This window comes from Pseudomonas sp. SYWMCR5 (assembly GCF_057197165.1).
On sequence record NZ_JBXUNH010000009.1, the window covers coordinates 1 to 56,468 of the forward strand.

General features: G+C 64.1%; 50 protein-coding genes (1 of these 50 running past the window's edge). 24 read left to right on the top strand and 26 right to left on the bottom strand.

The features are described 5' to 3' along the window. Window positions 1–129: 129 nt before the first annotated feature. The 4 genes from AC2CGW_RS20715 to AC2CGW_RS20730 all read left to right on the top strand — a co-directional run bounded on the left by AC2CGW_RS20715 (window position 130) and on the right by AC2CGW_RS20730 (window position 5,064). On the top strand, window positions 130–339 hold the full coding sequence (locus AC2CGW_RS20715; RefSeq protein WP_186665398.1) for a DUF3203 family protein: 210 nt from the start codon (window positions 130–132) through the stop codon (window positions 337–339). Window positions 340–460: 121 nt separating this feature from the next. Beyond that, the gene (gene ccoG / locus AC2CGW_RS20720) at window positions 461–1,867 is read left to right on the top strand and encodes a cytochrome c oxidase accessory protein CcoG (protein ID WP_411382720.1); all 1,407 of its coding nucleotides are present in this window, start codon (window positions 461–463) and stop codon (window positions 1,865–1,867) included. Between the two features lie 50 nt (window positions 1,868–1,917). Continuing rightward, on the top strand, window positions 1,918–3,327 hold the full coding sequence (mapR, locus tag AC2CGW_RS20725) for a GntR family transcriptional regulator MpaR (protein WP_186663959.1): 1,410 nt from the start codon (window positions 1,918–1,920) through the stop codon (window positions 3,325–3,327). Window positions 3,328–3,375: 48 nt separating this feature from the next. Continuing rightward, window positions 3,376–5,064, top strand: a complete 1,689-nt coding sequence (locus tag AC2CGW_RS20730; RefSeq protein WP_186720599.1) for a PAS domain-containing sensor histidine kinase — start codon at window positions 3,376–3,378, stop codon at window positions 5,062–5,064. Between the two features lie 3 nt (window positions 5,065–5,067). Here the strand turns inward: AC2CGW_RS20730 and AC2CGW_RS20735 are convergent, their stop codons facing one another. The 4 genes from AC2CGW_RS20735 to AC2CGW_RS20750 form a co-directional block, all read right to left on the bottom strand. After that, the gene (locus AC2CGW_RS20735) at window positions 5,068–5,814 is read right to left on the bottom strand and encodes an SDR family oxidoreductase (protein WP_186663955.1); all 747 of its coding nucleotides are present in this window, start codon (window positions 5,812–5,814) and stop codon (window positions 5,068–5,070) included. Window positions 5,815–5,907: 93 nt separating this feature from the next. Then, window positions 5,908–7,443 carry a DHA2 family efflux MFS transporter permease subunit gene (locus AC2CGW_RS20740; protein WP_054891541.1) on the bottom strand — a complete coding sequence of 512 codons (1,536 nt, stop codon included), beginning with the start codon at window positions 7,441–7,443 and terminating at the stop codon, window positions 5,908–5,910. After that, window positions 7,440–8,636, bottom strand: a complete 1,197-nt coding sequence (locus AC2CGW_RS20745) for an HlyD/EmrA/EmrK family protein (protein WP_186707844.1) — start codon at window positions 8,634–8,636, stop codon at window positions 7,440–7,442. Before AC2CGW_RS20745 ends, AC2CGW_RS20740 begins: the two co-directional genes overlap by 4 nt. A 15-nt stretch (window positions 8,637–8,651) precedes the next feature. Next, the gene (locus AC2CGW_RS20750) at window positions 8,652–9,140 is read right to left on the bottom strand and encodes a MarR family winged helix-turn-helix transcriptional regulator (protein WP_186663951.1); all 489 of its coding nucleotides are present in this window, start codon (window positions 9,138–9,140) and stop codon (window positions 8,652–8,654) included. A 228-nt stretch (window positions 9,141–9,368) separates the two neighbouring features. Between AC2CGW_RS20750 and AC2CGW_RS20755 the strand changes: the two genes are divergently transcribed. After that, the gene (locus AC2CGW_RS20755) at window positions 9,369–10,367 is read left to right on the top strand and encodes a FecR family protein (RefSeq protein WP_484574515.1); all 999 of its coding nucleotides are present in this window, start codon (window positions 9,369–9,371) and stop codon (window positions 10,365–10,367) included. A 108-nt stretch (window positions 10,368–10,475) separates the two neighbouring features. On the opposite strand, the gene AC2CGW_RS20760 is transcribed toward AC2CGW_RS20755, so the two are convergent. After that, on the bottom strand, window positions 10,476–11,813 hold the full coding sequence (locus AC2CGW_RS20760) for an OprD family porin (RefSeq protein WP_484574516.1): 1,338 nt from the start codon (window positions 11,811–11,813) through the stop codon (window positions 10,476–10,478). Window positions 11,814–12,037: 224 nt separating this feature from the next. Between AC2CGW_RS20760 and AC2CGW_RS20765 the strand changes: the two genes are divergently transcribed. Further along, a complete protein-coding gene (locus tag AC2CGW_RS20765; RefSeq protein ID WP_484574517.1) occupies window positions 12,038–12,361 on the top strand; it encodes a DUF2790 domain-containing protein in 324 nt (107 codons plus the stop codon). A 15-nt stretch (window positions 12,362–12,376) separates the two neighbouring features. Here the strand turns inward: AC2CGW_RS20765 and AC2CGW_RS20770 are convergent, their stop codons facing one another. Beyond that, entirely contained in the window at window positions 12,377–13,537 is a 1,161-nt protein-coding gene (locus tag AC2CGW_RS20770; RefSeq protein WP_426352442.1) for a GGDEF domain-containing protein, read from the bottom strand. Window positions 13,538–13,618: 81 nt separating this feature from the next. Beyond that, complete coding sequence (locus AC2CGW_RS20775; RefSeq protein WP_484574518.1) at window positions 13,619–14,503, bottom strand: LysR substrate-binding domain-containing protein; 885 nt, start codon at window positions 14,501–14,503, stop codon at window positions 13,619–13,621. Window positions 14,504–14,606: 103 nt separating this feature from the next. Here AC2CGW_RS20775 and AC2CGW_RS20780 point away from each other — a divergent pair, with 103 nt between their 5' ends. The 3 genes from AC2CGW_RS20780 to AC2CGW_RS20790 all read left to right on the top strand — a co-directional run bounded on the left by AC2CGW_RS20780 (window position 14,607) and on the right by AC2CGW_RS20790 (window position 16,889). After that, window positions 14,607–15,557 (top strand): DMT family transporter, encoded by a 951-nt coding sequence (locus AC2CGW_RS20780; RefSeq protein ID WP_484574519.1) that lies wholly within the window; start codon window positions 14,607–14,609, stop codon window positions 15,555–15,557. A gap of 213 nt (window positions 15,558–15,770) precedes the next feature. Next, window positions 15,771–16,199, top strand: a complete 429-nt coding sequence (locus AC2CGW_RS20785) for an RDD family protein (protein ID WP_186720611.1) — start codon at window positions 15,771–15,773, stop codon at window positions 16,197–16,199. Between the two features lie 378 nt (window positions 16,200–16,577). Beyond that, entirely contained in the window at window positions 16,578–16,889 is a 312-nt protein-coding gene (locus AC2CGW_RS20790; RefSeq protein WP_484574520.1) for a hypothetical protein, read from the top strand. Window positions 16,890–17,122: 233 nt separating this feature from the next. Here AC2CGW_RS20790 and katG read toward each other — a convergent pair whose 3' ends face one another. After that, window positions 17,123–19,390, bottom strand: a complete 2,268-nt coding sequence (gene katG / locus AC2CGW_RS20795; RefSeq protein ID WP_484574521.1) for a catalase/peroxidase HPI — start codon at window positions 19,388–19,390, stop codon at window positions 17,123–17,125. Between the two features lie 350 nt (window positions 19,391–19,740). On the opposite strand from katG, the gene AC2CGW_RS20800 reads away from it, so the two are divergent. Beyond that, on the top strand, window positions 19,741–20,370 hold the full coding sequence (locus tag AC2CGW_RS20800) for a hypothetical protein (protein WP_186663932.1): 630 nt from the start codon (window positions 19,741–19,743) through the stop codon (window positions 20,368–20,370). Between the two features lie 3 nt (window positions 20,371–20,373). On the opposite strand, the gene AC2CGW_RS20805 is transcribed toward AC2CGW_RS20800, so the two are convergent. From AC2CGW_RS20805 to AC2CGW_RS20820, 4 genes are all read right to left on the bottom strand, one after another. Continuing rightward, window positions 20,374–21,252: a DMT family transporter gene (locus AC2CGW_RS20805; protein ID WP_186663930.1), complete on the bottom strand. Its 879-nt coding sequence runs from the start codon at window positions 21,250–21,252 to the stop codon at window positions 20,374–20,376. Between the two features lie 77 nt (window positions 21,253–21,329). Next, complete coding sequence (locus AC2CGW_RS20810; protein WP_186663928.1) at window positions 21,330–23,810, bottom strand: sensor domain-containing protein; 2,481 nt, start codon at window positions 23,808–23,810, stop codon at window positions 21,330–21,332. A gap of 106 nt (window positions 23,811–23,916) precedes the next feature. Further along, the gene (locus tag AC2CGW_RS20815; RefSeq protein ID WP_186663926.1) at window positions 23,917–24,420 is read right to left on the bottom strand and encodes a GNAT family N-acetyltransferase; all 504 of its coding nucleotides are present in this window, start codon (window positions 24,418–24,420) and stop codon (window positions 23,917–23,919) included. Between the two features lie 119 nt (window positions 24,421–24,539). Continuing rightward, window positions 24,540–24,752, bottom strand: a complete 213-nt coding sequence (locus AC2CGW_RS20820; RefSeq protein ID WP_054891554.1) for a PLDc N-terminal domain-containing protein — start codon at window positions 24,750–24,752, stop codon at window positions 24,540–24,542. 169 nt (window positions 24,753–24,921) lie between these two features. Between AC2CGW_RS20820 and AC2CGW_RS20825 the strand changes: the two genes are divergently transcribed. Next, window positions 24,922–25,929 (top strand): helix-turn-helix domain-containing protein, encoded by a 1,008-nt coding sequence (locus tag AC2CGW_RS20825; protein ID WP_186720616.1) that lies wholly within the window; start codon window positions 24,922–24,924, stop codon window positions 25,927–25,929. Between the two features lie 15 nt (window positions 25,930–25,944). On the opposite strand, the gene AC2CGW_RS20830 is transcribed toward AC2CGW_RS20825, so the two are convergent. Together AC2CGW_RS20830 and quiC are read right to left on the bottom strand one after the other, a co-directional pair. Then, complete coding sequence (locus AC2CGW_RS20830; RefSeq protein ID WP_186663922.1) at window positions 25,945–26,613, bottom strand: TetR/AcrR family transcriptional regulator; 669 nt, start codon at window positions 26,611–26,613, stop codon at window positions 25,945–25,947. An 88-nt stretch (window positions 26,614–26,701) separates the two neighbouring features. Continuing rightward, a complete protein-coding gene (gene quiC / locus AC2CGW_RS20835; protein WP_484574522.1) occupies window positions 26,702–28,597 on the bottom strand; it encodes a 3-dehydroshikimate dehydratase QuiC in 1,896 nt (631 codons plus the stop codon). A gap of 279 nt (window positions 28,598–28,876) precedes the next feature. Between quiC and AC2CGW_RS20840 the strand changes: the two genes are divergently transcribed. After that, window positions 28,877–30,247, top strand: coding sequence for an MFS transporter (locus AC2CGW_RS20840; RefSeq protein WP_484574523.1), 1,371 nt, complete (start codon window positions 28,877–28,879; stop codon window positions 30,245–30,247). Between the two features lie 33 nt (window positions 30,248–30,280). Here the strand turns inward: AC2CGW_RS20840 and AC2CGW_RS20845 are convergent, their stop codons facing one another. The 5 genes from AC2CGW_RS20845 to AC2CGW_RS20865 form a co-directional block, all read right to left on the bottom strand. After that, complete coding sequence (locus AC2CGW_RS20845) at window positions 30,281–31,693, bottom strand: DOPA decarboxylase (protein ID WP_484574524.1); 1,413 nt, start codon at window positions 31,691–31,693, stop codon at window positions 30,281–30,283. Between the two features lie 107 nt (window positions 31,694–31,800). After that, a complete protein-coding gene (locus AC2CGW_RS20850) occupies window positions 31,801–32,745 on the bottom strand; it encodes a LysR family transcriptional regulator (RefSeq protein ID WP_186663914.1) in 945 nt (314 codons plus the stop codon). A gap of 74 nt (window positions 32,746–32,819) precedes the next feature. After that, entirely contained in the window at window positions 32,820–33,530 is a 711-nt protein-coding gene (locus AC2CGW_RS20855) for a YebC/PmpR family DNA-binding transcriptional regulator (RefSeq protein WP_023631852.1), read from the bottom strand. 213 nt (window positions 33,531–33,743) lie between these two features. Beyond that, the gene (locus AC2CGW_RS20860; protein ID WP_484574525.1) at window positions 33,744–35,135 is read right to left on the bottom strand and encodes an FAD-dependent oxidoreductase; all 1,392 of its coding nucleotides are present in this window, start codon (window positions 35,133–35,135) and stop codon (window positions 33,744–33,746) included. A gap of 14 nt (window positions 35,136–35,149) precedes the next feature. After that, the gene (locus AC2CGW_RS20865) at window positions 35,150–36,466 is read right to left on the bottom strand and encodes an MFS transporter (RefSeq protein ID WP_484574526.1); all 1,317 of its coding nucleotides are present in this window, start codon (window positions 36,464–36,466) and stop codon (window positions 35,150–35,152) included. A 241-nt stretch (window positions 36,467–36,707) separates the two neighbouring features. Between AC2CGW_RS20865 and AC2CGW_RS20870 the strand changes: the two genes are divergently transcribed. Continuing rightward, a complete protein-coding gene (locus AC2CGW_RS20870) occupies window positions 36,708–37,577 on the top strand; it encodes a LysR substrate-binding domain-containing protein (protein ID WP_186707875.1) in 870 nt (289 codons plus the stop codon). Between the two features lie 83 nt (window positions 37,578–37,660). After that, the gene (locus AC2CGW_RS20875; protein WP_186707877.1) at window positions 37,661–38,032 is read left to right on the top strand and encodes a DUF2784 domain-containing protein; all 372 of its coding nucleotides are present in this window, start codon (window positions 37,661–37,663) and stop codon (window positions 38,030–38,032) included. Here the strand turns inward: AC2CGW_RS20875 and tam are convergent. Continuing rightward, window positions 38,022–38,798, bottom strand: a complete 777-nt coding sequence (gene tam, locus AC2CGW_RS20880) for a trans-aconitate 2-methyltransferase (protein WP_186663905.1) — start codon at window positions 38,796–38,798, stop codon at window positions 38,022–38,024. The genes AC2CGW_RS20875 and tam overlap by 11 nt on opposite strands. A 151-nt stretch (window positions 38,799–38,949) precedes the next feature. Here tam and AC2CGW_RS20885 point away from each other — a divergent pair, with 151 nt between their 5' ends. Beyond that, on the top strand, window positions 38,950–39,684 hold the full coding sequence (locus tag AC2CGW_RS20885) for a FecR family protein (protein ID WP_186707879.1): 735 nt from the start codon (window positions 38,950–38,952) through the stop codon (window positions 39,682–39,684). Window positions 39,685–39,740: 56 nt separating this feature from the next. Here AC2CGW_RS20885 and AC2CGW_RS20890 read toward each other — a convergent pair whose 3' ends face one another. Further along, on the bottom strand, window positions 39,741–41,153 hold the full coding sequence (locus AC2CGW_RS20890; RefSeq protein ID WP_186663902.1) for an amino acid permease: 1,413 nt from the start codon (window positions 41,151–41,153) through the stop codon (window positions 39,741–39,743). A 333-nt stretch (window positions 41,154–41,486) separates the two neighbouring features. On the opposite strand from AC2CGW_RS20890, the gene AC2CGW_RS20895 reads away from it, so the two are divergent. Beyond that, window positions 41,487–42,905 carry an aminotransferase-like domain-containing protein gene (locus AC2CGW_RS20895; RefSeq protein ID WP_054891567.1) on the top strand — a complete coding sequence of 473 codons (1,419 nt, stop codon included), beginning with the start codon at window positions 41,487–41,489 and terminating at the stop codon, window positions 42,903–42,905. Between the two features lie 6 nt (window positions 42,906–42,911). Here the strand turns inward: AC2CGW_RS20895 and AC2CGW_RS20900 are convergent, their stop codons facing one another. The 4 genes from AC2CGW_RS20900 to lexA are packed head-to-tail and all read right to left on the bottom strand — an operon-like array spanning window position 42,912 to window position 48,642. Continuing rightward, a complete protein-coding gene (locus AC2CGW_RS20900) occupies window positions 42,912–46,013 on the bottom strand; it encodes an error-prone DNA polymerase (protein ID WP_484574527.1) in 3,102 nt (1,033 codons plus the stop codon). Then, window positions 45,989–47,407 carry a Y-family DNA polymerase gene (locus AC2CGW_RS20905; RefSeq protein ID WP_186663896.1) on the bottom strand — a complete coding sequence of 473 codons (1,419 nt, stop codon included), beginning with the start codon at window positions 47,405–47,407 and terminating at the stop codon, window positions 45,989–45,991. Before AC2CGW_RS20905 ends, AC2CGW_RS20900 begins: the two co-directional genes overlap by 25 nt. A gap of 6 nt (window positions 47,408–47,413) precedes the next feature. Beyond that, a complete protein-coding gene (gene imuA, locus AC2CGW_RS20910) occupies window positions 47,414–48,034 on the bottom strand; it encodes a translesion DNA synthesis-associated protein ImuA (protein ID WP_186711259.1) in 621 nt (206 codons plus the stop codon). Next, window positions 48,034–48,642 carry a transcriptional repressor LexA gene (gene lexA, locus AC2CGW_RS20915; protein ID WP_483407408.1) on the bottom strand — a complete coding sequence of 203 codons (609 nt, stop codon included), beginning with the start codon at window positions 48,640–48,642 and terminating at the stop codon, window positions 48,034–48,036. The genes imuA and lexA overlap by 1 nt, the downstream gene beginning before the upstream one ends. Before the next feature lie 192 nt (window positions 48,643–48,834). Here lexA and AC2CGW_RS20920 point away from each other — a divergent pair, with 192 nt between their 5' ends. The 8 genes from AC2CGW_RS20920 (at window position 48,835) to AC2CGW_RS20955 (ending at window position 55,849) form a co-directional block, all read left to right on the top strand. Next, window positions 48,835–49,512, top strand: a complete 678-nt coding sequence (locus AC2CGW_RS20920) for a thermostable hemolysin (RefSeq protein WP_186663890.1) — start codon at window positions 48,835–48,837, stop codon at window positions 49,510–49,512. Continuing rightward, window positions 49,502–50,965, top strand: coding sequence for an AMP-binding protein (locus tag AC2CGW_RS20925; RefSeq protein WP_484574528.1), 1,464 nt, complete (start codon window positions 49,502–49,504; stop codon window positions 50,963–50,965). Before AC2CGW_RS20920 ends, AC2CGW_RS20925 begins: the two co-directional genes overlap by 11 nt. Before the next feature lie 8 nt (window positions 50,966–50,973). After that, a complete protein-coding gene (locus AC2CGW_RS20930; protein ID WP_186663886.1) occupies window positions 50,974–51,654 on the top strand; it encodes an iron-containing redox enzyme family protein in 681 nt (226 codons plus the stop codon). Next, a complete protein-coding gene (locus tag AC2CGW_RS20935; protein WP_186663884.1) occupies window positions 51,641–52,447 on the top strand; it encodes an SDR family oxidoreductase in 807 nt (268 codons plus the stop codon). The genes AC2CGW_RS20930 and AC2CGW_RS20935 overlap by 14 nt, the downstream gene beginning before the upstream one ends. Next, window positions 52,444–53,085 (top strand): tetratricopeptide repeat protein, encoded by a 642-nt coding sequence (locus AC2CGW_RS20940; RefSeq protein ID WP_186663882.1) that lies wholly within the window; start codon window positions 52,444–52,446, stop codon window positions 53,083–53,085. Before AC2CGW_RS20935 ends, AC2CGW_RS20940 begins: the two co-directional genes overlap by 4 nt. Before the next feature lie 2 nt (window positions 53,086–53,087). After that, window positions 53,088–53,750: a response regulator gene (locus AC2CGW_RS20945; RefSeq protein ID WP_186663880.1), complete on the top strand. Its 663-nt coding sequence runs from the start codon at window positions 53,088–53,090 to the stop codon at window positions 53,748–53,750. Then, window positions 53,747–55,108 (top strand): sensor histidine kinase, encoded by a 1,362-nt coding sequence (locus AC2CGW_RS20950; protein WP_186663878.1) that lies wholly within the window; start codon window positions 53,747–53,749, stop codon window positions 55,106–55,108. Before AC2CGW_RS20945 ends, AC2CGW_RS20950 begins: the two co-directional genes overlap by 4 nt. An 81-nt stretch (window positions 55,109–55,189) precedes the next feature. After that, window positions 55,190–55,849 (top strand): HAD family hydrolase, encoded by a 660-nt coding sequence (locus AC2CGW_RS20955; RefSeq protein WP_186711255.1) that lies wholly within the window; start codon window positions 55,190–55,192, stop codon window positions 55,847–55,849. Window positions 55,850–55,913: 64 nt separating this feature from the next. On the opposite strand, the gene AC2CGW_RS20960 is transcribed toward AC2CGW_RS20955, so the two are convergent. Continuing rightward, window positions 55,914–56,468, bottom strand: partial view of an MFS transporter gene (locus AC2CGW_RS20960; RefSeq protein WP_484574529.1) — the 3' end only. Its footprint extends 645 nt past the window's final position; 555 of the gene's 1,200 nt are visible here — the last part of the coding sequence; the start codon falls outside the window, past its right edge; it ends in the stop codon at window positions 55,914–55,916.

The following is a 56,468-nucleotide window of genomic DNA, read 5'->3' on the forward strand; positions in this document are numbered from 1 at the left end:
GCCTTCATCAAGAAGCACTCGACGGATTACCCGGTGCGGCGCCTTTGCCAAACCCTCAAGGTGCATCCCAGCGGCTATTACGCCTAATTGGCCGAGCCTCAATCTGCCCGAGCAAAAGAAGATCATCGTCTGCCAGGCTTGATCGGTGACAAGCTACGCATAGAAGGCCTGGGGCCGGAGATCGAGATCTTCACCGATGAACAGCTGCGCATGTCGGTCGCGGTGCTGGCGGGTGAACGCATACCGATCACCGAAGCCGAAGCCGACGCCCTGACCGTGATCGGTGCGGTGGATAGTCGCAGACATCTCAAGAGCAGTGCTCCAGGCTCCGTGATCTGAGGCCTGCAAGGGAGTTCTCGTTCATCTGATATGGTTTTTATCGCCCTACCTGAGCCTGTGCTGTAAACAGATCGGGGGCCATAGTGCCCGGGCCTGATCGAGGCCTGATGAGCGAACCACCATGAGCGAGAGAATCCCCTTCCGAATCATCCAGATCGAGCCTGCGGCCAACACCCCCAAGCGCCAAGCAAACGGGCGCATCCACACCCGCAGCTTCACAGGCCTGTACCGCAATCTGCGAATTGGCTTCGCCGGCCTGCTGTTCGTATTGTTCTTCGGCACGGCCTGGCTGAACTGGAACGGCCGCCAGGCCGTGCTCTGGGACCTTGCCGACAGCAAGTTCCATATCTTTGCCGCGACCTTCTGGCCGCAAGACTTCATCCTGTTGTCGGCACTGCTGATCATCTGCGCGTTCGGCTTGTTCGCCATCACCGTCTTCGCCGGGCGGGTGTGGTGCGGCTACAGTTGCCCGCAGAGCGTCTGGACCTGGCTGTTCATGTGGTGCGAAAAAGTCACCGAAGGCGACCGCAACCAGCGCATCCGCCTGGCCGCCGCGCCCTGGAGCCTCGACAAGCTCGTCCGCCGCAGCCTCAAGCACGGGTTGTGGCTGGCCATCGGCGTGATCACCGGCCTCACCTTCGTCGGCTACTTCACCCCCATCCGCCCGCTGGCCCAGGAGTTGCTGACCCTGCAATTGGGCGGCGTCGCGTTGTTCTGGGTGGTTTTCTTCACTGCCGCCACCTACCTGAACGCCGGTTGGCTGCGCGAAGCGGTGTGCATGCACATGTGCCCCTATGCGCGCTTTCAGAGCGTGATGTTCGACAAGGACACCCTGGCCGTGGCCTACGATCCACGTCGTGGTGAAACCCGTGGCCCACGCAAGAAAGGCAGCGATCGCCAGGCACAGCACCTGGGCGACTGCATCGACTGCACCCTGTGCGTGCAGGTCTGCCCCACCGGCATCGACATCCGCGACGGCCTGCAGATGGCCTGTATCGGCTGCGCCGCGTGCATCGACGCCTGCGACGGGGTCATGGACAAGATGGGCTACCCCCGCGGGCTGATCGGCTACAAGTCCGAACACAACCTGCAAGGCGGCCGCACCCACTGGCTGAGACCGCGCCTGCTGGGTTACGCCACGGCCTTGGTGGTCATGATCGGTGCCTTGGTGATTGCCTTGCAGATGCGCCCCATGGTGTCGCTGGACGTCATCAAGGACCGCGGCCTGTTCCGCGAGAACGCCCAGGGCCAGATCGAGAACATCTACCTGCTAAAGATCATCAACAAGACCCAGCAGCCCCAGCACTATCAACTGCGTCTGGTCGACGCCGAAGGCTTCGTGCTGCACGGCAAGCAAGCGGTGTTCATTCCCGCCGGAGAAATGAGCGAGCTGCCGGTATCGGTGGCGATGCTCGCCGATCGCCCGACGAGCAGCTCGGTAGACCTCACGTTCGAAGTACAGGACAGCGACCAGCCGCAGGTGTATAGCCGTGCACGCAGCCGTTTCGTCGCGCCACTGAACCGCTGATCCCTTACACTGCCTTCAACCTTGCCTGCCAGGCCGAAAAAAACACAACGATGAAACGTTACGAACGATTCGCCGACGATATCGCTGAACTGATCCGCTCCGGGGTGCTTGGCCCCGGACAGCGTGTACCCTCGGTACGCTACGCCAGCCAGACCCACGGGGTCAGCCCCTCCACGGTGTTCCAGGCCTACTACCTGCTCGAGCGCCGCGGGCTGATTCGTGCCCGGCCGCGTTCGGGTTACTTCGTCAATACCCACGCACCTCGCCAGTTCAGCGAACCACAGGCACAGGCACCGGTCAGTGAATCCACCGATGTCGACGTCAGTGCCCTGGTGTTTTCCATCCTTGATTCGATCAAGGACCCCCATACCGTCCCCTTCGGCTCGGCCTTCCCCAGCCCCACCCTGTTCCCGCTGCAGCGCCTGGCCCGCTCGCTGGCCAGCGCCAGCCGCGCCATGGACCCACGCGTGGTGGTCACCGACCTGTCACCGGGCAACCCGCAGTTGCGCCGCCAGATCGCCCTGCGCTACATGGTTGGCGGCCTGATGCTGCCGATGGAAGAGCTGCTGATCACCAATGGCGCGCTGGAGGCCCTCAACCTGTGCCTGCAGGCCGTCACGGAGCCTGGCGACCTGGTTGCCATCGAAGCCCCGGCCTTCTATGTGTGCCTGCAGGTACTCGAACGCCTGAAGCTCAAGGCCGTGGAAATTCCCGTGCACCCACGTGAAGGCATGGACCTGGGGGTACTGGCACAAACCCTGGAGAAGCACCCGGTCAAGGCCGTATGGTCGATGACCAACTTCCAGAACCCGGTCGGTGCGAGCATGCCCGAGGCGAAAAAGCAGGCACTGGTCGAACTCTTGCACCGCCACCAGGTGCCACTGATCGAGGACGACGTCTACGCCGAGCTGTATTACGCCCAGCAAGCGCCCAAGCCGGCCAAGGCCTTCGACCGCGACGGGCTGGTAATGCACTGCGGCTCGTTCTCCAAGAGCCTGGCGCCCGGCTACCGAGTGGGCTGGGTCGCCGCCGGGCGTTTTGCACAGAAGATCGAGCGGCTCAAGCTGATGACATCGCTGTGCGCCTCGATGCCGGCCCAGGCCGCCATCGCCGACTACCTGCAACATGGCGGCTACGACCGCCACCTGCGCAAGCTGCGCTATGCCCTGGAAGGCCAGCAGGCCAGCATGCTCGCCGCCATCGCCCGCCACTTCCCGGCGCAGACACGGGTCAGCCAGCCCGCCGGCGGCTACTTCCTGTGGCTGGAACTGCCCGAGCAGATGGATGCGCTCAAGCTCTTCCACATGGCCCTGGCGCAAGGCATCAGCATCGCACCAGGGCCTATCTTCTCGCCGACCCGGCGCTTCGGTAACTGCATCAGGCTGAACTACGGCAGTCCCTGGAACGACGCCACGGAGACTGCAATGGAGACACTGGGGCGTATCGTACGCTCGTTTTGAACGATCAGCCGCTATAGTAAGGCTAATCTGCCCAAGGATGAGCATGCGATGGACGATCCCACCCAACTGCGCCAACAGATCCTGGCCTTGCAGCAGCGCAACGGCGAGCTGGAAAACAGGCTGGCGCAGCAAGCCGAAATGTCGCCCTTGAACAACGTCCTGATGCGCCGGGTGCACGAGCAACTGGAGCAGCGCTTCGACCAGACCCTGGCCGAACGCCGGCTGTTCATCGAGCTGGTCGATCACAGCCTGGCCAATGTCTTCGTCATCGCTCCGGACCTGCGCCTGCAAGCGATCAACCGTACCGCCCGCCAGACATTCCAACGCCTGCATGGCTTCTGCCCGAGGATTGGCGATCGCATCGACGAGTCACTCGCAGGCCTGGAACAACCGCTCCACTGCCTGCTGCCGCTGGTTACCCGAGCGCTGGCGGGTGAAACCCTGATCGAGAGCGTCGCCTTCGACGGGCCACCCTATCGGCGCTACTACGAGCTACGGATCACCCCGCTACGCAGCGACGACAACCCACTACTGTGCGCCTGTCTGTTCGCCTACGACATCACCGAGCGCACGCTCGAACAGGAGCGCCTGTACGAAGCCGAGCAGGCGTTGCGCCAGGCGCAGAAAATGGAAGCGGTTGGCCAGCTCACCGGCGGCATCGCCCACGACTTCAATAACCTGCTGGGCGGCATTTTCGGTGCTCTGGAGCTCGCCAAGCCACGCTTGGGCGGGCCGCATAACGATGAGGTGAGCCGCCTGTTCGACATCATCGAACAAAATGCATCCAAGGCCGCGTCATTGGTGCAGCGTCTGCTGGCCTTCTCGCGCCGACAGACACTGCTGCCCCGCGCCACCGACATCCAGCAACTGGTCGGCGACATGCTTGCGCTGCTGCAGAGCTCGCTGCGCTCGGACATCCAGCTCATCGACCGCACAGCCTCACAGTTGTGGCCAACCTGCATCGACCCCTCGCAACTGGAAAGCGCGCTGCTGAACCTGTGCCTCAACGCCCGCGAAGCCATGCCCCACGGTGGCACCCTGCAGATCCATTGCGAAAACCTGGAGATGGCCCCGGCGCAAGCGCAGCGCCTGGGGCTCGCTGCGGGCCAATACCTGCACTTGCGTGTCGAGGACGACGGCCAGGGCATGCCTGCGGATGTCGCGCAACGGGCCATCGAACCCTTCTACACCACCAAGCCACTGGGCCAGGGCACCGGCCTGGGGCTGTCCATGGTGTACGGATTCGTGCGTCAGTCAGGTGGGCAGATGCACCTCGATTCGATCCCGGGCAGCGGCACCTGCGTCCACCTTTACCTGCCCAGGGCTGAAACCCTGCAAGCCCACGAACCGCAGCGCCTGTCGCCCCCGCCAAATGCGCAGTCGATCCTGCTGGTCGAAGATCAAGCGGCGATGAGGCTGGTCATCAGCGAGCTGTTGAGCGAGGCAGGTTATGACGTACACGCCTTTGCCAGCCCCGATCGAGCGCTTGCCGCCCTGCGCAAGGGGCTGCGCCCGCACCTGCTGGTCGGTGGCACCGCCTTGTCGGACAGCCCGAAGGGCCAGCAACTGATAGAAATGAATGTGGCCTTGACGCCTGGCTGCACGACCTTGCTCATCAACGGCTATGCCACGCAAACACAGGCAGCCCATGACGGTCTGCCCGCGAACACCGAAGTCATTTCCAACCCGTTCGAGTTGAAAACACTGCTCGAACGGGTGACGAAGATCCTGGCTTGAGGCTCAGCGCCCGCCCCCCAGATCAAGGAAACTGCCGGTGGAATAGGACGCCTTGTCCGACAGCAACCAGAGGATAGCCTCCGCCACCTCCTCCGGCTGCCCGCCACGTCCCATGGGCAGGCCAGGTTCGAGCTTGCTGACCCGCTGGGCATCACCGCTCAGGGCGTGAAAGTCGGTATGGATGTAGCCAGGACGCACGCCGTTGACCCGCACACCCTCGCCCGCCACTTCCTTGGCGAGCCCAAGGGTGAAGGTATCCAGCGCGCCCTTGGAGGCGGCATAGTCTACGTACTCGTTGGGCGAACCCAGGCGTGCAGCCACCGACGACACGTTGACGATCGCACCACCCTGCCCGCCATGGCGGCGCGACATGCGCAGCAAGGCATGCTTGGCGCAGAGCATCGGGCCGACCACGTTGGTTTTCATCAGCTTGAGCAGGCGGAACTCGGACATCTCGTCGACCCGGCTTTGGGTAGCGATGGTCCCGGCGTTATTGACCAATGCCGTGACAGGGCCGAGCTCCTGGTCGATCCGCTGGAACACCTGGATCACCTCATCCTCGACGCTGGCATCGGCTCGCACGGCGATGGCCTGGGCGCCCAGCGCCCGAACCTCGTCCAGGATGCGTTCGGCAGCGTGATCGTCGGCGTGGTAATTGATGCAGATGCGATAGCCCTGTTGCGCCGCCAACCGCGCGGTCGCGGCACCGATACCGCGGCTGGCGCCAGTGATGAGAATGACCTTGTCCATGAAACTGCCACTGTCGAGGGAATAGACCTACAAGGTTAGGGGAAAAGCCCCGATCGCGGCAACGGCTGCACGCAGCCGTGCCGCAAGTACACCTCAGTGCCCCGCCGAAGCCGGCCCTGCCTTGGCCGTGAAGGGCGGGCGAGCCAGCCACACCAGCAAAATCAAGGCACCGAACACCCAGGTCAGCAAGGTGAAGTAGTCCACCGTCGACATCATGTAGGCCTGGCTGTTGAGGATCTGCTCAAGCTGCGCATAGCTCTGCGGGCTCGCCCCACCGAGTTGCTCGAGGGTGTGACGCGTTGCCGGGTCGTACTGGCTGATGTGCTCGCTCAGGTAGGCATGGTGCTGGTCGGCCCGGCGGATCCAGATCCAGGTGGTCAGCGAGGCGGCGAAACTGCCGCCCAGTGTCCGCAGGAACGTGGCCAGGCCCGAGCCGTCGGCAATCTGATGCGGCGGCAGGTCCGAGAGCAGGATGGTCAGGGTCGGCATGAAGAACAGCGCCACCCCGATCCCCATGAACAACTGCACCAGGGCGATGTGCAGGAAGTCGACCTCGCTGGTGAAGCCCGCACGCATGTAGCAGCTTGCACCAATGGCCAGGAAGGCGATCCCTGCCAGCAGGCGCAGGTCGAAGCGATGCGCATACTTGCCGACGAAGGGCGACATGATCACCGGCAGCAGGCCGATCGGTGCTACCGCAAGCCCCGCCCAGGTCGCCGTATAGCCCATCTGCGTCTGCAGCCACTGGGGCAGGATCAGGTTGATGCCGAAAAAGCCCGCATACCCGCCCACCAACACCAGGGTGCCGATGCGGAAATTACGGTGCACGAACAGCCGCAGGTTCACCACCGGGTGCCGATCGGTGAGCTCCCAGATCACGAAGATGGCCAGGAAGACCGCGGAAATCAGGCTACCCACCACGATGAACGAGGACTCGAACCAATCCAGGTCGTTACCCTTGTCGAGCACCACCTGCAACGCGCCGACACCGACGATCAGCGTCAGCAGGCCGATGTAATCCATGGGCTGGCGGCTGGTGGTCACCGGACGTGTGCGCATCTGCTGGCGCACCACGGCGGCCGCGAACAGACCGATCGGTACGTTGATGAAGAAAATCCACGGCCAGCTGTAGCTGTCGGTTATCCAGCCGCCGAGGATGGGCCCGGCAATCGGCGCCACCACCGTCACCATTGCCAGCAACGCCAAGGCCATCCCCCGTTTGGCAGGCGGGTAGACAGCAATCAGCAAGGTCTGGGTCATCGGGTACAACGGGCCGGCAACAACGCCCTGGAGCACGCGAAAGCCCACAAGCTCGGGCATCGACTGGGCGATACCACAGAGGAACGACGCCAGCACGAACAGCAAGGTGGCCCAGATGAACAGCTTCACCTCGCCAAAGCGGCGGCTCAGCCAGCCCGTCAGCGGCAGGGCAATGGCATTGCTTACCGCAAACGAGGTGATGACCCAGGTGCCCTGCTCGTAGCTCACCCCCAGATTGCCTGAAATGGTTGGCAACGCCACGTTGGCGATGGTGGTGTCAAGCACCTGCATGAAGGTTGCCAGCGACAACCCGATGGTGGTCAGCAGCAGGCTCGGCGGGGTGAACTGGGCGGATGCGCCGTTGCTCATCGCTGCGCCGTCTTGCCACTGGCGGCGCTGTTGTCATGGATCAGCTGGGCGATCAGACGATCGGCCTCGGCCAGTTGGCGGTCATACACCTGGGTGGTGTAGCTGGCCTGCTGCGGTGGCTGTTGGGCCAGGGCCGGGCCACTCTGGTCGTGCAGGTCGACCTCGACCACGGTGGACAGGCCGATGCGCAGCGGATGATCCTTGAGCTGCTCGGGGTTCAGGTGCACGCGCACCGGCACACGCTGGACGATCTTGATCCAGTTGCCCGTGGCGTTCTGCGCGGGCAGCAGAGCGAAGGCACTGCCGGTGCCCGCGCCCAGGCTGTCGACCGTGCCGCTGTACTTGACTTCGCTGCCGTACAGGTCTGCGGTGATCTCCACCGGCTGGCCGATACGCATGTCACGCAGTTGGGTTTCCTTGAAGTTGGCGTCGATCCAGACCTGGTCGAGCGGAATCACCGCCATGGTCGCGGTGCCTGGTTGCAAGCGCTGCCCCAATTGCACGGTGCGCTTGGCGACGTAGCCGGTCACCGGCGCCACCAACGTCGTGCGAGCGTTGTCCAGGTAGGCCTGGCGCAGGTCGGAAGCGGCCGCCATCACCTCCGGGTGCGACGACACCACGGTGTCGTCGATCAGCGCAGTGCTGGTGTTGAGTTGCTGGCGGGCGTTGTCCAGGGCGCTCTGCGCGGCGGTCAGGTCGTCGCGTGAGTGCGACAGTTCTTCTGCGGCGATCGCCCCGCTGTCAGCCAGGACCTTACGGCGGTCGTAGTTCTCGCGGGCCTTCTTCAGTTCGGCCTGGCGCGTCTGCACCTGAGCCTTGAGCGCATCGACGTTGCTGTACAAGCCGCGCACCTGGCGCACCGTGCGCGCAAGCTTGGCCTCGCTGGCCTGCAGGGCCACCTCGCTGTCACTGGGGTCGAAGCGCAACAGCACCTGGCCGGCATGCACCAGGTCGCCATCGTCGGCGCCGATGCTGGTGACGGTTCCCGTCACCAGCGGCGTGATCTCCACCACATTACCGTTGACGTAGGCATCGTCGGTGCTTTCGTGCCAGCGCCCGATCAACGTGTACCAGGCCCAGCCGGCAGCGCCGGCCAATATCAATACCAGCAGCAGGGCCAGCAGCCAGGTCTTGCGCTTGCGCGTGGCGTCGGGCGCTTCAGCGGGAGTGGGTGCATCCGAGGGTGTGGCCATGAGAGTACCTTTGAATCAAGTCGGATCAGGGGTGCGATCGCCGAAACGGGCAATCGTCAACGGGTCGCTGGCGGCCAAGAGAATCTTTGCCAGCAGCGTCTCGAGGGTCTTGAGCTCGCCGGCTTCGAGTGAACCGACCAGCTCGTTCATCGCCATTGCCCCGATCTCCGGCAGGCGGTCAGCCAAGCGTTGACCGTCTTCGGTCAGCACCAGCCGCACCTGGCGACGGTCGTCGGGGCAGCGGTTGCGCAGGATCAGGCCCTTCTGCTCGAGGCGGTCGAGCATGCGCGTCATCGAACCGCTGTCCAGCCCCAGGCAGCGGCACAGCTCGGCCGGGGTATCCACCTGGTACTGGGTCACGATGATCAGCACCTTGAACTGCGCAGCGGTAACGCCATCAGCTTCCAGGTGCCAGTCGAGAATGCGGTCCTTCAATAACGAGGCGCGGCCGAGCAACATGCCAATGGCGCAGGTCTGGAAATTTTCCGGGGTGAAATGGGCCATCGGCATCGCTCAACAAAGATGTTAGAAAATATTACTGCCTAGGCAGTTAATGTCAAAGCTTTTATTAGTAGGCTATCTAAGTCATTGTTCCGCCAGCCCTCTCGGTTGTCTCCATGCGCTTGCGCCGGAAAGCCGACGAAAAAAAATCGCAACTGATAGTCATTCGCCATTATCTCGGTTCTCGCGGAGCCCTTCTGGAAGGTAGAATGCGCAAAACCGGGAGCCGCAATGAACCAAGACCGCTTCACCCCCCTCGACGACGATGCCATCACCGATGCCGCTGCGCATTGGTGCATGCGCCTGCACGCCGAGGACTGCTCGGCCGACGAGCGTGAGGCGTTTGCTCAGTGGCTGGCCGCCGACACCCGGCATGCCGAGGAATACCAGGCGATGCTGGAGATCTGGCAGACCGCCGACATGCTGCCGCGTGCCGCCAACGTGATCGAACTGCCTGCGGCCAGACCCCGCCAACGCAACTGGCGCCCACTGGCCTCAGCCGCGGTGATCACCCTGCTCGCCCTACCCCTGGCCGGCTGGATTGGCTGGGAGCAAGGCTGGCTACCCAATCGCTACCAGCATTTCGACAGCGACCAGCAGGTGCGTACAGTGCAATTGCACGACGGCAGCCAGGTCGAACTCAACCTGAACAGCGAGCTGCGCTACCTCAACTACAAGGACCGGCGCCAGGTCGACCTGATCCAGGGCGAAGCCTTCTTCAAGGTGACCCACGACAGCGAGCACCCCTTCATCGTGCGCGCCGGTCACGGCCAGACGCGGGTCACCGGCACGCAGTTCAACGTGTGGAAGTACGAAGACCAGGTCAAGGTGACGCTGGTCGAAGGCTCAGTACTGGTTTCCAGCAATGGTGGCGAAGGCGGCTACCGCCTCGGCCCCGGCATGCAGGCCAGCTACCGCATCGGTGACTTCGAGCCGCAACTGGCACAGAGCGACGACTATGCCAACAGCCTGGTCTGGCGCAGCGGTCGCCTGGTACTCGACAACCTCAGCCTCTCCCAGGCATTGCCGGTGATCAACCGCTACCTGGACAAACCCCTGCTGCTGGCCGACAGCAGTGTCGGTAACATCCGCATCAGCGGCATCTACGACACCCGTGAGGTCAGCCGCCTGGTGGACAACCTGCCCAAGGTCCTGCCGATCTACCTGACCCGTAACGACAACGGCAGCACGGTCATCAATCGCATCCTGCCGTCCGCCGACAAAGGGTGATGTGCGCTGCCGAAATGACAGGCGTAAAAAAGGCGCCTCATCGAGGCGCCAAGACATTCACCTGCAACCAAAGGAGCGCAAGGCTTCTGAAGGTGAATGGGCTCAAGCTCAAAGAATCGACAACGGATACTCGACGATCACCCGCACCTCATCCAGGTCGGACTCGAACGCCGTCGCCCGGGTGGTCGCCTGGCGCACGCGCAGCGAGAGATCCTTGGCCGCGCCGGTCTGCACCACGTACTTGACCTCGATGTCGCGCTCCCAGCGCTTCTGGTCGGTCAGCGGATCGCCATTGCCGTCGCGACGCATGTAGTAGGCGTTGGCGTTCGAGTAATCCGCATCACTGCCGCGCCCATAACGGGTCATGAACGACAGCCCGGGAATCCCGTACCCGGCCATGTTCAGGTCATAGCGCAGCATCCATGAGCGCTCCTTGGGCGAGTTGAAGTCGCTGTACTGGATGGAGTTGTCGAGAAAGATCGAGTCGGACTGGCGCAGATAATCGAAATCGTCGTCGCCATTGTTGCGTTGGTGGGTCAACGCGAGGGTGTGGGCGCCGTAACGCACACCCACCTTGGCGCTCCAGATGTCGTTGTCGAAGGTGCCCAGGCGTTTGCGCCCTTCGTCCTTGGCGTTGTAGAAGTTGAAGCCACCGATCAGCGCCAGCTCATCGCTCAACGGCCAGGTAACGCTGGTACCGGCGTAGTACTGGTTCCACACATCCTTCAGGCGGCTGCCGAACAGGCTGACGCTGACCTGTTCGTTGACGGCATAGTCGCCGCCGCCATAGGCGATCCATGGCGAGTCCACAGGCCCGCCGTAGAAGGTCGCGAAAGACTCGCGCATGTCGCTGGACATCGGCTGGCTCATGGCATGCAGGCGCCCGGCCTGCAGGTTCAGGCCCGCCAGGCTGGTGTTTTCGACGGTCACGCCGCGAAAGCTCTGTGGCAACAGGCGCGAATCCCCTGCCGCGACCACCGGGTTGGCCGGAAACACATCGCCCACCCGCAGCACCGTGTCGAACATTCGCACCTTGGCCGCGCCGCCGAGCTTGCTGTATTCGTCGCGCGCCTGGCCGTCACGATCCACCGGCAGTACATCGAACGAGCTGCGCCCACCGTTGCGTCCGCCTCCGCTGTCGAGCTTGAGCCCGAGCATGGCAAAGGCATCGACCCCTACCCCCACGGTTCCCTCGGTGAAGCCGGACTCGAAGCGGGTGATGACGGCATGCGCCCAGGCTTCGGAATAGCCATTGTCGGGCGCCTTGGCCCGGTTGTAGGTCGGCGCCACCCCGTCGCGGTTGTCACGGTTGAAGTAGAAGTTGCGGTTCAGCACGCTCAGGCGGCTGCCCTCTATGAACCCTTCCTTCGCAGCGTCCTCGGCCCACGCCGAAGGACCGGCCAGCGCCACCAGCGCGGCCAGGGAAAGTCCTGGACGATATCTCATGCGATGCTCCTTCGATAACGGCTGTTGTTCTTGTCAGGCCGTTGCGCAGGTGCGTTCGCGGCCAGCATCGATGCTCGCCGCAGGTGGATAACGGGAAGGTGATCGGCACATTACAATCGCGTCATGCGTGCGGACCTTTCACAACTGTAAGGCTGTCGTCATGCCCCTGTTGGCTGCTGCTCGCTAGCGTGATCCGGAAACCACAGCCCGTCCGGAGACACCCCATGAAACGACTGAGCACAGCGATCGCCCTGTTCCTGCTGGCCTTCGGCGTCCAGGCCACCGGCCTTTCCGCTCAGAGCAGCGAGCAGTTGCTGCAGGCCCACCAGCAAGCCGTGGCCGCCTACGCCATCAAGCGCGACAAACCCATGCCGGAGATCGTCGACTACCGCTACGGCATGCCACTGGATGTGGCGCGCCTGGTGCGCCAGTCGGGCGACCCGCGCACCTGCGAGGTGGTACCGCGCCTGATGACCTTCGAGGACAGCCAGGGCACCTTGCGTACCGTGCGTTATTCGGTGCAGTCCGAATGCATCAACAACAAGTGAAAACCCGACGCAGGCTCAATTGCCCGTCAAGGTCACGTCCACCAGGCGCATGCTGTCGCGTCCACTGCGCTTGGACTGATACAGCGCGGCATCGCTCTGTTCGATCAGCGCCGTGAGGCTGGCCGGCGGCTGATCGAACAAGTTGGCACCGATGCTCAAGGTCACCGCCATCGGGGTGACGAAGGATTGTGCGGCGATGTCCTGGAAGCGCTCACGAAGTATCGCGCCCAGCACCTCGACTTCGTCGCGGCGCGCATTGCCCAGCAGAATGACGAACTCATCGCCACCCAGTCGCGCGGCCAGGGCATTGGCCGGCAGCAGGCCGCGAATGGTTTCGCTCAGCGCCACCAGCAGCCGGTCACCGGCGGTGTGACCGTACAGGTCGTTGACCAGCTTGAAGTTGTCGATATCGATCAACAGCACGGCGCCAGGGCGCTCGTGGCTGGTCGCCCGCAGCAGCACCGGTGCGCGCACTTCCAGGGCGCGGCGGTTGAACAACGCCGTGAGCGGATCACGCGCGGCCAGAAGCGCGATGCGTTCCTCGCGACGGTAACGCTCGGTGCCAGTCATCGACAGGGCGATCAGCATGATCGCCATCGCCCCTTCGATCAGCGAGATCTGGATGATTTCCCCGCGAAAGGCCGCAAGATCGAGCAAGGCTCCCGGAATCACCACGGTCAGGGCCTTGATCACGTAGAACAGCCCGTGGATCAGCATCACGTAGCGCAGTTGCACCGCCCCCACACTCAGCGACACACCGTGCGGACGCAGCAGAAAACTGGCCCGCAGCGACACCAGGGCCACCAGCAGCGAATTGACCACCAGCATGATCTTGGACCACGACGGCCCTTCCGGCAGCAGCAGCAGGCTCACCCACAGCAGCACGACCAGCAGCCAGCCCCGTGACAATCGCACTTCAGTGAAACGGGCAACGCCCAGCAGGAAGCAGAAATGCGCGAACACCAGCAGACCGTTGGCGAACCAGATACCAATCAGCAGGAAACCGTTCATGCGCAGCAGCGCGAGGGTGGAGCCAACGGTGATGGTGGCGAAACCGGCACTCCAGTAGAGCAACGACGACTCGCGCACACTGCGCCATTCGATCGTCAGGTAAAGCGCCGCCGCTGCCGCGAGGGCAACGGTCAGGGCCAGGAGGGTTGGGGGGTCGAGCGTCATTGACCGGCGTGCCTGTCTTGGAGTGCAAAAGCGGTGATTGTAAGCGCTCCCGGCAGGATTGCAGAGTGCCACCTCATCGGATTACTGCCCGGAAAGGAAGGTGACCAGTTGCCTGGCATGGGAGCTGAGACCTTCCCAGCTGCGAAAACAGATGCGCAGCTCAAGGGTGGCCCAACGCTCCTCCAGTGCCACCCGGCGCACTGCGAGCTCCTGCTCGGCACGCACGGCAGCGATCTCGGGGACAATCGCCAGCCCGGCACGCTGGGCGACCAACTGGGCAATGGCCTCGAAACTGGGCGCACGCACGCGGATCTTCAGCGGCATGGCCAGGTTCATCGCCAACTCCTCGACGAATCGCTGCATGGCGCGCTCTGCCGGCAGGCAGACGAAGGCATGATCCAGCGCATCGATCAGCCGCAATTGCTCACGCCCGGCCAGCTCGTGATCGGCGGGCACCAGCAGCACCAGGCGCTCGGTGCGAAACGGCAGCGATACCAGGCCATCGTTGACCAGGTTGCCGTCGAACACGCCGATCTCGCACTCCCCGGCCAGCACCACGCGCAGTACATCGACACTCTTGTGCTCGACCAGCAGCAGGTCGATCTCGGGGTAGTCGGCCAGGAACGGCCCCAGTACCGCTGGCAGCAAGGTGCTGTTGGTGACCGTCGAAGCCGCCAGGCGCAAGTTGATGCGCCGCTGGCCCGCCAGCTCCTTGAGCGTGTCCTGCAGTTTCTGCGCCTCGCCCAGCACCCCACGGGCCGACTCCAGCACCAGCCGCCCGGCAGGGGTCAACTGCATACCGTCGGCCTTGCGGGTGAACAGGGTCAGACCGCTACGCTCCTCGAACAGGCGCAAGCGCGTGCTTGCCGCCGACACCGCCACCGGAAAACCGGCTGCGGCCTTGCTCAGGCTACCGGTCGCAGCGATGGCAGCCAACAAGCGCAGGTCTTGAAGATCGAAGTGCATGGGGTTTCTCCAAAAGCGAACGCCATGTTCCAGAAAAAGCGATTCTAGCTTTCGGGCCTTCTATCCAGAATAAGCCTCTGACTTATTTTGTTGCGGATTCAGCATGAACAGCCTGCGTACCTCTCTTGAACGACACCTGCAAAATGGCAGCCTCTATGCAGTCCTGGCCGCCCTGGGTTTCAGCTTCAAAGCGATCTTCGTCAAGCTTGCCTACGCTGCGGGGCCTGTGGATGCAGTGACCTTGCTGGCGCTGCGCATGGGCCTGTCGCTGCCGCTGTTCGCCTGGCTGGTGTGGGCCAGCCGTCGCCCGGCGAGCATCCCGCTGACCCTGGGCGACGGGTTTCGCGTGGCAGTGCTCGGCCTGTTGGGCTACTACCTGTCGAGCCTGTTCGATTTCTATGGTTTGCAGTTCATCAGCGCGGGGCTGGAGCGCCTGATCCTGTTCACCTACCCGACCCTGGTGCTGGTATTCCAGGCCATCGCGATGCGTGAGCGCCCTACCCCGCGCACCCTGCTGGCGATGGGCTTGTGCTACCTGGGGCTGGGCATCGCCTTCGTGCACGACCTGGGCGCCGCCGGCGGCGGGCACGCAGTGCTGGTGGGGTCGCTGTGGGTGTTCGCCAGCGCAGTGACCTACGCGCTGTATTACTCCGGTACCGGGATGATGCTCAAGCGCATGGGCTCGATGCGCATGGCCGGGCTGTGTGGTTCGGCATCGTCGCTGATGGTGCTGGCGCATTACTTGCTGGTGGCGGATGTCACCCAGTTGGCGCAATTGCCCGCTGCGGTGTGGGCCTATGCAGCGATGATGGCGCTGTTTTCCACGGTATTGCCGATCTACTGGGTAGCCCTGGCGATCCAGCGCCTGGGGCCGACGCACACTGCGGCGGTCGGCAACCTGGGGCCGGTGCTGACCATGCTGGCGTCCTGGGCCATCCTCAGCGAGGCGATCTCGGGGTATCAGATTGCCGGGCTGGTGCTGGTGTTGCTGGGGGTATCGCGGCTCAAGCCGGCCAAACCCAAGGTGGCCGAGGTGCAGAAGGCTGTCGCCTGAGTCGGGTGATGGCGATTGCTTTACCGGCTAGATACAGTAGAGCCCTCAGGGCAAGGGAGCCCGTGAATAAGCCACACGAACACCAGGAGGATCTCTAAGTGCATAAATCGGCGTCCTGCATTACTTGCGTCACATGCCCATTCCTAGATAAACCAAGCCCGGCCAAGCACTGAGCCCTTCTCGTATGACAAACACCACAGCACGGAGCACCTAATGGAAGTCTCAAGAACGTCCCTTCTAATGAAACGCATAGGGGCGTACATCATCGATTACGGAGCAATCGTCCTGCTCGGCCTCGGGCTTGCTAATCAAGAGACCCTATTGTTCGCAGGGCTTGAACTGGTCTTCGTCCATATATTCCTATATCCCCTGTGCGAGTGGCTTTTCAAAGGTAGAACACCAGGAAAGTACGTCTTTGGACTGACCGTCATCAACGGAGCAGGCGGGCCGCCAACGCTTGTTCAAGCTCTGATCCGAGGGTTCATGAGACACATTGACGTACCTCTGGGGATCATAACGATCTTCATCTATACGCAGTCCGCAAGGTGCCAGCGGGTCGGTGACATGCTCTCTAGAACCTATGTCATACCGTCCAAGGATCTAGCCCAGCTCCGTGCGACGATACAGGCACCAAGCCTCTGAACAACAGGTCACCCCAAGCCCGGCCGAGCGCTGGGCTCCTTTTGCACGCAAGGACCAATGGATGCCAACAACCACTCAGGGACGAGTTGCCCTACTACGCCAGGTTGCTGGTATCAGAAGGATGCCGAAGTAGGAAAGCTCGGACAGGTCGAAAGTGACGATGGAGAGTACGGCCTTCCCATGGATCATTCTGAACTTGAAATTTTGGGGTATTACGAGTATTGGTGGCGGCTTCAAAAAGTAAGGAAGCTCAATTCAATGTCTTGCATGAAATGCCTCTGCCTTGGCGCTCTCGCAGTGGCAACTCTCTCGGGATGCGTTACCGCGCCCACTTGGGTTAACAGGGGCCCAGTGGATCTAGACGCCTGGAACGGTCAGATGGATTGCTATACCGATGCCAATATCATCGACGGCAAACGGGTGGAAGGTACGATCTGCGCCACTGATGAATCTGGTTTCTTCGGAGGCGGCGAGCCGGAGGTCTTTTTCGGGCCTTGGAATCGCAAATTCATGAAAGAGTATGCGAGCGCAACAACTTCTGGTGTAGCTAAGGACTGGGAGGGCAAAAAGGTGCTCTTGCAATGCGCCCCCACGCTCGCGAATGATAACAAAACAGTTACGAAGCGCTTTTGCAAAGTTACAGTTAACGATCAGTTGCTGGTTAGCGCGACCGTCAAGTACGTGCAGTAAAAACTAGGCCTCTCGGGCCTGACCACACTCAGCCCGGCCGGAGAGGCTCGCTTGATCGCCTCCCAGTCGGGTTGCTTCGTAGTCATTGGAACATCCTGAACCTCGAAATCGTGGCCGGTAACCGGTATTGGTAAGGATGCTAGGTTGATGGTCGCTGAATGCCCTCCGCTGATGTGGGAGCCGGAGGGCGCGCAGAAGCACTTTGTGCGAGTAATGCCAGCGTTATGGCAACATCACCTCTGGACCCCGCGATCTAAATCGAACCGGTCCAGCTCCATCACCTTCACCCAGGCCGTCACGAAGTCCTTGACGAATTTCTCCTCGGCATCGCTGCTGCCGTACACCTCGCTCAACGCCCGCAACTGGGCGTGAGAACCAAACACCAGGTCGACCCGGGTGCCAGTCCATTTCACCTGCCCGGTCTTGCGATCACGGCCTTCGAAGGTCTCGTTGTCGGCCGAGGTCGGCTTCCATTCCACGCCCATATCCAGCAGGTTGCGGAAGAAATCGTTGCTCAAGGTGCCGGGCTTGTCGGTGAACACCCCATGCTGGCTGCCGCCATGGTTGGCGCCCAACACCCGCAGGCCGCCGACCAGCACGGTCAGTTCCGGCGCGGTGAGGGTCAGCAACTGGGCCTTGTCCAGCAGCAGCTTCTCGGCCTTGACGCTGTACCTGGCCTTGGTGAAGTTGCGCAGGCCGTCGGCCAGCGGCTCCAGCACGGCGAACGACTCGACATCCGTCTGCGCCTGGGAGGCGTCGGTACGACCCGGCCGGAACGGCACGCTGACCGTGTGCCCAGCGTCCTTGGCAGCCTTCTCGACCGCAGCGGAGCCAGCCAGCACGATCAGGTCGGCCAGCGAAATCTTCTTGCCGCCGCTGTTGAACTCGCCCTGGATGTTCTCCAGCGCCTTGAGCACCTTGTCCAACTGCTGAGGCTGGTTGGCGGCCCAGGAACGCTGAGGCTCCAGGCGCAGACGCCCGCCGTTGGCGCCCCCGCGCTTGTCCGAGCCACGGAAGGTCGAGGCTGCCGCCCAGGCGGTGGACACCAGTTCGGCAACGCTCAGACCCGAGGCCAGCACCTTGGCCTTGAGCGCCGCGATGTCCTGCTCGCCGACCAGCGGGTGATCGACCTTGGGGATCGGGTCCTGCCAGAGCAGTTCTTCCTGTGGGTTTTCCGGGCCCAGATAACGGGCCAGCGGCCCCATGTCACGGTGGATCAGCTTGTACCAGGCACGGGCGAAGGCGTCGGCCAGTTGCTCGGGATGCTCCTTGAAACGCCGGGCGATCGGCTCGTAGATCGGGTCGAAGCGCAAGGCCAGGTCGGAGGTGAGCATCATCGGTGAATGGCGCTTGGTCGGGTCGTGGGCATCGGGCACGCTGTTGGCACCCTCGCCGTCCTTGGGACGCCATTGGTGGGCGCCCGCCGGGCTCTTGGTCAGTTCCCACTCGAAGTTGAACAGGTTGTTCAGGTATTCGTTGCTCCAGCGGGTCGGGGTCGAGGTCCAGGTCACTTCCAGGCCGCTGGTGATGGTATCGCCACCCTTGCCGCTGCCGAGCTTGTTGGCCCAGCCCAGCCCTTGCAGCTCGAGCCCGGCGGCTTCAGGTTCGGGGCCGACGTTGTCCGCAGGGCCTGCACCGTGGGTCTTACCGAAGGCGTGGCCGCCGGCAATCAGGGCCACGGTCTCTTCATCATTCATCGCCATGCGGCCGAAGGTCTCGCGAATATCCTTGCCCGAAGCGACCGGGTCAGGATTGCCCTCCGGGCCTTCGGGGTTCACGTAGATCAGGCCCATCTGCACGGCAGCCAGCGGGTTCTCCAGATTGCGTCCCGCAGGCTCGGTGCGGCTTTGCTCCTGCGCATGCTTGCCAGGCTCGGCCACCAGATCACCCTTGCCAGGTGGCTGGGCCTTGCCGTAGCGGGTGTCGCCACCCAGCCAGACCTTCTCCGAGCCCCAGTACACATCTTCGTCCGGCTCCCAGACATCGGCGCGGCCACCGGAGAAGCCGAAGGTCTTGAAGCCCATCGACTCCAACGCAACGTTGCCGGTGAGCACGATCAGGTCGGCCCAGGAAATCTTGTTGCCGTATTTCTGCTTGATCGGCCACAGCAGCCGCCGGGCCTTATCCAGGCTGACGTTGTCCGGCCAGCTGTTGAGCGGGGCGAAGCGCTGCTGGCCGGAGCCCGCGCCACCACGGCCGTCGGCGATGCGGTAGGTGCCTGCGCTGTGCCAGGCCATGCGGATGAACAACGGTCCATAGTGGCCGAAGTCCGCAGGCCACCAATCCTGGGAGTCGGTCATCAGCGCTGTGAGGTCTTTTTTCAGGGCTTGGAAATCAAGGCTCTTGAACGCCTTGGCATAGTCGAATGCCGGGTCCATCGGATCGGACTGGCTGCCATGCTGGTGGAGAATCCTGAGGTTGAGCTGGTCGGGCCACCAGTCACGGTTGGTGGTGCCGCCGCCTGCGGTTTGATGGAACGGGCATTTCGATTCGTTCGACATCTGCGGGTACCTTATGGGTCGGTTGTCCAGATTTCCGGTCTATGCCAGGTGTTCTGCAGCCCGAGCCGCAAGGCTCGGGCCTTCTCTTCATCAGGTGGTGGTCGGTCTTTTGCCGACGCGGGGCCGCGGCGCTGCACGCGCAAATCGGGAGGCCACGGGAAAGACTAGCCCAGCATGGGCAGAGGTCTAATAGAGCGACTATTGAAAGGCGATAGGCTGGGTCTGTCAGGCCGGGCTTTGGCAGCGCCGCCCATCGACATCGTCGATAGCGACCATGAATATCTTCAAGTTCCACCGCGAGAACCGGAGGCGGAAGATGGCTTCATTGAACCTTCGATGAGGCAACGATCATGGCATCGATCAGCAAAGGCGGCATGCTCGCCGCGATCCTGGCCCTGCTGGCCGCCCTGGGTGGCTGTGCCGCCTCGGCCACCTCGCAGGTGGCGCAACCCTACGGCCACTTCTATTCGGCCACCGAGCTGTCCAGCGTGTCGCTGACACCGGGCCAGCATGTCGCCGTGCTGTTGGGCCGCAATGCCTGCGCCACCCTGGACTACCTGCAGCGCCATCGCGAAGCCCCGCCTTCAGTGCCTGGCGCCTCGCGTGCCGTGCAAGTGGCCACGCTCAACGGTGGCAGCCAGGCCTACAGCTGGCTGGCCCAGTCGCTGGCGCAGACCTTCGCCGAGGTCACCTTCTACGACGATCTGGATACCCTGCTCGCCGACCACCCCGACGTGATCGTGCTGCTCGATGCCCAGAGCCGCCTCGCCAGCGCCACCAGCCCAGACATCGAAACCCAGGTGGTCGCACGCTTCTACGATGACCAACTGACCTACATCGGCCGCGCCGAAGGTCAGGCCCGTGAAGCGTTGCCCAGTGACATGACGAATCTTGCCCACCAGTTGCAGGTCGAGCAGAACGTGCAGGCCGATGCCCTGCGCAGCTTCGACGCCTCGCTCAAGGCGCTGGTCAACGGCTGACGGTCACTTGCGCCGCTGCATCCAGGCGGCGCCAAGGCCGCTCAAGCAGATGATGGCGATGCCCACGATGCTGGTGGTGTCCGGCACCTGGCCGAACACCACCAGGCCCAGCACCCCCGCAAAGACGATCTGGCAGTAACTGAACGGCGCCAGCAGCGCCGGCGCTGCGTGGCGGAAGGCCTTGGTCAGCAGCAGGTGAGCAGTCATGCCGCAACCGCCGAGCGCGAGCATCAGCAGCACGTGCTGCCATTGCGGCGTCTGCCAGAAGAACGGCACCAGCACACTCATGATCAGGGTGTTGCACAGCCCTGCGTAGAAATTGCTGGTGGTTGGGCTGTCGTGGGCGGCCAGAATCCGGGTCAGCAGCTGATAGAAGCAGAAGCCCAGGGCAGAACCGAAGGGAAACAGGATCGCCGGGGTGAACATCGCCCCGCCCGGATGCACCACCACCAGCACGCCGATGAAGCCCATCACCACCGCCAGCCACTGGCCCGGCGTGACCCGCTCCTTGAGCAGCGGAGCCGACAGCGCAGTGACCAGCACCGGGGCGAGAAAGTTGACCGACGTGGCCTCGGCCAGCGGCAAGTACTGAAGCCCCGCCGTGAACAGCAGGCTGGTGCTGAGCAGGCTCAAGGCACGCAAGGTCTGCAGCAACGGGCGTCGGGTGCGCAGCACGCTCAGCCCAGCCTGGGGCATGAAGATGCCGGCCATCAGCAGCGTATGCACCACATAGCGGGCCCAGACCACCATGATCACCGGGTAGATCCCACCGAGGAACTTCGACAGCCCGTCGTGGCTGGCGAACAGGAACGTCGCGGCCACCACCAGGGCGATGCCGCGCAAGGGGTGGTTGACGCCGGACAGCGGGGTACGGGTGGTCATGCGGATCTCTGGGTGAGGCGAACCCTGCGAGTTTAGAAGAGATGGGGCGTCGGGTGGCAAGTGTTTTTGCCAGCCCGTCAATCCCTGACAATCTGCTTCAAGCGCTCGCTGGCCGGTGCCGGTCGTCCATAGAAGTAGCCCTGGAAGTGCGAACACCCTTCTGCGGCCAGACGCTCCATCTGCTCGACCGACTCCACGCCCTCGGCCGTGGTCTTGATCATCAGGCTGTTGGACAGCTCGGTAATCGCGCGGATGATCGACATCGCCTCGCGGCTGTCGCACATGTCGTGGACGAAAGACTTGTCGATCTTGATCCGGTCGAACGGGAACGAGCGCAGGTAACCCAGTGACGAATAACCTGTGCCGAAATCATCCAGCGAGATCGACACGCCCAGGTCTTTCAGCTCCCGCAGGATGCGCACGTTCTCCTCGCTGTTGCCCAGCAGCACCGACTCGGTGATCTCCAGCTCCAGGCGCTGCGGGTCAAGCCCTGAGTCCGACAGTGCCAGGGAAACGGTATGCACCAGCCCGGTATTCTTGAACTGCACCGGCGACAGGTTGACCGACACCACCTCCTGCCCTTCCCAGGTTGCCGCCTCCTGGCAGGCGAGGTTCAGCACGCGCGCACCAATCTCGTGGATCAGCCCGGTTTCCTCGGCGATGGGGATGAAGTCCATGGGCATGATCATGCCGCGGCTGGGGTGCTCCCAGCGCAGCAGCGCCTCGTAGCCGGTGACGCTGTTGCTCTGCTGGTCCACCACCGGCTGGTAGTGCAATTGCAGTTGCCCCAGGTGCAGGGCCGTGCGCAGGTCGGTCTCCACCAGGCGGCGCTGGCGTGCGGCAACGTCAAGTTCGACATGGAAGCATTCGTAGCGGTTGCGGCCATTGCGCTTGGCTTCGTACAGGGCCATGTCGGCGTAACCCAGCAGCAGCTCGGCGTTGTCCTGGTCCTCAGGCGCAAAGGCAATGCCGATGCTTACGCCGACAGTGAACTGGTGCCCTTCGATCTGGAATGGCGGGCAGATCGCATCGATCAGGCGCCGGGCGGTATTGCAGGCCGCCTCGCGGTTGTCCAGCCCGGCTAGAACCACGGCGAACTCATCGCCGCCTAGCCGGGCCAGGGTGTCGTGCTCGCGCAGCTCTCGACGCAGGCGCTTGCCCAGGGCACGCAGCAGTTTATCGCCGAAGGCATGGCCGAGGGAGTCGTTGATGTTCTTGAAGTTGTCCAGGTCCAGGCACAAGGTGGCGGTCAGCTTGCCACTGTCCTCGCCGCGCGCCAGCGCCTGCTTGAGACGCTCGTGGAACAGCGTGCGATTGGGCAGGCCGGTCAGTGCATCGTGATGGGCCATGTGGTGGATCTGCGCGTGGGCTGCCAGCTCCTCAGTGGCGTCCTCGGCGATGAACAGTACGTAATCGGCCTGGTTGTCGCGGTTCTGGCTGAGCAGCGCGCGGCTGCGCAAGGTGCGGGCACCTGCGAGGGTTTCGACACGGGTTTCAGCGGCGTAGCCCTTGGCACTGCGTGCACCGCGCGCCAACTGCTGCTCGAGAAACTCGGCGGCAGCCGGCACCACGCACTCGGCGGGCAGCGTACCGATCAGGCTCGCCCCCTGGCCACCAAACAAACGCTCAGCCTGCTGGTTGGCCAACAGGATGCGCTGGCTGGCCAGGTCCTGGACGATGACACAGGCCGGAATATTGGCGATCACCGAATCGAGAAACTGCGACAGGGTGCTCATCTCCTGGCTGTACTGCTCGGCCAGTTCCTTGGCCTGCAGAAGCTCCAGCTCGTAGCGGCGACGCTCGGAGATGTCACGGGTCACCTTGGCGAAACCGATCAGTTGGCCGCTGTCCTCGTCATGGATGGCCTCGATCACCACGCTGGTCCAGAAATGCGAGCCGTCCTTGCGCTGACGGACACCTTCGGCCTGGAAGCGCCCTTCCCGCCGTGCCGTCTCCAGCCCATGCTCGGGCAGGCCGCGGACGCGGTCTTCGTGGGTGTAGAACACCGAGAAATGCTGGCCGACGATCTCATCGGCCCTGTAGCCCTTGGCTCGCTCGGCACCGGCGTTCCAGTTGATCACATGACCGGCGCTGTCGAGCATGTAGATGGCATAGTCACGCACGCCCTGCACCAGCAGGCGGAAATGTCGCTCCTGCTCGCGTTGGGCCATCTGTGCATGGTACTGCTCAGTGCAGTCACGGGTGATCTTGGCGAATCCTACCAGTTGCCCGTCGTCGTCATGCACCGCCTCGATCACCACATGGGCGCGCAGCAGGCTGCCATCCTTGCGCAGACGCCAGCCATGCTCCTCGAAACGACCGCTGCGGCGCGCCTGCTCGAGGTTGGCTTGCGGCAGTCCGGCAGCGCGGTCCGCCTCGCTGTAGAACAGCGAGTAGTGCTGCCCGACGATCTCGCTGGCCTCATAGCCCTTGGCGCGCTGCGCCCCCGGGTTCCAGTTGGCGACAATCCCCTCCGGGGTCAGCAGGTAGATGGCATAGTCCACCACACTCTGGATCAACAACCGGTACATGACGTCGGGGCTCGCGACTAGCGACATGGCATTCTTCCTGAACCTGCGGGGCCGTTTTTCAAGATACTGGCATTATGCCGCTGAGCGACAGGATTTTGTGAAGTGGTTCACAAAAATTCGCGCGTGCGGCACTTCAGTGGCGCACCGCCATGACGCGCCAGGAATGCAGTTGCGGATCATCTTCCAGCGCGATCACCTGCACGGCGCGCGGCAACTCGGCAACGATGCGCGTGCAAAAAGCCATGGATACTTCATCCTGCCGAAAGCAGCGCAGCAGCCAGTCGTGGGCGCCACTGCAAAGCACCTGGGACGCTACCGCCCGGCCGATGCCCTGGCGACGGTAGCGCTTGAGGATGAACAGGTCGGCCAGTTCCAGGGCCTCGACGCCTGGCAGCTCGCTGCGCTCGACCAGCACAAAACCGGCGATGAAACCGTCGACCAGCACCAGGCTGGCGCACCACTCGGGCGATTGCCAGTAGCGGGCCATATGCGCCTCATGCAGGTAGAAACGCCCGTCCGCCTCGACGTCCTCCTGCTCCCAGTCGGAGGACTCGTAGGCATAGAACTGGTACAGATTGCGGATGACGTCGGCGTGTTCAGCGCCGGTTGGGAACAGCTCGAGTGTCGGCGCTGACATGGGGCGGACTCGCTGAAGGCAGGAGCGCCAATTCTACCCGCCCAGACAGGTTTTTCCAGGGATCGGCACCTCGATCCAAGTCCGTGGCGCCTGTCCTTGCGACAGGCGCCAGGCAAGGCTCATTTCTCTTCCAGCACGGCCCTGCCCTTCACTGCCCGCGGCCCGCGCCAAGCCCAGAACAACAGGCCGGGGAACGGCGCCCAAACCACGAACACGACCCACAACATCTTGCGCTCGGCACGGCGCTCGCTGCCGATGATGTGCCATATCGCCCAGATCTGCAGAAGAATCACCAGCACTGCGACGAGGATCCAGACCGTTCCGATTTCCATGAGCGTTCTCCTGTGAGCATGTACTGCATTTGTTCACGCCAGGCGCCAAGGGTTCATTCCAATCCGCCTACCGCCAGTGCCAGGGCTCGCGGCATTATCCGGCCAGTGATTGTCTTTCCCCGCAACTCCCAGCACACTTCCTGCGCCCTCGAAGGAAACGGAGTCCGCTGTGCCCACGCCTCGCCAGTTCAGCAAGAAGACTAGCACCAGTAACATGTTGCGGCTCAAATCCGGCGCCAGCGACGAACAGGTGCCGTACCGCGTCGACTTCGTTCTGCTCGAGCATTTTTCCATGGCCAGTTTCACCGTGGCGATGGACGTGCTGGTCACCGCCAACCTGCTGCGAGCCGAGAGTTTCCGCTTCACTCCGCTGTCACTCGAAGGTGACCGGGTGCTCAGTGACCTGGGCCTGGAACTGGTGGCCAGCGAGCTGGACCCGCGCAAGCTCAAGGAGCCCGACCTCCTGGTCATCTGCGCCGGCCTGCGCACCCCGCTCAAATATCCCGAACTCGACCGCCTGCTGGGCGACTGCGCGGCCCACGGCATGGCCCTGGGGGGCTTGTGGAGCGGTGCATGGTTCCTCGGCCGCGCCGGGGTGCTCGGCGACTACGGTTGCAGCATCCACCCCGAACAGCGCGCCAGCCTCGCCGAACGCAGCCCGCAGACGCGCATCACGCCGGCCAGCTTCACCCTCGATCGAGATCGCCTGACCGCCGCCAGCCCCAATGGCGCCATGGAACTGATGCTGGGCCTGGTACGCCGGCTGTATGGCGATGCCTTGGCCGAAGGTGTCGAAGAGATCCTGTCGTTCTCAGGTGCCCGTTATCGCCAGGTCGGGCCCGGGGCGAAGAAGTCCATGAGCCTGCAACTGCGCACCATTGTCGAGCTGATGGAAAACAACCTGGAGGAGACCCTCAGCCTCGATCAGCTGGCCGCCTACAGCGGCCGCTCGCGTCGGCAGATCGACCGCTTGTTCCAGGCCCAGCTCGGCACCTCGCCGCGGCGCTACTACATGGAGCTGCGCATCACCAAGAGCCGGCGGCTGCTGCAGTACTCGGACCTGTCGGTAATGGAAGTGGCGGTGGCTTGCGGGTTCGTTTCGGTGTCGCACTTCAGCAAGTGCTACGCAGCGTATTTCGGCTACCCGCCCTCACGCGAGCAGCGGCTCGGCGAGTGATGCGGCGCCTGGCGATCAGGCGCGGATGTAGCTGAGCACGGCCTCGCAGATCATCTGCTTGTGCCGCAGCTTGATCGCCTCGTCCGCCAGGTCGATCTGGAAGATTTCGCCGAAGGTGTGCCGGTTCGAGACCCGATAGAAGCAGAACGAACTCATCAGCATATGCAGGTCGATGACCTCGATGCCCGCACGGAACATGCCTTCCTCGACCCCGCGCTGCAGGGTGCGCGCCAGTGACTCGAGCACCAGGCTGCTCATTTCGCGGATCACCGGCGCCTGCTTGACGAACTCACCGTAATGGATGTTTTCGGTACAGACGATGCGTACGAAGTCGACATTGTGGTCGTGGTGATCGAAAGTGAACTCCACCAGCCGGCGGATCGCCTGCTCGACCGGCAACGACTCCAGGTCCAGGCTGTGCTCGGTCTTGCGGATGTCGCCATAGAGCTTGACCAGGCATTCCAGGTACAGCTGTTCCTTGCTGCCGAAGTAGTAGTAGATCATGCGCTTGGAGGTGGCGGTGCGTTCGGCGATCGCATCGACCCGCGCGCCAGCCAGGCCTTGCTGGACGAATTCGTGGATCGCAGCCTGGAGGATGTCCTCGCGGGTTTTCTCCGGGTTGTTCTTGCGCGACTTGCGCGCCCCGGCCTCGGACTGACCGAGGCTGACTTGCGGATCACTCATACCGACTCACAGGCTGTTGTTTGTAATGTGCGGGGATTATCCGTGAGCCGGGCGGTGCAGGGAAGCGCAAGGGTGGATGTGGAACGTGCTAGCTGCCCGGGCTCGCGCGCAGCTTGGCCATCGCCGCCAGGCGCACGGCCACGTTCGCCGCGCCATACCCCGCGTAGTCCCCCTTGCGCTGGAGGATCTCGAAGAAGAAACGCCCCTCGAACGGCTCGGTGTACACATGAAACAACTCGCCGCCCTGCGCATCGCGGTCGTACAGCACGTTGTAGTACGCAAGCTCGCTGAGGAACTCATCGTCGAACTCGAAGCGTGCCGCCAGATCGTCGTAGTAGTTCAACGGGATCTCCAGCAACGGCACGCCAGCCTCCTTGGCCCGCGTGACCTCGGCAAAGATGTCGGCACAGTCGAAGGCGATATGGTGCACGCCTGAACCACGGTAGCTCGACAGGGCGTGGGCGATGGCGGTGTTGCGGTTCTCGGAGATGTTCAGCGGCAGGCGCAACGTTGCGCACGGGCTGCGCAGGGCGCGGCTCTTGACCAGGCCATAAGGGTCTGGCAGCACCACTTCGTCGTCGGCGGTGAAGTCGAACAGGCTCTTGTAGAACAGCACCCAACTGTCCAGCCCCTCGGCCGGCAAGGCCAAGGCCATGTGGTCGATGCGCTGCAGCCCGCCATCGGTAGAAGCCGACGGATCAAGGCAGAAGTCGCTGTCGTAGATGCTCTGCCCTGCCCCGGCCCGCTCCACCAGGTAGATCAGGCTGCCATCCGGCGCGCGCACCGCCGGGACTTCCCGCTCGTTGGGGCCGACCAGACCACGGAATGGCTGACCGCGATAGGCCACGGCTCGTTGCAGCGCGGCCTGGGCGTCATCCACACGCAAGGCTGCAGCGCACAGCGATGGACCATGGGCCTCGAAGAAGTTGTGGGCAAAGGAATAGGGTTCGGCGTTGAGCACGATATTGATCTCTCCCTGGCGCAGCAGCCTGACTGCCTTGCTGCGGTGCCGCCCAGCCTCGGCGAACCCCAGGCGCTTCAACCACCCACCCAGCCGCGCACCGACCGCGTCATCCACGGCGAACTCGACGAACTCCACCCCGTCATAGCGGCTCGCCGCAGGCGGTGTGAACAGCACGCCGGGTTCCACCGCGACCGACTGCTCGGCCAGGCGCAGACGGGCCTTTTCCTCCAGGTACAGCAACGAGCGCAGGCCATCGGCGGCGTTCTGACGCGAAGGCGCGGCGCGAAAACCATCGTTGAAGACTTCCAGCGACAGTGGGCCGCGATACCCACTGGCGATGATCGGCGCCAGGAAACCTGCGAGGTCCATCTCACCCTGGCCGGGGAAGCAGCGAAAATGCCGGCTCCACTCCAGCACATCCATGGCCAGGATCGGCGCATCGGCCATCTGCACGAAGAAAATCTTCTCGCCGGGAATATCGCGGATCCCACGGGGATCCCCTTTGAGCGAAAGCGTGTGGAAGCTGTCGAGAATCACCCCCAGCGCCGGATGATCAGCCTCACGCACCAGGTGCCACACCTGCTGCCAAGTGTTAACGTGACGCCCCCAGGCCAACGCTTCGTAACCGATGCGCAGGCCTCGGTCACCGGCATGCTTGGCCAACAGGCGCAGGTCATCGACCAGCAGTTGCTCATCGCCCAGCGCATCGGGCTGCACATTGCTGCACACCAGCACCAGGTCGGTGCCCAGCTCTTGCATCAGGTCGAACTTGCGCGCCGCGCGATCGAGGTTCTTGTGCAGACGATCACGGCGGCAGCCCTCGAAGTCGCGAAACGGCTGGAACAACGTGATGGCCAGCCCCAGGTCCGCACACCGCTGACGAATCTCACGCGGGGCGCCGGCGTAATGGAGCAGGTCGTTCTCGAAGATCTCGACGCCATCAAAGCCTGCGGCGGCGATGGCCTCGAGCTTTTCGGGCAGGGTACCGCTGAGTGAGACGGTGGCGATCGAACGCTGCATGTGGAGTTCCTTGTTGTTTGTACAGGGGCAGGTTCGTCTGACCTGTGAACCTGCTTGTTCTCGACGATGGCAGGATCGATTATTCGCAGGTAAAGTCGTGGCGGCAATGCACTTTGTACGAAATGGTTAGTTTGTGTTCGATAACCGAACAGAAGCCAGCAAGACGAATTGATTCAGCGCAGAACCCTGGACGACCATGGATTCAGTCGCCGCCATCCGGGCTCATGCCTGCCCGAGTGCGACCGCCATCCGACAACCAACAAGAACAACGGAGACACCATGGCCCACTCTTCACAGGCCAAGAAAGCCACCGCCAGCGGGTGGATCGGCTCGGCCCTCGAGTACTACGACTTCTTCATCTATGCCCAGGCGGCAGCGCTGATCTTCCCGCAGATCTTCTTCCCGTCCAGCGACCCGAAGATGGCCATCATCGCCTCCCTGGCCACCTATGGCGTCGGCTACCTGGCCCGTCCGGTCGGCGCCTTCGTGCTCGGCCATTGGGGCGACACGCGAGGACGCAAGAACGTGCTGCTGCTGTGCATGTTCCTGATGGGCATCTCGACCATGGCGGTAGGCCTGCTGCCCACCTACCACGACATCGGCCTCCTCGCCCCTGCCTTGCTGGTGGTCCTGCGCCTGGTCCAAGGCTTCGCCGTGGCCGGAGAGATCTCCGGCGCCAGTTCCATGATCATGGAGCACGCGCCCTTCGGGCGTCGCGGCTACTACGCCAGCTACACACTGCAAGGCGTGCAGGCCGGCCAGGTGATGGCCGCCGCGGTGTTCCTGCCACTGGCCTACTTCATGCCCAGCGAAGCGTTCAACGAATGGGGCTGGCGTATTCCGTTCCTGATGAGCGCGGTGGTGCTGATCGCAGGCTTCATCATCCGCAAGGAGGTGCATGAAACCCCGGCATTCGTTCAGGAAGAAAAACAGGACAAGGTGGCCAAGTCGCCGATCGGCGAAGCGTTCCGCCACAGCTGGAAACACATGGTGCTGGTGATGTTCATGGCACTGATGAACGTGATCCCGGTGGTCGCCACCATCTTCGGCGCGGCCTATGCGGTACAGCCGGCCTACGGCATCGGCTTCGACAAGAGCGTGTACCTGTGGATCCCGGTGGTGGGCAATGTCGTCGCGGTGCTGGTGATTCCGTTCGTGGGCAACCTGTCGGACCGCATCGGCCGACGTCCGACCATGATTGCCGGGTGTCTGGGATCGGGTCTGCTGGCGTTCGTCTACCTGTATGCGATCAGCATCCAGAACGTGCCACTTGCCTTCGTCGGCTCGATCCTGATGTGGGGCATGGTCTACCAGGGCTACAACGCCGTGTTCCCAAGCTTCTACCCGGAGCTGTTCCAGACCCGCTACCGGGTGTCGGCCATGGCCATCGCACAGAACATCGGCACCATGCTCACTGCGATGCTGCCGGCGCTGTTCGCGGCCGTCGCCCCACCTGGCTCAGAGCATATCTGGTTGGTGGTCGGTGCCCTGGCCTTCGCCATCACCTGCGTGTGCGCACTGGCAGCCTATGTGGCGCCTGAAACCTACCGGCTGGCCATGGAAGACCTGGGTAACCCGCAGGCCAAACCGCTGGAAAAGGACGCCTATGAAGCCAGCCGCAAAAGCAGCTTCGAGGTGGTGAGCCAGTAAGGCAGTCGGGGCCGCGCAGCGGCCCCGACAATCTCAAGCCTTGACCACCGCCTGCAGATTCCCCCACAGCCGCTCCACATCCGCCCGTTCGGTCGGCAGCGCGCCGACCGACACCCGAACCATCCAGCGGCCTTGCAGGGTTGCCGGGGTCACGTAGGCGTCGCCGGAAGCATTGAGCAGATCTGCCCAGCCACGGGTGTGATCATCCAGCGCCTCACCCTCCAGCCCCTCGGGTTCATGCCGAATGCACAGGGTCTGCAACTGCACCGGCGCCAGCAGTTTCCAGCCCGGCGCAGCCTCGACCTGCTCGGCCAGCCAGCGGGCATTTTCCAGGTCTCGGCGCAGGCGCTGCTGCAAGGCCTCGACCCCTTCGCTGCGCAGCATGAACCACAGTTTCAGCGCACGGAACCGCCGCCCCAGCGGTATGCCCCAGTCGCGCAGGTTCTTCACCTCGCCATCCACCGACGACTGCAGGTAGCTGGGGTTGGTACTCATCACCCGGATCAGGTGCTGCGGGTCGCGCACGTAATAGATCGAACAGTCGAAGGCCACGCCCAGCCACTTGTGCGCATTGACTACCACCGAGTCAGCCAGCTCGATACCGTCCCACATCCAGCGACATTCCGGGAGGATCATCGCCGAGCCTGCCATCGCCGAATCGACATGCAGCCACAACCCCGCCGCCTGGGCGATCTCACCGACCGGGCGCAACGGGTCCAGCGCCGTGGTAGCGGTGGTGCCGGTAGTAGCGACCACCGCACAGGGCTGGTTGCCTGCCGCCAGGTCCTGCTCGATGGCCGCCTGCAGCGCTTCGGGAATCATGGCGAAGCGCTCGTCGGTGGGGATCTGGCGAATGTTGTCGCGACCAAACCCGGCCAGCAGCGCAGCTTTGTCCACCGAGCTGTGGGCATGGGCACTGACGTAGACGATCAGCGGCTTGTCCTGGGCCTGCAGGCCGCCGCGAGCCAGGGCATAGTCGGTGCTGCGCTCACGTGCGCTGATCAGCGCGACCAGGGTGCTGGTGGAGGCCGTGTCCTGGATCACCCCGCTCCACTGCGCCGACAGCCCCAGCAGTTGGCGCAGCCAGTCGAGGGTGGTTTCCTCCAGCTCGCTCAGGGCCGGGCTGGACTGCCAGGACAGGCCGAGCACGCCAAGCCCTGTGCTGAGGAAGTCGCCGAGCACCGACGACAGCGTGCCGTTGGAGGGGAAGTAGCCGTAGAAGTCCGGATGCTGCCAGTGCGACAGGCCGGGCATCACCAGCCTGGAGACATCATCGAGGATGGCGGCGAACGGCTCGCCCTGCTGCGGCGCAGCCTCGGGCAGCGCGGCCTTGAGGTAGCCGGGCTCGACCTGGGCCATCACCGGGCGCTCGCCGACGGTCTGGCGGTAGTCGGCGATCAGGTCGATGAGCTGGTGGCCGTACTGGCGGAATTGTTCGGGGGTCACTGGGCGGGCTCCTGGGCGAAGGGATGAGGTGTCAGCACCGACACCCCGCAATCAGCCCAGTCTAGGCAACCCGTCCCCGCGCAATAACCCCGTTTCGCGCATAGCTGCTATCGCAACCGCGCATCTGCGCCCTGCACGCCGAACGACGACTGGCGCCACAGCTCGAATACCCGGTTACGCAACCAGCGGTGCTCGGCCGAGGCCTGCAAGCGCTGATGCCAGACCACCCAGTAGCGCTGACTGTGCTCGATGAAACCCAGCGGCCGCCAGGCCAGGCCATGCAAACGGCAAAGCTGGCGGGCGATATGCTCCGGCACCGTGGCCAACGCCTGGCCATTGCCGATCACCCGCACCATGGCACTGAAGAACGGCACCTGGAGCTGCATGCGCCGCTGCAGCCCCTGGGCACGCAGGTGACGGTCGATGAAGCTGTCCTTGTCGCCGCCGCCGGAAACCCGCACATGGCGATAGGCAAGGTAGTCGTCCTGGCTGATCGTGGCACAGGCAGTCAGCGGATGCTCGCCCGCCATCAGGCACACGGCCCGGTCTTCACCGAGCAGCCGGCCATGCAGGTTCGGCGGGGACTCATCGAACAGCGTGGTAGCCAGATCGACCTCACCACTGGCCAGCGACGCGTATTGGCCAGCCTGCCAGGTGCGGTACTCGAGGGACACTCCAGGCGCCTCATGCTCCAGTGCCGTCACCAGGTCCGGAAGGATGTGCTCGGCCACATAGTCGGAGGCGGCGATGCAGAAACGCCGCTCGCAACGTGCCGGGTCGAAGGCGGCAGGCTGGCGCAGGGCGCTGAGCTCATCGAGCACCTGGCGCAAGGGTTCGACCAAGGTTTCGGCATGTTCGCTGAGCACATAGCCGCGGCCCTGGCGGACCAGCAGCGGGTCGCCGAAGGCATCGCGCAGATGGGCAAGCTGACGGCTCAAGGCCGACTGGCTGCAACCCAGGCGCTCGGCGGCGTGGCTGAGATTCTTCAATTGCAAGAGGCAATCGAGGGTGCGCAGGTGGGCCAGGCTCAGTGAGGCGAAAGTGGGGGTCATGGGGTGACCTGCGCGGGTGAAGTGGAGGGCCCCATGAAGGGGCCCATCGGGCCGCGAGGCAGCCCGGCAGGAAGTCAGTCCGTCAGACCGACATAGACGTTCTGCACGTCTTCGTTCTCGTCGATCGCCTCGAGAAAGGCTTCGACCTCGGCCAGGGCTTCAGCACTCAGGCTGGCGGCGCTCACTGGGTTTTTCGGGGTGTAGCCGATTTTCGCCGAGGTGACGGTGAAACCATGCTCGGGCAGGGCCTTCTGCACCGCGTCCAGGTCGGTGGTGTCGGTGATGAACAGGGTCGAGCCCTCTTCCTCGCCGTCTTCGAAATCCTGGGCGCCGGCTTCGATGGCGGCCATTTCCGGGTCGGCATCACCTTCCGGGGTGGCCTCGATCAGGCCGACATGGTTGAAGTCCCAGGCCACCGAGCCGCTTGCGCCAAGCTGGCCCTTGCGGAACAACACCCGGATCTGGGCGACGGTACGGTTCACGTTGTCGGTCAGGCATTCGACGATCAGCGGCACCTGGTGAGGCGCAAAGCCCTCGTAGCTGACGGCATGGTACTGCACAGCCTCGCCATCCAGGCCAGCGCCTTTCTTGATCGCACGCTCGAGGGTTTCGCGGGTCATCGACGCTTTCTTGGCCTGGACGATGGCCAAGCGCAGGCGCGGGTTCATGTCCGGGTCGGCGCCAGACTTGGCAGCGATCTGAATCTCCTTGGCCAACTTGCCCATGATCTTGCCCTTGGCGTTGGCGGCGGTTTCTCTATGCTTGGCTTTCCACTGTGCGCCCATTTCGACTCTCTTTGTCTCAGCGGCCGGTTCAGGAAGCGACCGGCCAAAAGTGGGGAGAGTTTATACGCCCTGGCGGGTGGGATCGACAAGAAATCGCGTGGCAGCCATTCGCCGGCAACCCGCAGCGGCGAACCGCCGCTCCTGCAAGCGGTGGCTACCTGTGGGAGCGGCGGTGCGGCGACCCGACTTGCCCGCGAAAAAGCCCACACCGACTCAACCCTTGTCCGCCTTCCCCGCCGCCGCCGCGAACTTCGCCAGCCGCACATCCAGCCGCCGCGGGCGCTGCCCTCGGTCTTCGGCGCGTTCCTTGCGCCGCACGGCATCGCGCACCATCAGCGACCCCAGGTAGCGGATCGGCTCCGGCGGAAACTGCCCCAGCGGCCCCTTGACCAGGGGCGAGCGCGTCCAGGCGTTGTCCATTCCCAGGGCCAGCGACGAAAGGATCTGCCCACCCATGTGACAAGGCCCTACGCCGCTGCCGGAATAACCGAAGCCATAGAACACGTTGCCCTGCCCGTCCAGGCGGCCGAAGAACGGCAAGCCGGTCACCGAGCGATCCGATGGCCCGTTCCAGCTCGCAGCCAGCGGCACCTCGGCCAACGCCGGGAAGAACTCGCCCAAGGTTCGTTGCAGCAGCGCTCGGTAAGGCGACGGCTGATCGAAGACCGGCAGCATGCGCCCGCCATAGGCAAAGGTGTTGCCGCCCTTGCCGAGCATCAGGCGCCCGTCGGGGGTGTTGTGGTAGTAGTGCACGAAGATGCGCGAATCAAGCACGCTGATCCCGGTCTCCAGGCCCGTCTGGCGCAACAACTCGGGGCACGGCTCGGTGATCACCATGTCGCTGGAGACGATCGCCACGCTGCGCTCGAACTGCGCAAACTGCCGCGCCATCCAGGCATTGAGGCCCAGCACCACCCGGTCGGCACGCACGGTGCCGTGGGCGGTGCGCACCTGCACCGGGGTGCCGTGCTCAAGACTGGTCATCGCCGTGCCTTCGTGGATGCGCACGCCGCGCTGCAAGGCCACCCGACGCAGGCCACGCACCAGCTTGCCCGGCTGCACCGTGGCGGCCGCTGGCGAGAACCAGCCTTCCCGGTGGCGGTCAGAGCCGGCCCGGCGCTGCACTTCATCCAGCGCCAGACGCTGGAACGAGTTGATGCCCTGGCGCTGCAGCGCCGCGATCACCGCATCGGTACTGCCGACCTGCGCGGCATTGGTGGCGGTGTACAAGGTGCCGTCCATGCGGTAGTCGCAGTCGATATGCTGTTCGGCGCAGAACGCGCCGATGGCCGCGATACTGCGCTCCGACTCGCGGACCAGGCGCACCGCCTCGGCCACACCGAACAAGCGCTCCAAGGTGAAGTACTTGGCCGACCACGACAGCGCGCAGCCCCCATTGCGCCCGCTGGCACCGGCGCCGCAGATATCCGCCTCGATCAACAGCACATCCAGCGCCGGCACCGCCTCCTTGAGCAGCAGTGCGGTCCACAAGCCGGTGTAGCCGCCGCCGACGATACAGACATCACAGCGCACATCGCCTTGCAGCGGCGGGCACACGGCTTCGTTTTGCGGGTCCAGGGCCTGTTGCAGCCAGAACGGTCTCATCGTTTCACTTTCCTTCAGGTACGTACCGGCTTGATCGCCATGCCGGTATTGGGTGCCACGTCATGTACCGCGTCTGCACTGACCGGGCGGCTGTTCCAGTGCGGCAGCAGCACCAGGGCGGAGAACAGCGCAGTGCCGGCGAACACGATGAACACGGTGACGCTGTCGAAGTAGCCCGGCAGCAGCCCACCCAGCACCGCGCCTACCGAACCGCAGCCATTGACGAACCCGGCTGCGGTAGCGCCGGCCTTGGCGGTGCCGAAGTCGATGGCGGCCGCGCCGCTGATCATCGAGTCCGGGCCGTACAGGGTCAGGCCCATGACGAACAGCAGCGCCACCACCAGCAGCACGCTGCCGCTGTGCATGGCCGCCATGAAGCCGGCCAGAGTGACGGTCAGCAGCAGCAGACTGATCACGCAGGCAGGCATGCGCCGTGCACCGAACAGCTTGTCCGAGGCCAGGCCGATCAGGATCGGCCCAAGCAACCCGGCCAGCTCGAAGGCCGTGGGAATGATCGCTGCGCCAACCTTGCCCACCGAAGGCATCTGCTCGAAAACGATCACCGGCCCCCAGAGCAGGATCGCGTAACGCGCCGGCTTGAGCATGAAGTAGGCCAGCCCGAGCGTTAGGACCGTGCGGTTGCGCAGGATTTCGCGCAGCGGCGCCCAGACGCTGCACAGGTTCGCGCCTGGCGCCATGCTCTGTGGCTCCGGCTCTACCGCTGGCAGGCCGACGTCTTCGGGCTTGTTGCGCTGAAAGAGGAAGAACAGCAGCGCCACCACCGCCACCACCACGGCACTGGAGAAAAACGCTGCGTGCCAACTGCCGACCAGGGTGTACGCCCACCACCCGGCAAAGGGCGAGGCCACCAGGCCGCCAAAGGCGTAGCACGAACTCCACAGGCCCAGTACCCGGCCACGCTGGGAGGCGGGGAAGAAACTGCCGATGTTCTTGCACAGCCCTGCCCAGCCGGTCGACTGCGCCAGGCCCTGGATCAGCATGCAGGTGGCAAAGATCGGGAAGGTCGCGTAACTGCCCATCACCACCGCTGCTGCGGCCGAGATCAGCAGCCCGCCGAGTACCACCACGCGCGGGCCGAAGCGGTCGGCGAGCATGCCCCAGGTGAACTGGCCTACGGCGTAGGCCGCCAGGTAGATCGCATCGAGGTTGGCCATGGCGGCTTTGTCGAGCATGAAACCTGGATCTTCAGCAATGCCAAGCTTGGCGACCGAGAAGGCTTTGCGGGTGAAGTAGAAGGCGGCGTAGGCCAGCCAGGTGATGGCGAAGATCTGCATGCGCCACCGCTTGATGGCACCGAAAGACTGGCTCATTTGACTCTGACCTCTTGCTGAGTGTGCCGGCAGAATGTGAAGAAACGCCTGTCTTGTTGTTGTGTTGCGCACTGCATGACGGAGGGACGTCATCTGGCTGGACCATGGCCCGGTGCAAGGGCTTGTGAAGCTGCCCCGGGTTGAGCGACATGGAAACAGCTGGTGACTGATAAATAAAATCGATTTATCGTATTTCACACATAAGCCCAGCTTTTTAAAAGAACCTGTTCCGAGGTGCTCCATGTCCGTCTCGCAAGCGCAGCTAAAGGCCTTTCACGCGGTGGCCGAACACGGCAGCTTCACCCGGGCCGCCGAGAAACTCTTCCTCACCCAGCCAGCGGTGTCCGACCAGGTGCGCAAGCTGGAGGAACGCTTCGGCGTGCTGCTGTTCCAGCGCAACAAGCGTTCGGTGCAGCTCACCGACCTGGGCGAGCGCCTGCTGGGCATCAGCCAACGCCTGTTCGCCTGTGAGGCCGAAGCACTGGAGCTGCTGCAGGATTCGCGTGCCCTGCACACCGGCAGCCTGGTGCTGGCAGTGGATGCCCCCGTGCACGTACTGCCGCAGGTTGCGCGCTTCTGTCAGCGCTATCCGGGGATTCAGGTCAAGATCGAGACGGGCAACACCGATGAGTCGCTGGCGCGCCTGTTCAGCTACCAGGCTGACCTGGCTCTGCTCGGGCGCGACGTCGATGACGAGCGGCTGTTCTGCGTGCCGATGCGGCGTGACCCGATGGTGGCCTTCGTCTCCCAGGACCACCCCTGGGCCAGCCGCGCCTCGATCAGCCTGGCCGACCTGGACGACACGCCGCTGGTCTTGCGTGAGCCCGGCTCGGTGACACGCCAGACCCTGGAAGAAGAAATGCAGCGCGCGGGCCTGCGCATCCGCCCGGCCATCCAGGTCGAGGGACGCGAAGCGGCGCGTGAAGCGGTGGTGGTGGGGATCGGCGTGGGCGTGGTGTCGGCGGCGGAGTTCGGCGCCGACTCACGGGTGTGCGCACTCCCCATCGTCGATTGCCAACGCCACTTGACCGAGACGCTGGTGTGCCTGAGCGAACAACGCACGCGGCGCGTGGTGGCGACGTTTCTGCAGATGGTGCAAGAAGCGTTGTGAGTTCAGCGGTGCCACCCCGCGACCATGCCGGCCCCCCGTGATCTGCCCTATGCTGATGACTCGCCCCACAGCGGACCCCGCCCATGCTCTACCGCCTCAGCGCCGACACTCTGGTTCTGCTGCACCTGGCCTTCATCCTGCTGGTGCTGTTCGGCGGCCTGCTGGTGCTGCGCTGGCGCCGCGCCCTGCTCCTGCATCTGCCGGCCCTGGCCTGGGGCCTGGCGGTGGAATGCCTGCACCTGCAGTGCCCTCTGACTGACTGGGAAAACCGCATGCGCCTGGCAGCCGGCCAGGCCGGCTACCAGGGAGGGTTCGTCGAGCACTATGTCTGGCCGCTGATCTACCCGGCCGGGCTGACGCCACAGGTCCAGGTGCTGCTCGGGTTGATCGTGTTGCTGGTCAACCTCGGCATCTACGGCTATGTGCTCTGGCGCGGGAGGCGTGCTAGCGGGTAGCGATCACGAACAACCGGGGGAACGGCAGCAGCACCTTGCCATCGGTGGCTTTCGGGTAATCCTGCTCCATGGCCTGCAGGTAGAGTTGCAGGAAGCTTTCGCGCTCGGCCTCGTCCAGCCGCGCCAGATACGGCCGCAGGCCCGAGCCCTTGAACCACTCCACCACAGCGCTCGCGCCGCCCTCGAGGACATGGTGATAGGTGGTGCGCCACACATCCACGCGTGTGCACAGTGGGCTGAGCAGGTCGTAGTAGAACGCGCCGCTGTGTCGCGGTGGCAAGGAAAAATCGCTGAACTTGTCTTTCCACGGGCCTTGGCTGGCAATCTCGCGCATGCGCTTGTGGGCAGGCTCATCGAGGTTGTCGGGGGTCTGCACCGCCAGGCTGCCCCCCTCGGAAAGCTGGCGGATCAGGTGCGGGTACAGCTCGCGATGATTCGGCACCCATTGCAACGAGGCGTTGGCGAGGATCAGGTCCTGGGGTTCGGCAGCCTTCCAGGTGGCGATATCGGCTACCTCGCAACGCACCCGTGGCACCTTCAGGCGTGGTCGCTCGCGCGCCTTGTCGATCATGTCCTGGTCGCTGTCCAAGGCCAGCACCTGGGCGTCGCCATGCTGTTGCAGCAGGACCTCGGTGGAGTTGCCAGGGCCGCAGCCAAGGTCCGTGGCGTGGCGTACCGGTCGCGCTGGCACAGCCGCGAGCAGATCGCGCACGGCACGGGTGCGTTCGTTTTCGAAGAGCGAATACTGGGTGGCGGACCAGGCCATGGGCGACTCCTTCGGCAGTTGGAAGCGCTAGCATATGCTTTTTGCCGAACGTTCGGGGTATCGGTCTGACCGATCCGCTTCGCCTGAACGAAAACAGGAACTGACAGCCTATGCTGGAGGTCATCCGCATAACTTCCATACGTCGCTCGCCATGAATGCCTTCCCCTACCCGCGTCTCGCCCTGCCCCTGGCCATCCTTGCGTTGATCGGCGCCTCCATCCTGCTCGCCTCGCCCTGGATGGGTCAGGGCTTCGAGCTGTCCGACCTGTCCACCGACAGCCAGAACCGCCTGACCCGGCAACTGGAGGACGGCAGCCTGCTGACCCTGGACAGCGGGTCGGCCGTGGACCTGGCGTTCGATAGGACTCAGCGACGGATCGACCTGCTCAAGGGCCAGTTGCTGCTGGAAGTGGCCCGGGGCGATACCCGCCCGCTGTTCATCGTCACCCCACAGGGCAGCCTGCGTCCGCTGGACGCGAAACTGATCGTCGAGCGGCTGCAGGACAGCAGCGAAGTCACCGTGCTGGAGGGGCGGGTCGAACTGTCTGTCAACGGTCGCCAACTGTCGCTCAACCGCGGCCAGCAGTTGCGCTTCGATGGCATCACGCCCGCAACCGTGACCCAGGTCGATACCGGCGATACCCAGGCAGCCTGGTACCTGGAGCGCCTGCCAGGCGACGGTCAACCGCTGAACGAAACGCTCGAGCGTCTGGCCCGACACCACCGCGGCCTGCTGTTGTTCGATGCCCCGTCGCTGGCCGACCTGAAGGTCGCCGACGACCTGGCCCTGGACGACACCGACCAGGCCCTCGATGACCTGCAGGCCAGCTTGCCGATCAAGATTGCCCACTACACCGACTGGCTGACCGTGGTGCGCCGCAAATGAAAACGCGGCCGGTCCCCTGGGGAGCCGGCCGCGTTTTCCGTACAGCCCGGCAGCGGTCAGTGACGCTTGGCGCTGCGGATCTGGTGTACCACACCCATGGCCACCACGATGGCCGCGGCGATACCGGTGGAGATCACCAGGATCTGGTAGTCAGGCATGAAGGCCATGGTCACCAGTGCGGCAACGATGAAGGCGATCACCAGGTAGGTCAGCCAGGGGAACAGCCACATCTTCAGACGCACCTCGCGGCCCTCGGCGATCAGCTTGCGGCGCATGCGCAGTTGCGAGAAGGCAATCACCAGGTACACCAGCAGGGCGATCATGCCAGTGGTGTTCATCAGGGTTTCCAGCACGTCCTTCGGGCGCAGGGTCTCGCTGAAGTTGATCAGCGCGCAGACCACCGCCACGGCGCACGAGCCGAGGATTGCGTACACCGGGACACCGGTGCCGGCGCGGGTGATCTTGAAGAACGACGGCGCATCGCCCCGCTGGGACAGCGAGAACAGCATGCGCGAAGCGGTGTAGTGGCCGGAGATCAGGCAACTGCTCACCGAGGTCAACACCACGAAGTTCATCAGCAGCTCGGCATACGGCACACCCAGCAGTTCCAGGGTGCGGCGGTAGGCGCCATAACCGGAAACGCCCAGGTGCGGATCGTTCCACGGCACCAGGCAGACGATCAGGAAGATCGAGCCGACGTAGAACAGGCACACACGCCACACCACCGAGTTGGTGGCCTTGACGATCTGGGTGGCCGGGTCCTTCGCTTCCGAAGCCGCGATGGTCACGATTTCGGCACCGAGGAAGGCGAACATCACCCCGAGCAAGGCGCCGATCACCGTGGTGATGCCGTTGGGCATGAAGCCTTCGGCGGTCAGGTGGGTGATGCCGCGCACCTCACCGAACTGCCAGACGTTCATCACGGCGGCGGTACACACCACCAGGAAGCAGACGATCGCCACCACCTTGATCAAGGCGAACCAGAACTCGAACTCGCCGTAGTGCTTGACGTTGAAGAAGTTCACGGTGATCAGCAGCAAGGTGGTCGCCAGCACGAACACGTTGACGCTGACGTCGGGGAAGAAGCCATGCAGGATCTTGCCCGCCACGTAGGCTTCCCAGGCCATGAGGATGACCCAGTACCACCAGTACAGCCAACCGATGGTGAAACCGGCCCAGCGCCCGATGGCGCGATCGGCATAGGTGGAGAACGAGCCGGTGTCCGGCGAGGAGGTCGCCATCTCGCCGAGCATGCGCATGATCAGCACCACCAGGATGCCGCCGGCGAGGTACGCCAGGACAGCCGCTGGGCCGGCGCTGTGGATCACGCTGCCAGAGCCGACGAACAAGGCGCCGCCAATGACCCCGGCGATCGACATCATCGTCAGGTGGCGCGACTTGAGCGAGGCACTGAGCTTGCTCTCGTGGCCGCCTTCCGCGGAGGTGGTGGATGTGGATGTTGCGTCCATCAGTTGTGTACCCCGTGCTTCTTTTTATCCAAGGAAAAACTGTGAAACCCCGATGGTTATCGGCCTCACCTGTACATCAGCGCTATTGCGGGCAGGAGGTGTGAGGAACACACGCAGACCTTCCATGGCGGCCTGCTGACGCGCCCGAGGGTTGCCGCTCGGGCGAACTGAACGTGTTGCATCTGGCGATATCTGACACCTAATGTAAAAATGTCCGCCACATAGAGCCATGCACAGTGGCATGAAACTCGCACTGCACTGTACAGGCCGCCAATGCAATACACCCGCGACACCCTGCAGGCGCTTGGCGTTACGCACACCTGAAGGCACCCCATGCTGCGACTACATCCGGACTCCCCTACCCCGCTGGTCAACCAGATCATTGACGGGTTGCGCGAGCTCATCGACAACCAGACCCTCAAGCCCGGCGCCAAGGTGCCGTCTATCCGCGCGTTCGCCTCGACCTACTCGGTGAGTACCTTCACCGTGGTCGAAGCCTACGACCGCCTGGTGGCCCAGGGGCTGCTGGTCAGTCGCGGCAATGCGGGTTTCTTCGTCAGCCGCTCGGCGGGCGAGTTGCTCGACACGCACACTCCGCAAGCTGACACAACCCGACCATCGTTCAACTCCGAGTGGTACCTGCAACAGATCTTCGAGACCCGCCAACTGCCATTCAAACCCGGCTGCGGCTGGCTGCCCAACGACTGGATGTACGAAGACGGCTTGCGTCGCGGCATGCGCCAGGTGGCCGGCAGCCCGCTGGAGCTGTCTGGCTATGGTGACCCGATGGGCCTGCCCGAACTGCGCGCGCTGACCGCGCAGAACCTGCAGCAGGAGCTGTCGATCGTCGCCAGCCCTGCGCAACTGATGCTCACCCATGGCGCCAGCCAGGCGCTGGACCTGGCGGTGCGTACCCTGGTGCGACCGGGTGACGTGGTGCTGGTGGACGACCCAGGCTATCCCAACCTGATGAGCATCCTGCGCTTTCAGGGCGCGACCCTGGTCGGCGTGCCGCGCACACCCGTGGGCTACGACCTCGACCAGTTGGAGCGCTTGCTCGCCCACCATCGCCCGACAGTGTTCTTCACCCAGCCACACCTGCACAGCCCGACCTGTTCGCGCACGCCGCTGGCGCAGTTGCACCGCCTGCTGCAACTGGCGTCGCAGCATGGCTTGCGCCTGGTGGAGAACAACCTCTACGCCGACATGATCGCCGAGCCGCAGCCGTGCCTTGCCAGCCTCGACCATCTGCAGCAGGTGGTATACGTGGGCAGCTACTCCAAGAGCATCTCGCCCAACGTGCGGGTGGGCTACCTGGTGGCTGAAGCCGAGGTGATGCAGCAGCTGTTGCAGTTGAAGATGCGTTCAGGGCTGACCACCTCGCAGGTGATGGAGCGCGTGGTGTACGCCGCAGTGATCGACGGTCGCTGGCGCAAGCACCTCAAGCGCCTGCGCCAGCGCCTGGCCGAAGCGCATCAGGAAGTGGGTCGGCACCTGCATCGGCTGGGCTTCGAGCTGTTCATCGAATCGGATGAAGGCATGTACATCTGGACCCGCCACCCGGCCATCCCCGACAGTGCGGCATTGCTGGACGACGCGCTGGAACAGGGGATCATGCTTGGGCCTGGGCAGTTGTTCATGGTCGATGCGCAGGCCACGGGGTGGATGCGGTTCAATGTGGCTTTCAGCACGGATCCCGGGATGTGGGAGTTGCTGGAGAAGGTGTTGGTGCGGCATGTCAGGCGAGGGTGAGGAAGGCTAATGAAAATCCCGACTCCTCACATCCAGCCCCCGCAATAACCCACTGACATCCTCCAACCGCCGCGCGATCAAGTGTCTGACACCATTTTCCTGCTCCAGCCGACCACTGACCTTGAGCAGTTGCGAGCCCACCAGGGCTCGCCGCTGTCGCTCGGCCAGATCCCGCCACACCACCACATTGAGCATGCCGAACTCGTCCTCCAGGGTGACGAAGGTCACGCCGCTGGCCGTCTGGGGGCGCTGGCGACCTACGACGATGCCGGCCACGGCGACACTGTCGCCATGGCTCAAGCCATCCAGCTCACGGGAGCTGCGGCAACCCAGCGCGCGCAGGCGTGAACGCAGCAGCGTCAAGGGATGCGGGCCAAGTGTGGTGCCAAGGGTCGCGTAGTCGGCGAACAGGTCTTCGGCCACACTCGGCGCCGGCAAGCTCACTTCGCTCTCAGGCGCAGACTCGACCCCAGCGAACAACGGCAGTTGCGCCTGCACGGCAGCGACCTGCCAGCGCGCCTGATGGCGATCGCGAGCCAGGGCACGCAAGGCACCGGCATCGGCCAGGCGCGCGCGGGCGCGGCTGTCGAGGGACGCACGCAGGCACAGATCCTCGACATCCCGCCATGGCTGCTGCGCCCGCGCCTGCTCCAGGCGCCGGGCGTCGTCTTCGCCGAAACCGCGGACCTGCCGCAGCCCCAGGCGAATCGCCAGAGCGCCATCGCCCTGCGGTTCCAGAGTACAGTCCCAGACGCTGTGAACGACATCCACCGGTCGCACTTCGATGCCCTGCCGACGCGCCTCCTGCAAAAGCTGGTCAGGGCTGTAGAAGCCCATGGGCCAGCTGTTGATCAACGCGCAGGTGAAGATCGCCGGCTCGTGGCACTTGAGCCAACTGCTGGCATAGCACAGCAAGGCGAAGCTGGCGGCGTGGGACTCGGGAAAACCATAGCTGCCGAAGCCCTTGATCTGCTCGAAGATGCGCTCGGCAAAGGCCAGCTCGTAACCGTTGCGCAACATGCCCTCGAGCAAACGCACGCGATGCGGCTCCAGCCCGCCATGACGCTTCCACGCCGCCATGCTGCGGCGCAACTGGTCGGCTTCGCCCGGGGTGTAGTCGGCTGCAACCATGGCCAGCTCCATCACCTGCTCCTGGAACAAGGGCACGCCGAGGGTGCGCTCGAAAACCGCCTTGAGCTTTTCCGAAGGATAGGTGACCGGCTCTTGCTTCAGACGCCGCCGCAGATACGGATGCACCATGTCCCCCTGGATCGGCCCGGGTCGCACGATCGCCACTTCGATGACCAGGTCGTAGAAGGTGCGCGGCTGAAGACGCGGCAGCATGGCCATCTGTGCCCGCGACTCGATCTGGAACACACCCATGGTCTCGGCGCGGCTGATCATCGCGTAGGTGGCCGGGTCTTCCTGGGGGATGCTGGCCAGGGTCAGCTCGCGGCCACGGTGCAGCCGGAGCAGATCGAAGCAACGGCGCAGGGCGCTGAGCATGCCCAGGGCGAGCACATCGACCTTGAGCAGGCCGACCATGTCCAGGTCGTCCTTGTCCCATTGGATCACCGTGCGCTCGGGCATGGCGGCGTTCTCCACCGGCACCAGCTGGTCCAATGGCTGTTCGGAAATCACGAAGCCGCCAGGGTGCTGCGACAGGTGCCGAGGGAAACCGATCAGCTCCCCGGCCAGCACCAGGATGCGTCGCAACGACGGGCTCTGCGCCTCGAAGCCGGCCTCGGCCAGGCGCTGCGCATCGGGAATTCGATCGCTCCAGCGCCCGCAGCATTTGGCCAGGGCATCCACCTGGTCGCTCGGCAGGCCCAGCACCCGAGCCACGTCACGCACGGCGCCGGCGGCGTGATAAGTGCTGACCACCGCCGTAAGTGCCGCGCGGTGCCGGCCATAGCGCCTGAACACGTACTGAATCACCTCTTCGCGGCGGTCGTGTTCGAAATCCACGTCGATGTCAGGCGGCTCGTTGCGTTCGCGTGAGAGGAAACGCTCGAACAGCAGGCGGTGGGTCATCGGGTCGAGCTCGGTGATCCCCAGCACGAAACACACCACCGAATTGGCGGCAGATCCCCGCCCCTGGCAGAGAATGTTTTGCCGACGGGCGAAATCGACGATGTCATGGACGGTGAGGAAGTAACTCTCGTACCCCAACTCTTCGATCAGCGCCAGCTCGCCTTCGAGGGTCTGGTACACCTCGGCGCTCGCGCCTTGCGGCCAGCGTATCGCCAGGCGCTGCTCGCACAACCGACGCAACCAGCTCGCCGGGCTGTGGCCTTCGGGGACCAGCTCACGGGGGTACTGGTACTTCAGCTCGCTCAGCTCGAAGCGGCAGCGCTCGGCGATGACCAGGGTTTCGGCCAGCAGGTCGCCGGGGTGCAGTTCGGCCAGTTGTTCGCGGCTGCGCAGGTGACGTTCGCCATTGGGGTAGAGGTAGCCACCGGCTTCGGCCACCGTGCAGTGCTGGCGGATCGCGGTCATGCAATCCTGCAAGGCGCGACGGCCACGCACATGCATGTGCACGTCACCACAGGCCACGGCGCGAATCGCCAGTTGCCCGGCCAGGACACGCAAACGCTGCAAGCGCGATGCGTCGTCGCTGCCACGGTGCAGGTGCACCGCCAGCCACAGGCGGTCGGGGAACAGTGTCTGCAACCAGCGACCGGGTTCGGGGTCGCCAGGGTCGTCAGCGATCCACAGCGCCAGCAAGCCTGCGCAATGTGCCTGCAGGTCTTCGGCCAGTAATCGATACTCGCCCTTCTCTGCCCGGCGCCGCGCGCGGGTGATGAGCGCGCAGAGGCTCTGGTAGCCGGTCAGGTTCTCCACCAGCAGCACCAGGCGCGGCCCGTCCTGCACCTGCACTTCGCTGCCGACGATCAACCTTACGCCATGCTCACGGGCTGCCTGCCAGGCACGGACAATACCGGCCAGGGTGCATTCGTCGGTGATTGCCAGGGCCTGATAGCCCTGCTCATGGGCTCGACGAAACAGCTCGTCGGCGCTGGAGGCGCCGCGCTGGAAACTGAAATTCGACAGGCAATGCAGCTCGGCATACTCAGGCAGGCTCATGCGAACCAGCCCTGCAGCCATAGGGGGCCGGGTTGGGCGAGGTCGCGGTAGGCCCAACCGCGCAGCCCTTCGCGGGTTTCGATGCGGTAGTAGTCACGGCGCACATCGCCGCCATCCCACCAGCCCGACTCGATGCGCTCGGCCTGGCCAAGCCATTGCAGGCCGCCCTCGGGCAAGGCCAGGGCCTGGGCCAGCAACCAGCCAGGACGGCTACCGGGCGCGACCGCCAGGCTGCCCGCCGCGCCCTGCTCGCTGGCCTGCCAGGCGTGCTCGGGACGGTGATCGGCTTCGGCGCGCAGGCCCTTGACCGCCTCGTCCCCCAACCGCGCCCGCAGGCGCTCGCGCAACTGTTCCCAGGGCTGGGCCTGCTGCGCGCGCGGGTCGAACAACGCACGATGCTGAGGCACGAAGGGGGGCAGGTCGTCGGCCAGCAGGCGCAGGTTGCGCACCGGTGCCGGAATGCGCAGCGGTTCCAGCCGGCCACGGGCCAGTTCGAAGAGCATCGCCGCTTCGCGCTCGGCCGCCAGCAAGCCGACCTTGAGCACGGTATCCGGCCCTTCGGCGTGCTCCAGATGCAGGTCGAAGCGCTGCACGCCGCAGTCACGCCCGGCAAGAAAGGCGGCCAGATCGTTGATCAACCGGCGCAGGGGAAACAACAACGCCTGGTGCGATTCCACATCGAAATTCAGCTCCAGCCGGGACTCGAAGCGGTCTGGCGGCTGATAGAAATCCAGCCCCAGCGCACGCTGGCCGAAGAGTTGGTCCAGGTGCAACTGCACAGGCGCAGCAAAACGCTTGGCCAGGGCAGCGCGCGGCAAGGCCATGACCTCCCCCAGCCGACGCAAGCCCATGCGCGAGAAGGCTTGGGCGGCATCGGCAGGCAAGCCCACCCGGTCCAGAGGCATGTTCGCCAATGCCGCGCGCGTCTGCTCGGCGCAGGTCAGCGCCAAGCCATCGTGCCCGTTGGCCAGCATGCGTGCCGCCACCGGGTTGCTCGCCAGCACAATACGATGGCGCAGGCCGAGCCCCTGCAGCTCTGTACGCAGGCGCGCCTCGAAACTCGACCACGGACCGAACAGTTGCAGGCTCGACCCCACCTCCAGCAACAACGCACGTGGATAGTGCAGGCTGACCTGGGCGCTGAACCGATAGGCCCAGGCCGCCAACAGTTGCTGTACCTCATCGATACGCGCCGGATCGGCCTCGACACAGGTGAAGCCGTCAGCCAGGGCCCGGGCGGCAGCCAACGTCTGCCCGGCGCGCAGGCCCAGGTCGGCGGCCGCCGCATTGACCGCCTGCAACACGCGCCGTTGAGTTGGGCCCCCCAGCAGTACCAGTGGTGAATCGGCGTCGTCCCGTCCGCGCTGGACAGTGTCCAGCGCCAGTTGCGGCAGCAGGATGCAGGCCCAGAGCATGGCGCATCAGCCTCGTCCGGGAGCAGCGATGGGCGTGGCCGGCACCAGGCCGCCACGGCACTTGAGCACGCGCCACTGTGCCGGACGCGTATCGATGGCGATACGCAAAGCCGCAGGCGACGGGTTGTGTGCCGCCTGCTGGGATCGACAGGCGAAGGCCAGCGCATCGCCGGTTTCAGCGGCCACCTGCAGGCGGCGCAACGCTCGGTCGTCGGTGCGTTCCGGCCAGCACAGCACCGCGGCACAACTGCCAGAGCGCAGGCACTGCTCGGCAGCCCACAGGGCATCGTCCGGCTCAGCCGCGACCTGCGCCAGCCAGCGCAGATCGACGCCTGCCGCCTGCCAGGCCGGTGCGTAGGGAATGAATGGCGGCGCCACCAGCACCACCCGCCCACCCTCGCCACTCAGCCGGGCGAGTGTCGGCCAGAGCAACTGCAGCTCACCGCAACCGGGGCTGGCCAGCAGCAACTCGCTGAGCGCCGCCGACGGCCAGCCCCCCTCAGGCAGACGCTCGTCCAGCACGGCATGACCGGTGGGCTGCAGGCCGAGCGGGCGCGCCTGAACCTGCCGCCCACGCCAGATTCGGCGCTGGTCGAGCAGCCCCTCGAGATCGACCACCGCGCCCATCAGTCACGCCTCAGCAGGCCGCAGAACACGCCTTCGATGCAGAAGTCGTGCTCGGGGCCCACGTCGATGGGGGCATAGGCCGGGTTGCGCGGCAACAGCCGATAGCCGCCAACCACCCGTTGCAGGCGCTTGATGGTGACCTCGCCATCGAGCCGCGCGACGACGATCTGCCCGTCACGGGCATCGGCCTGCTGGAGAATGCCAACCAGATCGCCGTCGAGGATGCCGTCGCCGATCATCGAATCGCCCCGCACCTTGAGCAGGTAGTCGGGCGTGCGGCGGAACAGGCTGGGGTCGATCAGCAGTTGTTCGTGGATGCCCAGGTCCGGGCCGATCGGTGCACCGGCGGCGACCCGGCCAAGCACCGGAATCTCGAGGATCTCCGGGCGGCGCAGCGGTTCGGCCAGGCGAATGCCTCGCGCCTGGTTAGGCGTGACCTCGATGTAGCCGCCCTCATGCAGGGCGGTGATGTGCTTGCGCGCCACGCTGCGCGAGGCAAAACCGAAGCGCTCGGCGATATCGGCCAGGCTCGGCGGCTGGCCGTGGTCGGCGATGCGCTCGCGGATGAATTCGAGAATGGCGCGGCGTTTGGGGGATAATTTGTCCATGGAGCACATTTGTACTCTTTTCCAGGAACACTGAACAGCCCCCTTCGTCGCCGCACCTCGGGTCTTTGCCCAGGCCGACGCCCTCGAACAGCGCCCCTGTGGCGCGCAACCGACATCGAACGCACCACTTCAGATTCCATTCAGATTCGATACCGATAATCCACCCCGTCAAGCCCAATTGGGGGGAGTTTCATGACCGAATCTCAATGGAGCAGCCTGCTCCCACTCGCTATCGGCAATCACCCGGATCATCGCGCGCACCTGTCGCTTCATCGAGCGGATGACCCCACGCGCAAGGACTTGGAGCACTTTATCCACCAATGTTTTGCCACCGTGCACCAGGCCGATGTGCAGCATTACCTGCCAGAGCTGCTGGCATTGCAGGACAGTCACGGCCAACTGATCGCAGCTGCAGGCATGCGCCCCGCCTGCGAGGGTCCGCTTTTCCTCGAAAAGTATCTGGACATGCCCTTGGAGGCCGCCGTTTCCCAGCTCACAGGCACTTCGCCAAGCCGCGCCTGCATGGTCGAGGTAGGCAACCTGGCTTCGCTCAGCGCCGGCAGCGCCCGCATCATTATCATTGCCATCACCTGGCTGCTTGCCATCCGTGGCCTTGAGTGGGTCGCATTCACCGGCGCCGCGACCTTGATCAACAGCTTTCGGCGGCTAGGGCTGACACCCACCGTGCTGGCGTCGGCCGACCCAAACCGCTTACCAGGCCAGGTAGACCAATGGGGGACCTACTATGACCAACGCCCCCAGGTGTTCGTCGGGCGCATCGGCGACGGCTTCGACGCGTTGACCCGATCCGGCGTATTCCAACGACTGGGCTTTCCCGCGATTGCCAGGGAGGCCGGTCATGCTGCGTGAACTGGAGCGTTTCCGCGAGCAACTGATGTCGTTCGCACGTGATCATGCAGGTGCCGTGGCGGTCAAGGGTGCGACTGACCGTTACACCTATCGGCAATTGCTCGCAGAGGTGGAGCTGCGCGCTCAGGTGCTGCATCGACAACCTGCGGGTACATTGGTACTGGCCCTGGATAACGGCCCTGAGCTGTTGTTCTGGGATCTGGCGGCCTTGTTCGCAGAGCGCCCCTGCGTGATCGTGCCGTCGTTCTTCAGTGCGGCGCAGTTCGATCACTGCATTGTCCAAAGCGGTGCATCATCCGTGTTGTGCACGACGCAGTGGACGCCGCATCTGCTAGACAAGGGATTTGTCCAGAATGGTGAGTTCTGGGTACGCGAAAACGCGCCCCGCGCGCAATTGCCTGATGGCACAGCCAAGATCACCTACACCTCTGGCAGCACCGGCAACCCCAAAGGTGTCTGCCTCAGCGCCGAAGCCATACTGCGTGTAGCGCGCGAGCTGGAAGCTGCCAGCCGACCAGCCGAAACACTGCACTATCTGGCAGTGCTGCCAGTGGGTGTGCTGCTGGAGAATATTGGCGTCTACGCCGCACTGATGGCGGGCGCCTGTGTACAGCTATATCCGCAGCAGCAGTTGGGCATGAACGGGGCGAGCCAGGTCGACTTCAAGCGGCTGCTGGGCGTCATTGCGCTCAGCGGTGCGCAGAGCCTGATACTCGTACCGCAATTGCTGATGGGGCTGGTCATGGCCATCGAGCGCGGACTGATGCGCGTTGGCCCACTGCGTTTAGTCGCGGTGGGCGGTGCACGGGTATCGCCAAGCCTGCTGGCACGGGCCGAAGCGGTCGGGCTACCGGTGTTCGAAGGGTATGGTCTGTCGGAATGCGCGTCCGTGGTTGCGCTGAACCGTCCGGGGGCCATTCGCCCTGGCAGCGTCGGCAAGCCATTGCCCCACGTGCAGGTGCGCATTGCCGAGGACGGCGAGGTGCTGGTGGCCGGCTCGACCTTGCTTGGCTACCTGGAGGACGCCCCGGTTACCCAGTCATGGTGGGCGACCGGCGATCTCGGCCACCTCGACGACGAGGGCTACCTGTACCTGAACGGGCGCAAGAAACACCAGTTCATCACCAGCTTCGGGCGCAACGTCAACCCAGAGTGGGTTGAAGCCGAGCTGACCCAGAGCGGCGTCATCGCCCAGGCATTCGTACATGGCGAAGCCTTGCCGCACAACCTGGCACTGCTGTGGCCACTGGACCCCACCGCCAGCGATGAAGCCATCGAGCAGGCCGTGCAGCACTGCAACGCGCAACTGCCCGATTACGCCCGAGTGTCTGCATGGCGCCGTTTGCCGAGCCCACTGAGTATCCATGACGAGACCCTGACTGCCAATGGCCGTCCTCGGCGCGAGGCGATCCTGAAGCGTTACCACACGTTGTTATCCGACATTTCTTTGTGAGGTCTACCATGTCCTTTTTCGACACCCTGCAAACACAGACAGCCCAACAACGCCAGGCATTGTTCGCTGTGCCTGTGATCCGTGAAGCCTTGGCCGGCCAGGTCAGCCTGGACAGCTATGTCGCCTTCCTGACCCAGGCCTACCACCATGTTCGTCACACCGTTCCACTGATGATGGCCTGTGGCGCACGCTTGCCGTCGCGGCTGGAGTGGCTGCGCGGCGCGGTGTGCGAATATATCGAGGAGGAGTACGGCCACGAGCAGTGGATTCTCAACGACATCAAGGCGTGCGGCGGTGACTGGGAAGCGGTACGTGATGGTCGACCGGCACTGTCGATAGAGCTGATGGTCGCCTACCTCTACGACCTGATTGCTCGCGGCAACCCGGTCGGCCTGTTCGGCATGGTCAACGTGCTCGAAGGCACCAGCATCGCCCTGGCCACCCAGGCGGCGGGCACCATCCAAAGCACCCTGGGCCTGCCCAACCAAGCGTTCAGCTACCTCAGCTCCCATGGTGCGCTCGACCAGGGCCACATGCAGACCTACAAACAGTTGATGGACCGTCTCGACGATGCTGCGGATCAACAGGCCGTCATCCACGCAGCGAAAGTCGTCTATCGCCTGTACACCGAGATGTTCCAAGGCTTGCCACGCGCTGGGCAGCATGAGGTGAATCATGCGTTTGCCTGAATCTGTCGTGATCCTTACCGGCGCCAGTGGCGGCATTGGCCTGGAGCTGGCCGAGCAGTTGTGCGCTGCCGGTGCCCAGGTGCTGGCCGTCAGCCGACACATGGGCAAGCTGGCCAGCCTGATGAACCGATACCCGGACCGTCTGTACTGGCAAGCCGCCGACCTGCGCACACGAGAGGGGCGAGAACAGGTGGTCGCCCGCGCCCGCGAGAGGGGCCACGTCAACGTGCTGATCAACGCCGCTGGCGTGAACAGCTTCGCCCTGCTCGATCAGCTGGACGAGCAGGCGCTCGACGAACTGCTGGACATCAATCTGAAGGCGCCGCTGCAACTGACACGTGCCTGCCTGCCACTGCTGCGTGCTCAGCCCAAGGCGCTGGTGGTCAACGTCGGCTCAACCTATGGATCGATCGGCTATCCGGGCTACGCCACCTACTGCGCCAGCAAGTTCGCCTTGCGCGGGTTCTCGGAGGCGTTACGCCGTGAGCTGGCCGACACCACGGTCAACGTCCTGTACGCCGCCCCACGGGCAACTCATACCGCCATGAACAGCAGCGCCGCGACCGCGCTCAACCAAGCGCTGAAGGTCGGCATGGACGACCCGGCAGATGTCGCGCGCGCTGTGCTCGAGGCCGTGGAGTCCGAGCGCAGCGAGGTATACCTGGGCTGGCCGGAAAAACTCTTCGTGCGAATCAACAGCATGCTGCCAGGCATCGTCGATCGGGCGCTACGCAAGCAACTGCCCGTCATTCGCCGCTATATCGGTAACCACTCCAAGGAGTCAATCAAATGAAGCGCCTGTTCGTCGCCAGCTTGCTGGCATTCACACCTTTGACCTGGGCATTGGACCAAGCCGGCTCCGAACACCTGAGCAGCCTGCAGCAGCGCTGGGCGCAGATCCAGTATCAACTGCCCAAGGAAAAACGCGCCGACGCGCTTGAAAAGCTGGCTGGCGATGCCGCCACGTTCGTGCATCAGTACCCCGGCACCCCTGAACCCTTGATCTGGCAAGGCATCATCAACAGCAGCTGGGCCGGGGCTACAGGTGGCCTTGGCGCATTGAGCAAGGTCAAGGCGGCGAAGGCCAGCCTGGAACAAGCCATGAAACTGGACCCCAACGCCTTGCAGGGTTCGGCCTACACCAGTCTCGGCACGCTATACGACCAAGTGCCTGGCTGGCCGATCGGGTTCGGCGATTCCGACAAGGCAGACGCCTTGCTGCGCCAAGCCCTGCAGATCAACCCCAACGGGATCGACAGCAACTACTTCTGGGCCGATCACCTCTACCGGCAGAAGCGTTATCCTGAAGCCACTCAAGCCCTGCACAAAGCCTTGCAAGCCCCACCGCGACCAGGACGTGAGTTGGCTGACCAAGGTCGGCGCGGCGATATCGATGCTTTAATGAAAATGATCAAGGACAAACAGGACTGAGCATGCGGCTGCTGCTGGTTGAAGACGAAATTGCACTGGGTGAAGGGATCTGTGACGGTTTGCGCCAGGAGGGCTACACCCTGGACTGGCTTCGTGACGGTGTCAGTGGCTTGCATGCGCTGCAACATGAGAGCTTCGACCTGGTGATTCTGGATCTTGGTCTGCCTCGCATGGATGGCCTGGAACTGTTGCGACGGGTACGCGCCGGTGGCGAAAGCCTGCCGGTGCTGATCCTCACGGCACGGGATGCACTGGACGACCGTATATCCGGCCTCGATGCCGGCGCTGACGATTACCTGGTCAAGCCTTTCGACCTCAACGAGCTCAAGGCGCGCTTGCGCGCCTTGCTGCGGCGCAGCGCCGGGCGCGCCAAGCTGTTGATCGAGCATGCAGGCGTCAGCCTCGATCCGGCCACCCAGCAAGTGCACTACAAAGGTAACGAGGTGGTGCTGACCCCCAAGGAATACCTGCTGCTGCACGAACTGTTGGCGCAACCGGGCAGGGTCTTCACCCGTGAACGCCTGACCCAGCTACTGTATGGCTGGGACGAAGAGCCCGAGAGCAATACCCTGGAGGTCAATATCTACCACCTGCGCAAGAAGCTGTTCAACGGTCTGATTCGGACGGTGCGCGGGATCGGCTACCTGGTCGAGGCCAAGGCATGACTTCGCTACGCCAACGCACACTCTGGCGGGTGATGCTATTGCTGCTACTGGGCACCGGCCTGCTGGCGCTCTACAACTATCACGACAGCCGCCGCGAGATTAACGAAGTCTATGACGCCCACCTCGCCCAGAATGCTCGCCTGCTACAGGGCGTCATGAACATGCCGGTGCAGGAAGGCTCACGGGAAGTGCTGTATCAGGCCTTCAACGAGGCTCTGAGCAAGGCAGGACGGCATCAGGTCGGGCACCCGTATGAAAGCAAACTGGCTTTCCAGGTGTGGCAGGAGGGGGCAGGCCTGCTGGTGCATACCCCCAGCGCACCGACCATGCCTCCTCCAACTGCGGCGGGCTTCTACGATTTCACCTCCGCTGGCGAACAGTGGCGTGGTTTCGTGTTACCGGTGCCGGAGAAACACTGGGTGATCTGGGTAGGCGAGCGTGACGACGTACGTTACGACCTGATCGACCGCATCGTGCGTCACACCTTGCTGCCTTTTCTACTCGGCAGCCTGGCATTGGCATTGCTGGTCTGGGCCGCCATTGGCTGGGGACTTGGACCGCTCCAGAACATGGCCAATGTCATACGCGGGCGTCACGCCGACTCGCTGGAGCCTCTGCAACTGGTGCCCCTGCCCTCGGAGCTTGAGCCCATGCAGGCCGCCATCAACCGCTTGCTGGCCCAGATCAAGGACCTGCTACGGCGCGAGCATCGGTTCATCGCCGATGCCGCCCACGAAATGCGCACGCCGTTGGCGGTCCTGCGCCTGCATGCACAGAACGCCTTGGCTGCCAGTAACGATAGCGAGCGGCAAAAAGCGCTGGGCTTTCTCATGGGCGGTGTCGATCGGTTGACGCGAGTGGTCAATCAGCTGCTGACACTGGCCCGCGTCGAACCCCGGCTGGGTCAGCGTGCGACTACCCGCGTAGACCTGGCCGAAGTGGTCGCCGACACACTGGCCGATCTGACCCCATGGATACTGGACCGGGGGCTGGAGCCCTCCCTGGAGATCGACGAAGGCGACCATCACTTGGTGATCGATGCTGGCGCGCTGGGCATCGCCCTGCAGAACCTGGTGTCCAACGCGGTAGAGCATTCACCGCCGGCAGGCCGCATCATCGTGTCACTCAAGCGCCTGGACAACGCCTTCGAATTAGTGGTCGAGGATGAAGGCCCGGGTATCGATGAAGCGAGTCTTTCCCGTGTATTCGAACGGTTCTACAGTCGTAACACCACGAACGGTGCAGGTCTGGGTCTTTCGATAGTGGCGACTATCATCGATCGCCTTGGGGGCCAGGTGCGACTGAAAAATCGACCGCACAAAGGGCTGGCAGCCACCTTGCGACTGCCCATGGCGTGATGTCGAGGCCCTTGACCGGTCATCGATCAATACAGGTATGATGGCTGCTGCTGAATTGTTTCTTCACTGCCAGGATGCCCGATGCTGACCGCCCTGCTGTTCGACCTCGATGGGACCCTCACCGACACCGACACCCTCCACCTGCAGGCATTTCGCAAGCTGCTGCACGAGTACGACGGCCGCGAACTGACCCAGGAGCAATTCAACGCCCAGGTCAGCGGGCGTTCCAACGGTTTGCTGTTCAAGGAGCTGTTCCCCCAGGCCGATGCAGCTGAGTGCAAGGCTCTGGCCGACCGCAAGGAGGCGTTGTTCCGCGACATGTCGCCCACGCTCGAGCCGATGCCGGGCCTGCTGCGCCTGCTGGACCACGCCGAGCGCCACGGCATCGGCATGTGCGTGGTGACCAATGCCCCACGGCTGAATGCCGAGCACATGCTAGGGGCCATGGGCCTGGGCAAGCGCTTCGAGCATGTGCTGGTGGCCGACGAGCTGGCCCGGCCCAAGCCCGACCCCTTGCCCTACCTCACCGGCCTCCAGCGCCTGGAAGCCAAGGCCGAGCAGGCACTGGCCTTCGAGGACTCGCTGCCCGGCGTGAAGGCGGCGGTCGACGCCGGGATCTTCACCGTGGCCCTGGCCACCACCCAACCAGCCGAGCGCCTGCTGCAGGCCGGCGCGCAACTGGTGATCGAGGATTACAACGACCCACGGCTGTGGGCGTTGATCAAAGAGATGCAGGCGTAACCTGCTCCTCGACAGGAGCGGCGGTTCGCCGCTGCGACTTGGCCCGCGCCTACCGAAGAGTGGTTCAAGCCCGTCGCGCAACCATCAGGAAGATCACCAGCGCCAGCCCCGGCAATACCGCGCCCACCAGCGCCACGCCATTCCAGCCATAACCCGCATACAAGGCACTGGCCACCGCCGACCCCAGCGCACCGCCGATGAAGATACTGGTCATGTACACGGCATTGAGCCGCCCACGGCTGGCCGGGTCCAGCGCGTACACCTCACGCTGGCCGATCACCATGTTCATCTGCACGGCGAAGTCCAGCAGCACCCCGGTCAACCCCAGGCCGATCACGCTGTAGCCCGGCGCACTCAATCCGAACAGCAGCGACAATGGCGCCAGCACCAAGGCCAGCAACGACGCCTGGCGCGCATGCCCGGCATCGGCAAGGCGACCGGCAATCGGTGCAGCAATCGCGCCCACCGCGCCCACCAGCGCGAACAACGCGATCTGGCTCTGCGACAGGCCATGTTCGGTCGCCAGCGCCAAGGGCACGGCGGTCCAGTACAGGCTGAACGTCGCGAACATCAGGCCCTGATACAGCGAACGCTGGCGCAGCAACGGGTAGCGCCGAAG

Excerpts from the sequence above, each read along its gene's own strand:
- AC2CGW_RS20935 (WP_186663884.1), top strand. The coding sequence starts at position 51,641 with ATGCGTTTGCCTGAATCTGTCGTGATCCTTACCGGCGCCAGTGGCGGC.
- AC2CGW_RS20920 (WP_186663890.1), top strand. The coding sequence starts at position 48,835 with ATGACCGAATCTCAATGGAGCAGCCTGCTCCCACTCGCTATCGGCAAT.
- AC2CGW_RS20800 (WP_186663932.1), top strand. The coding sequence starts at position 19,741 with ATGGCATCGATCAGCAAAGGCGGCATGCTCGCCGCGATCCTGGCCCTG.
- AC2CGW_RS20855 (WP_023631852.1), bottom strand. The coding sequence starts at position 33,530 with ATGGGCGCACAGTGGAAAGCCAAGCATAGAGAAACCGCCGCCAACGCC.
- AC2CGW_RS20815 (WP_186663926.1), bottom strand. The coding sequence starts at position 24,420 with ATGTCAGCGCCGACACTCGAGCTGTTCCCAACCGGCGCTGAACACGCC.
- AC2CGW_RS20760 (WP_484574516.1), bottom strand. The coding sequence starts at position 11,813 with ATGAGATATCGTCCAGGACTTTCCCTGGCCGCGCTGGTGGCGCTGGCC.
- AC2CGW_RS20905 (WP_186663896.1), bottom strand. The coding sequence starts at position 47,407 with ATGCTCTGGGCCTGCATCCTGCTGCCGCAACTGGCGCTGGACACTGTC.
- AC2CGW_RS20885 (WP_186707879.1), top strand. The coding sequence starts at position 38,950 with ATGAATGCCTTCCCCTACCCGCGTCTCGCCCTGCCCCTGGCCATCCTT.
- AC2CGW_RS20770 (WP_426352442.1), bottom strand. The coding sequence starts at position 13,537 with ATGACGCTCGACCCCCCAACCCTCCTGGCCCTGACCGTTGCCCTCGCG.
- AC2CGW_RS20840 (WP_484574523.1), top strand. The coding sequence starts at position 28,877 with ATGGCCCACTCTTCACAGGCCAAGAAAGCCACCGCCAGCGGGTGGATC.
- quiC (WP_484574522.1), bottom strand. The coding sequence starts at position 28,597 with ATGCAGCGTTCGATCGCCACCGTCTCACTCAGCGGTACCCTGCCCGAA.
- AC2CGW_RS20850 (WP_186663914.1), bottom strand. The coding sequence starts at position 32,745 with ATGACCCCCACTTTCGCCTCACTGAGCCTGGCCCACCTGCGCACCCTC.
- AC2CGW_RS20735 (WP_186663955.1), bottom strand. The coding sequence starts at position 5,814 with ATGGACAAGGTCATTCTCATCACTGGCGCCAGCCGCGGTATCGGTGCC.
- AC2CGW_RS20750 (WP_186663951.1), bottom strand. The coding sequence starts at position 9,140 with ATGGCCCATTTCACCCCGGAAAATTTCCAGACCTGCGCCATTGGCATG.
- AC2CGW_RS20860 (WP_484574525.1), bottom strand. The coding sequence starts at position 35,135 with ATGAGACCGTTCTGGCTGCAACAGGCCCTGGACCCGCAAAACGAAGCC.
- tam (WP_186663905.1), bottom strand. The coding sequence starts at position 38,798 with ATGGCCTGGTCCGCCACCCAGTATTCGCTCTTCGAAAACGAACGCACC.
- AC2CGW_RS20805 (WP_186663930.1), bottom strand. The coding sequence starts at position 21,252 with ATGACCACCCGTACCCCGCTGTCCGGCGTCAACCACCCCTTGCGCGGC.
- AC2CGW_RS20940 (WP_186663882.1), top strand. The coding sequence starts at position 52,444 with ATGAAGCGCCTGTTCGTCGCCAGCTTGCTGGCATTCACACCTTTGACC.
- imuA (WP_186711259.1), bottom strand. The coding sequence starts at position 48,034 with ATGGGCGCGGTGGTCGATCTCGAGGGGCTGCTCGACCAGCGCCGAATC.
- AC2CGW_RS20790 (WP_484574520.1), top strand. The coding sequence starts at position 16,578 with ATGGATTGCTATACCGATGCCAATATCATCGACGGCAAACGGGTGGAA.
- AC2CGW_RS20730 (WP_186720599.1), top strand. The coding sequence starts at position 3,376 with ATGGACGATCCCACCCAACTGCGCCAACAGATCCTGGCCTTGCAGCAG.
- AC2CGW_RS20945 (WP_186663880.1), top strand. The coding sequence starts at position 53,088 with ATGCGGCTGCTGCTGGTTGAAGACGAAATTGCACTGGGTGAAGGGATC.
- AC2CGW_RS20895 (WP_054891567.1), top strand. The coding sequence starts at position 41,487 with ATGCTGCGACTACATCCGGACTCCCCTACCCCGCTGGTCAACCAGATC.
- lexA (WP_483407408.1), bottom strand. The coding sequence starts at position 48,642 with ATGGACAAATTATCCCCCAAACGCCGCGCCATTCTCGAATTCATCCGC.
- AC2CGW_RS20865 (WP_484574526.1), bottom strand. The coding sequence starts at position 36,466 with ATGAGCCAGTCTTTCGGTGCCATCAAGCGGTGGCGCATGCAGATCTTC.
- AC2CGW_RS20930 (WP_186663886.1), top strand. The coding sequence starts at position 50,974 with ATGTCCTTTTTCGACACCCTGCAAACACAGACAGCCCAACAACGCCAG.
- AC2CGW_RS20810 (WP_186663928.1), bottom strand. The coding sequence starts at position 23,810 with ATGTCGCTAGTCGCGAGCCCCGACGTCATGTACCGGTTGTTGATCCAG.
- AC2CGW_RS20740 (WP_054891541.1), bottom strand. The coding sequence starts at position 7,443 with ATGAGCAACGGCGCATCCGCCCAGTTCACCCCGCCGAGCCTGCTGCTG.
- AC2CGW_RS20820 (WP_054891554.1), bottom strand. The coding sequence starts at position 24,752 with ATGGAAATCGGAACGGTCTGGATCCTCGTCGCAGTGCTGGTGATTCTT.
- AC2CGW_RS20900 (WP_484574527.1), bottom strand. The coding sequence starts at position 46,013 with ATGGCTGCAGGGCTGGTTCGCATGAGCCTGCCTGAGTATGCCGAGCTG.
- ccoG (WP_411382720.1), top strand. The coding sequence starts at position 461 with ATGAGCGAGAGAATCCCCTTCCGAATCATCCAGATCGAGCCTGCGGCC.
- AC2CGW_RS20870 (WP_186707875.1), top strand. The coding sequence starts at position 36,708 with ATGTCCGTCTCGCAAGCGCAGCTAAAGGCCTTTCACGCGGTGGCCGAA.
- AC2CGW_RS20950 (WP_186663878.1), top strand. The coding sequence starts at position 53,747 with ATGACTTCGCTACGCCAACGCACACTCTGGCGGGTGATGCTATTGCTG.
- AC2CGW_RS20890 (WP_186663902.1), bottom strand. The coding sequence starts at position 41,153 with ATGGACGCAACATCCACATCCACCACCTCCGCGGAAGGCGGCCACGAG.
- AC2CGW_RS20785 (WP_186720611.1), top strand. The coding sequence starts at position 15,771 with ATGGAAGTCTCAAGAACGTCCCTTCTAATGAAACGCATAGGGGCGTAC.
- AC2CGW_RS20875 (WP_186707877.1), top strand. The coding sequence starts at position 37,661 with ATGCTCTACCGCCTCAGCGCCGACACTCTGGTTCTGCTGCACCTGGCC.
- AC2CGW_RS20830 (WP_186663922.1), bottom strand. The coding sequence starts at position 26,613 with ATGAGTGATCCGCAAGTCAGCCTCGGTCAGTCCGAGGCCGGGGCGCGC.
- AC2CGW_RS20755 (WP_484574515.1), top strand. The coding sequence starts at position 9,369 with ATGAACCAAGACCGCTTCACCCCCCTCGACGACGATGCCATCACCGAT.
- katG (WP_484574521.1), bottom strand. The coding sequence starts at position 19,390 with ATGTCGAACGAATCGAAATGCCCGTTCCATCAAACCGCAGGCGGCGGC.
- AC2CGW_RS20765 (WP_484574517.1), top strand. The coding sequence starts at position 12,038 with ATGAAACGACTGAGCACAGCGATCGCCCTGTTCCTGCTGGCCTTCGGC.
- AC2CGW_RS20745 (WP_186707844.1), bottom strand. The coding sequence starts at position 8,636 with ATGGCCACACCCTCGGATGCACCCACTCCCGCTGAAGCGCCCGACGCC.
- AC2CGW_RS20955 (WP_186711255.1), top strand. The coding sequence starts at position 55,190 with ATGCTGACCGCCCTGCTGTTCGACCTCGATGGGACCCTCACCGACACC.
- AC2CGW_RS20925 (WP_484574528.1), top strand. The coding sequence starts at position 49,502 with ATGCTGCGTGAACTGGAGCGTTTCCGCGAGCAACTGATGTCGTTCGCA.
- mapR (WP_186663959.1), top strand. The coding sequence starts at position 1,918 with ATGAAACGTTACGAACGATTCGCCGACGATATCGCTGAACTGATCCGC.
- AC2CGW_RS20775 (WP_484574518.1), bottom strand. The coding sequence starts at position 14,503 with ATGCACTTCGATCTTCAAGACCTGCGCTTGTTGGCTGCCATCGCTGCG.
- AC2CGW_RS20780 (WP_484574519.1), top strand. The coding sequence starts at position 14,607 with ATGAACAGCCTGCGTACCTCTCTTGAACGACACCTGCAAAATGGCAGC.